The organism is Ramlibacter sp. (assembly GCF_035554825.1).
Taxonomy (GTDB): Bacteria; Pseudomonadota; Gammaproteobacteria; order Burkholderiales; family Burkholderiaceae_C; genus Ramlibacter.
In genome coordinates this window covers 1-40,769 of record NZ_DATMHS010000174.1, presented here as the reverse complement: position 1 = coordinate 40,769, position 40,769 = coordinate 1, and the positions used below count along the sequence as shown (strand labels likewise).

Genomic DNA, 40,769 nt, shown 5'->3' with positions numbered 1-40,769 from the left:
CTGATGTTCGGCTACGCCTGCGACGAGACGCCGGCGCTGATGCCCGCGCCGATCTACTACGCCCACCGGCTGGTGGAGCGCCAGGCGCAGCTGCGCAAGGACGGCCGCCTGCCCTTCCTGCGCCCCGACGCGAAGTCCCAGGTGACGATGCGCTACGTGGACGGCAAGCCGCACAGCATCGACACGGTGGTGCTGTCCTCGCAGCACGCGCCCGAAATGAGCGACGGCCACAAGATGAAGCCGGCGTTCGTCGAGGCAGTGATCGAGGAGATCATCAAGCCGGTGCTGCCCAAGGAGTGGCTGAAGGAAACGCGCTATCTGATCAACCCCACGGGCCGCTTCGTCATCGGCGGCCCGCAGGGCGATTGCGGCCTGACCGGCCGCAAGATCATCGTGGACACCTACGGCGGCGCCTGCCCGCACGGCGGCGGCGCGTTCTCGGGCAAGGACCCGAGCAAGGTGGACCGCTCCGCCGCCTATGCCGCGCGCTACGTGGCCAAGAACATCGTGGCCGCCGGCCTGGCGCGCCAGTGCCAGATCCAGGTCGCGTATGCCATCGGCGTCGCCCGGCCGATGAACGTGACGGTCTACACCGAAGGCACCGGCGTGATCCCGGACGACCAGCTCGCCGCCCTGGTGCACGACCACTTCGACCTGCGGCCCAAGGGCATCATCCAGATGCTGGACCTGCTGCGTCCGATCTACGAGAAGACCGCCGCCTACGGCCACTTCGGCCGCGAGGAGCCGGAATTCACCTGGGAAAGGACCGACAAGGCTGCGGCCCTGCGCGCCGCGGCGGGCTTGAAGTAAGACCGTGCGAGCGGGCTTGCTTCCAGACCCGCGCGCAGCGAGCTTGTCGGGCTGTCAGCGCAGGCTCATTCGCCCGCAGGCGATGTGAAGGCGCACGGCGCCGTGCCGCAGCGCAAGGACAGACATCGAAACGGCGCCCCGGCGCCGTTGCTTCATCGCAATTCCACCTTCGCCTGCTGGCGCTCGTATTCGCCGCGCTTCATCGCGAGGTAGGTGGCCCGGTCCATCTCGTGCAGCTGGCGGGGATAACGCTCGCTCTCGCGGAACCAGGTCTCGATCCGCCGATCGAGCTGCTGGTCGGGCGGTGCCGCCAGGGACGCGAGGTGCGCATCGATCGCCAGGTAGTAGCGCATCGCCGTGCGTTCGATCGCGCCGCGCACGCCGCCGATGTAGATCGGCTGGCCCGCCCCGTCGCGGCCGGAGATGCTGAACCCCACCTTGTCGGCGCCGGCGGTGGCGAGATAGCCCTGCATCGCCAGCCGGCCGGCCATGCCGTAGGCGTACGAATAACTGAAATGCATGAACGTGCGCTTGGCGTCGATCGGCACCGCCGACACGACGATGCGGTAGTCGCGGGTGCCGATCGGGCCGCTCGCCGCGCTCAGCCGGCTCTCGAAATAGTCCGCCGTGGCGGCCACCGGCTGCAGGGAAAACTCCAGGCGGTAGGCGTCCTGCACCGGCTGGTCGTACTTGCGGCCGATGCGCACCTGCAGCACCGCGCCGCCATTGCCCTGCGCCGCCCGGCAGTACTTGGTGTTGAACGGCAGCAGCAGCACGTCGCACCAGTCGTCCGGCTCCTTCAGCGCCTTGCTCACGGTCGCGAACGGGTAGTTGACGACCGCGTAGACGTCGCCCTTGAGCGTGTCGCCCGCCTCCGACGAGTCGACGTACAGGGCGCGACCGAAATTGTTGTGCCGCAGCTGCTCGCTCAGCTGGTCGTACTTCGCGCGCAGCGCGCCTGGCCCCGCATACGCGTGCGCCGCCACCCAGCCGAGCGCGAGCGTCGCCGTCACGGCCAGCCGCAGCACCAGCGCGAACACGGTGCGGATCGGTCCGGATTGGTTCATGCCTGTTTCCCTTCGGCCTCGTATTCGACGCCTGGCGCGTAGCCCAGCCCAGGCTGCTCGTCCACCAGCTCTTCCACGTCGAACTGGATGCCGCCGGTGAAGAGCGAGTGCGGCTGCACCGAGTACACGAAACGGCCGCGTTCGCCCAGGTCGAGCGTCATGCGCATCTGCGGCTGCTCGACCTGGTCCCAGGCGCGGATGAGGCGGGCCCGCACCAGGTTGTCCGAGCACTGCAGCGAGCGCAGCTTGTGGTAGTTGTGCGCCAGATTGATCGCGTCGAGGTACGCCGGCGCGCTCTTGTTGCGGATGTGAAAGTTGGGTGTGACGTCGATGCCCACCGTCAGCACCGCGCCCTCGACTTCGAGCGTGAAATTGCGCCCGGTCAGGCCGTCGCTGCCCTCGCCGTACTTGTAGGCCAGGTGCAGGTGCGATGGCGTCTTGCGCAGTGAGTACTTCATGTTCGGTCGGTGGTGCGCGGCCGGTGCGCGTTGCCTGAAAGATTGCGCGACCGCCACCGGCGGTCCTGTAGGACAACACAGCATTCCCCTGTGAGTCCCGCAAGCGGCAGCGCGCCCGCGCAGGGGCCATTTCCTACAGGCAGTTTCCCGGTTCGCTGACGGCCCGCACGAGCCATGCGCCGAAGATGAAGCGTTGCATCGTCGGCGGCGCGAGCCGCCCGGCGACAGGGGCGCCACGCGCGCTGCAACCTCTTCACATTCGACAGGAGCGCTGAGATGGCCGCAGAAGACAGAGACCTCAATCGCGAAGACCGCGAGCTGAACCGGGACGAACGCCGGGACCTGAACCGTGACCCGATCACCGACGAGCCCGGCGCGCACCCGATCGGCACCGGCGTCGGCGCCGCTGGCGGAGCCGTCGCCGGGGCGGCCGCGGGCGCGATCGGCGGCCCGATCGGGGTGGCCGTGGGTGGCGTCGTCGGTGCGGTCGTCGGCGGTCTCGCCGGCAAGGCGGCCGCCGAGGCCGTGAACCCCACGGCGGAAGAAGCCCACTGGCGCGAAAACTACACCCGCGAGCCGTACTACGAACAGGGCCGCTCGTTCGACGACTACGGTCCGGCCTACCGGCTCGGCGTGACCAGCCGCACCCGGGACCAGGGCGACTGGACGGCCGCCGAACCGCGCCTGGCTTCCGAGTGGGAGTCCAGCCGCGGCACGTCCAGCCTCGACTGGGAACAGGCCAGGCCCGCCAGCCGCGCCGCCTGGGAACGCATCGACAACCGCATGAGCGGCACCGGCGACCAGCTCGAACGCGGCGGCAGCCTGGCAGCCAGCGGCAACCGCATGAACATGGACCCGGGCACCATGTCGATGAGCGACGGCACGGGCCGGCGGATGGAGATGTCCGGCAGCGGCATGGCCATGAGCGGTGACTCGACCGCGCCGACGGCGACCACCGGTCGCAGCGGCGGCACCGGCACCCGTGGCGCAGCCGCCAAGGTCGGAGAGATGCAAAGCGCCGGCGACAACAAGGGCGACCGGGACGACGTGATCGACGTGCTGAAGGACCTGGTGGAGACCTGCTTCGACGGCGAGTACGGCTTTCGCACCTGCGCCGACCAGGCCAAGCGCCAGGACCTGAAGTCGCTGTTCATGCAGCGGGCCGAGGACTGCCGGCGCGGCGCGCAGGAGCTGGCCGAGCAGATCCACGCGCTGGGCGGCAAGGTCGCCGACGGCGGCAGCGCGATGGGCGCTGTGGAGCGGGGCTGGGTCGCGGTGCGCGCCACCCTCTCGACGTTCGACGACAAGGCGGTGCTCGAGGAATGCGAGCGGGGCGAGGACAACGCGCTGGCCCGCTATCGCAAGGCGCTGCAAAAGCCGCTGCCCGCCGACATCAAGCTGATCGTCGAGCGCCAGCTGCAGGGCGTGCAGCGCAACCACGACCAGATCAAGATGCTGCGCAACCAGTTTCGCGCCGCCTCCTGACAGCCGTAACGCACCATGGGCCGGCCGTGCGCCGGCCTTTTTTTCGCCGTTCGCCTTCTCACCGAACAAAGCGGGCTTCTCCTACAGGGGGCCAGCGCGGCATTTCGTACCGTGAGCGCAGAAAGGTTCCCGGCATGGACGAGCGTTCCTCCGACGCCCTCAAGACCTATCGCGACAAGCGCAATTTCGACGTGACGCCCGAACCCGCCGCCGGCGGCGCGGCGAACGAGGCCGAGCGCGCGTTCGTGGTCCAGAAGCACTGGGCCACGCGGCTGCACTATGACTTCCGCCTCGAACTGGGCGGGACGATGAAGAGCTGGGCGGTGCCCAAGGGCCCCAGCTTCGACCCCGACGACAAGCGGATGGCCGTGCACGTGGAGGACCACCCGATCTCGTACAACAGCTTCGAGGGCACGATCCCGCCCAAGCAGTACGGCGCCGGCAAGGTCATCATCTGGGACAAGGGTGTGTGGCTGCCGCTGGGCGACCCGTACCAGGGTTTTCGCGACGGCAAGCTCAAGTTCGAGCTGCGCGGCCACAAGCTGCAGGGGCGCTGGGCGCTGGTGCGCATGAAGGGCCGCGGCGATGAACGGCAGGAGCCCTGGCTGCTGATCAAGGAGCGCGACGAGCATGCCCGGGCCGCCGGCGAGTACAGCGTGGTGGACGCGCTGCCCGACAGCGTGAAGGCATTGCCCGACCGGCCGGCGCCGGAACGCGCGGGGCCGCTCGCGCAGGCCCAGCCGGCCTCGGGTCCGCCCGCCGGCGCGCGCCTCGCGGCCTTGCCAGAGCAGTTGCAGCCGCAACTGGCCACCCTGGTGGACAGCCCCCCGGCCGATCCCGGCAACTGGGTGTTCGAGATCAAGTTCGACGGCTACCGCATGCTGACGCGGGCCGAAGGCGGGCGGGTGCGGCTGCTCACGCGCAACGGCAACGACTGGACCGCCAAGCTGCCGGAGCTGGCCGAATCGCTGCGCCGGATGGAGCTGCCCGATGGCTGGTACGACGGCGAGATCATCATGCCGGGCGACCGCGTGCCGGCCGACTTCCAGGCACTGCAGGGCGCATTCGAGACCTCGCGCACGGCCAGGATCGTCTACTACCTGTTTGACCTGCCGTACTGCGCCGGCCATGACCTGCGCGAGGTGCCGCTGGTGGAGCGGCGCGCGGTGCTGCAACGCATCGTCGAGCGCCATCCGCAGCCGAGCGTGCGCTTCAGTGCGGTGTTCGACGCGCCGCCGGACGAGGTGCTGACGTCGGCCTGCCGCATCGGGCTGGAGGGGGTGATCGCCAAGCGCAGGAACTCCGCCTATGTGCCGCGGCGCTCGTCCGACTGGATCAAGCTCAAGTGCGGGCAGCGCCAGGAGTTCGTGATCGGCGGCTACACCGATCCGAGGGGATCGCGCGAAGGCATCGGCTCGCTGCTGCTCGGGGTGCACGACGACAGCGGCGCGCTGCGCTATGCCGGCAACGTCGGCACCGGCTTCAGCCAGCAGACGCTGCGCGAGATCCGGGCCCGCCTGGGCGAACTGCAGGCGGACACCAGCCCGTTCGCGCGCGACGCGGTGGTGCCGCGCCAGGCGCATTGGGTGCGGCCCGAACTGGTGTGCGAAGTGGCGTTCGGCGAATGGACCCGCGACGGGCGCATCCGGCACTCGGTGTTCTACGGCCTGCGCGACGACAAGCCGGCCGATGCGGTGACGCGGGAAAACGCGCGGTCCGCGGCGCCCGTGGACCGGACCGCCAAGGGCGGCCGCCGGAAGGCTGCGGCGCCGGCGGCGCAGACGCCGGCCGGGGACCCGCCGAAGGCCGCCAAGGCGGCGCCGCCCAACCCGGCCGAAGTCGCGATGCCGCAATTGCCGCCATCGCTGCGGGTGACCCATCCGGAGCGCGTGATCGATCCTTCCAGCGGCCTCACCAAGCTCGACCTCGTGCGCTACTACGCCCTGGTCGCGCCCTTGCTGCTGGCGCACCTGAAGGACCGGCCCGTGGCCCTGGTGCGGGCGCCGTCGGGGATCGGGGGCGAACTGTTCTTCCAGAAGCACCTGGAGCGCTACCGCATGCCGGGGGTGGTGCCGTTCGATCCGGCCGTCGATCCCGACCACCCGCCGCCGCTGGGCGTGGCCAGTGCGCAAGGGCTGCTGTCGGCCGCCCAGATGAACGTGGTGGAGTTCCATGCCTGGAACGGCACCGCGTCGGCGATCGGCACGCCCGATCGCATGACCTTCGACCTCGACCCCGGCGAGGGTGTCGACTGGCCGCAGATCCAGGAGGCGGCGCAACTGGTGCACAGCTTCCTCAACGAACTGGGCCTGAAGGCCTTCCTCAAGACCAGCGGCGGCAAGGGGCTGCACATCGAGGTGCCGCTGCGACCGCAGTTCGACTGGGACACGGTCAAGGATTTTTCGCAGGCCGTGGTCCAGCACCTGGCGCGCACGCTGCCGCAGCGCTTCGTCGCCAAGAGCGGCGGCAACAACCGGGTCGGCCGGATCTTCATCGATTACCTGCGCAACGGCTTCGGCGCGACGACCGCCGCCGCCTGGTCGGCCCGGGCCCGCCCGGGGCTCGGCATCTCGGTGCCGGTGCGCTGGAGCGAGTTGGCGGGGCTGACCTCCGGCGCGCACTGGACGGTCGCCTCGGCGCCGACCCGGGTGGCCGAAGGCAACACGCCCTGGACCGGCTACGACGCCAGCCGCAACGCCCTCGCGCCGGCCATGAAGACGCTGGGCTTCGCGCGGAGGTAGCAGCGCGTGAGAGCACCCAAGGGAACGCAGTGGCCGCGCACGCTCTGGATCGTGCGGCATGGGCAAAGCGCCGGCAATGTCGCGCGGGACGCGGCCGAAGCGGCCGGCCTGCCGGTGATCGACATCGCCGAGCGCGACATCGACACCCCGCTCTCGGAACTGGGGCGGCGCCAGGCGGCCGCGCTGGGCCACTGGTTCGGCGAGCTGCCCGAGGATCGCCGTCCCGACGTCCTGCTGTGTTCGCCCTACGTGCGCGCCCGCGAGACGGCGCGCCTGTTGCGCGATGCCGCGGGCTTTTCCGAGCACGAGCTGCGCCTGCGGGTGGACGAGCGCCTGCGCGAAAAGGAGTTCGGCGTCCTCGACCGGCTGACCCGGTTCGGGATCCGGGAGAAATACCCGGAGCTGAGCGACCAGCGGGCCCACGTCGGCAAGTTCTATTTCCGCCCGCCCGGCGGCGAAAGCTGGTGCGACGTGATCCTGCGGCTGCGCAGCCTGCTCGAGATGGTCACCCGCGAGCACGGCGGCGAGCGGGTGCTGGTGGTGGGCCACCAGGTGATCGTCAACTGCATGCGCTACCTGGTCGAGTGTCTGGACGAGGAGCAGATCCTCACCATCGACCGCCGCGGCGACGTTCCCAACTGCGGCGTCAGCTCCTACGAGTACGACCCGGCGCAGGACGCGCTCAAGACCGATCTCGTGAACTTCGTGGCGCCGCTGCGCGAAGCCGGCGCCCCGGTCACCGTCGAGCCGGACGCGCAGGCCGCGCCCAAGCCCTGACCCCGATGGCGCGCGCGACCGCCTGGACCACCCTCGATCCGCGGCTGCTGCGCCGCTGGCCGCTGCCGACGCTGGCGCCCGACGCCGACAAGGAGGAGCGCGGGCGCGTGCTGATCGTGGCCGGCAGCCGCGAGATCCCCGGTGCCGCCTTGCTGGCGGGGATCGCCGCGCTGCGGGCCGGCGCCGGCAAGCTGGTGATCGCGACGGCGGCGTCGGTGGCGAAGTCCCTGGCGCTGGCGCTGCCGGAGGCGCGGGTGATCGCGCTGCCCGAGACCGGCGCCGGCTCGTTCGCGCCCGAAGGACTCGAGCTGGTGGCCGAGAGCGCGCGCCACACCCGCACCGCCCTGCTGGGACCCGGCCTGATGGACGCGGCCGGCACCTGCCGGTTCCTGGAGGACCTGCTGCCGCTGCTGGCGCACGCGCCGGTGATCCTCGACGCCCTGGCGATGGACCTGGTGCGTCGGCAGCGGCGCTTCGCGCAGCCGGTGCTGCTCACGCCGCATGCCGGCGAGATGGCGCACCTGACGGGCGACGACAAGGACGGGGTGCTGGGCGAGCCCGAGGCGGCGGTCGTCGACGCGGCGCAGCGCTGGCACGCGGTGGTCGCCCTCAAGGGTGCGACCACGCTCATCGCCACGCCGCTCGGACAGGGATGGCGCCACGAGAGCAGCCATCCGGGACTGGCGACCTCCGGTTCGGGCGACGTGCTGGCCGGCGTGATCGCGGGCCTGGCGGCGCAGCAGCCGCCGCTGGAACAGGCCTGCGCATGGGGCGTGGTGCTGCACGCGCAGGCGGGCGCGGCGCTGGGCCGGCGGATGGGTCCGGTGGGTTACCTCGCGCGGGAGCTGCCCGCGGAAATCCCGGCGCAGCTCAGCCGGCTGCAGGCGCGGTCTGCCAGGGCAGCGTGAGCTGCAGCTGCAGGGTGCCGTCGCGCGCCACGGCGCCGGACTCGGCGGCCGCCAGCGCCTCGAGGTCGGTCCAGTCCAGGCGCCGGTAGGGCGGGTCGGCGATGAAGGACGGCTCGCCGTCGGTGGGCCGCAGCGTCAGCATCAGCGTCAGGTCCCGCGCGCCGGACCGGGCCGACAGCGTGATGTCGGCCGGGGCGAGGGTGTGGTCGGTCGCGTAGAGCAAGGCCGCCGTGAGCACGTTGCGCATCGAGGAGCGCCGCACTTCGCCGGCCAGCCCCTGCACTTCGTTGCGCAGGTTGTAGCCGCGGAAGGTCAGGCTGGTGGCCACCAGCCCCAGGCATTCGCGCACGCCGGCTTCGGCGCTGGTGCGCATTTCGTCGTCGGGCGCGAGCCAGGTGACCACGTCGAGGCACGAGTTCAGGGCCGCCTTGGCGAAGCCGTTGATCTTCTGGGCGCTGTCGTGCACGTCGGCGAGATCCGGCTGCGGCGCCTTCAGCCGGCGGTCCATCACCTCGTAGATCATCCCGATCGGCTGCAGATTCACCACCAGGTGGTGTCGCATCGAGGGCGCGAGGCGGCGCAGCAGGGTGTAGCGGGCGGCTTCGGCGAGTCGGGCCACGGTCGCACCGGCGGCCGGCTCCTGCACCTGGTGCGCATTGGGCATCATGCGCCGAGCGTATTTCAGAGCGTCGGCGCTTGTCAATGCGGCGCCGATCGCGGCGGGCCGGCGCGGCGGCGCGCGCCGCCGCCCGCCCGCGCCCGGGTCACTTGTCGGCCCAGGGCATCTCCTTCCACAGCTGGCGGAATCCCGCCTCGGCGCTCTGCAGCTCGGCGGCATACTGCGCCGGCGGCAGGTAGCGCACCGGCGCGAAATACGACGCTGCCTGGGCCTGGAACTGCGGATCGTTCACCGACTTCTCGATGGCCTTGACCAGCGCCTCGCGCACCGCCGGCGGCAGGCCCTTGGGCGCGGCGACGCCGCGCAGCGACGCCATGATGATGTCGTAGCCCTGCTCCTTGAAGGTGGGCAGGTTGGGCGCCAGGGTGGTGCGGGCGACGCTCATCTGCCCGAGGTTGCGCAGCGGCGTGCCGCCCTTCTGGTACTGCAGGGCCTCGCCGATGTTCATCGCCGCCACCATGATCTGCTTGGAGGCGATCGCGTTCTGCACCTCGGCGGCGCCCTTGAACGGGATGTGGTTCATCTTGACGCCGGCCGCCTTCTCGAACATCAGGGCGGCCAGGTGGTCGTCGGAGCCGATGCCGGTCGTGCCGTAACTGACGGCGCCGGGATTGGCCTTGGCGTACGCCGCCAGTTCGGCCAGCGTCTTGATCGGGCTGTCGGCGTGCACGCTGAAGTTGTCGGGATCGTCGATGATGTTCCCGAGCAGGTCGAAGCTTTGCCACGTGAAGCTGGTCTTGCGCTCGATCGGCGACGTCAGCACGTTGGGGGTGTTGATGAACCCGATCGTGTAGCCGTCGGGCGGCGCGCTGGCGACCGCGCCGAAGCCGATGCCGCCGCCCGCGCCGGGCCGGTTCTGCACCACGATCCGGGCGTCGTTGCCCAGGTACTTCTCCATGTAGCGGGCCAGCACGCGGGCAATGATGTCGGTGCCGCCGCCGGGGGCGTACGCCACGATCATGTTGATCGGCTGCGCCGGATAGGTCGCGGCCGCCGCCGGCGCCATGGCCGCCAGGGCAGCGCCGCCGAGCACCATGGCGGGGATGGCGCGCAGCAGGCGGCGCCTCGTGTTGTGGTTGCTGTTCATCATGTCTCCGTCGTTGAATCTGTCGAATGAACGCTCAGGCCGCCGCCACCGGCTCCTGGCCCCGCCCCTGCCGCGCCGCCGCCAGCAGGCGGGCGCGAAACGCTGGCCACACCTGCGGGTTGATCAGCCGCGGCGGCCGCTCGCCGGCCAGCAGCTGCAGGATCTGCTGCGCCGCGATCGTGGCCATGTTGCGGCGCGCCTCGTGGGTCACGCCCGCGGTATGGAACGTGGCGAAGACGTTGTCACGCTGCAGCAGCGGGTGATCCAGCGGCGGCGGTTCCTTGTCCCACACGTCGACGCCGGCACCGGCCAGGTGGCCGGACGCCAGCGCGGCGGCCAGTGCTGCTTCGTCATGGATGCCGCCGCGCGCCGTCGTGATGAAGATCGAGCCGCGCTTCATGCGGGCAAAGGCGCCGGCGTCGATCATCCTGAGCGTGGTCGGGTCGCGCGGGCAGTGCAGCGACACCACGTCCGAGCGGGCCAGCAGTTCGTCCAGGGTCACCGGGCTCGCGCCGCGCCGGGTGATCTCGGCGGACTCCAGCAGCGGGTCGGTCGCGAGCACCTCCATCCCGAACGCGCGCGCCAGCGCCGCCACGCGCGTGCCGACGTGGCCGATGCCGACGATGCCCAGCGTCTTGCCGCGGATCTCGTGGCCCATCACCGACTCGCGGCCGAAGCCCTGCTCGCGGCGCAGGCGCCGGTCGCATTCGAGCATCCGGCGCGAGACGCCCAGCATCAGCCCGAACGTCTGTTCGGCGACCGACGCGGCATTGCCGCCCGCCTGGTTGACCACCGCGACACCTGCCTTGGTGCAGGCCGCCACGTCGATGGTGTCGTAGCCGGCGCCGGTCGAGGAGACGCACAGCAGCTGCGGGCAGCGCTGCAGCAACTGCTCGGTGGCGAACCACTGCCTGGGCAGTTCGTCCTTCGCGGCCGAGCATTGGTACACGTGGGCCCGCTCCAGCACGGCCCACGCCGCCTCGGCCGGGCCGTTGCGCGGGAACACGTCGAGCACGACGTCCTGCCGTCCCTGGAAGGACTGGTCGAAGGCGGGGTCGATCCACAGGTCCGAACGGACCACTCGCATCACGTTGACAGCCATCGCCGACACTCAGCGCGGCTCGGGGTCGCAGCCGATCCGCTTGAGGGCGGCGTCGATCCACGAAATGTCCAGGCGCCCTTCGGCGATGGCGGTCATGGTCTTGGCTTCGGCGGCCATCTTGTCGGTGGCGGCGCGGTGCACCGCCTCGACGTCGTCGAAGGGAACGCACAGGAAGCCGTCGGCGTCGCCGACGATCAGGTCGCCCGGCTGGATCACCATGCCGTCGATCGCGATCGGCACGTTGATCTCGCCGGGGCCGTCCTTGTACGGGCCGCGATGGGTGACGCCGGCGGCATACACGGGGAAGGTGCCGGCGCCGATCGTGTCCAGGTCGCGGATGGCGCCGTTCATCACGAAGCCGGCGATGCCGCGCTTGATGGCGGTGTTCACCATGATCTCGCCGATCAGGGCGTTGGTGAGGTCGCCGCCGCCGTCCACGACGATCACGTCGCCGGGCTGCGCGAGGCTGATCGCCTTGTGGATCATGAGGTTGTCGCCCGGGCGCGTCTTCACCGTCAGCGCCGGCCCGGCGAGGCGGCCGGAACCGTGCATGGGCCGCAGGCGCGGGCCGCCGGCCGTCATGCGCGCCATGCAGTCGCTGATGTTCGCCACCGGAATGGCGCGGAAGCTGTCCACCACGCGCGCATCCACCTGCCGCTGCCGTTTGCGGATTTGAAGACCGATCATTGCTCTGGTTCCTTTCACCGGCCGAACGTGCCGGCGCTCTTGCGCGAATGTACCGCAAAAAAACAAAATCCAGTACATTCCCACGTACATCAGGAATTCGCCAGAGGCTACGCGCAGCGACACTTGCCCCAAGGAAAACAAATTTTGAACAATCAGCCCCGCCTCGCGGCTCCGTCGCCCTCGCCATGAGCAGCGCCAGCGAGACCGCCTACGAGCTGCTGAAGCAGCGGCTGGTCGCCGGCAGCTACCCGCCCGGCGCCCAGCTGAAGGAGGAACCGATCGCCCGGGAGCTGGGGCTGTCGCGCACGCCGGTGCGGGCGGCGCTCAAGCGCCTGATCGAGGACGGGCTGGCCACCGTGGACGCGGGCCGCGGCGTGCGGGTCGCGCAGTGGACCGACGCCGACATCCTCGAGACCTACCACCTGCGCAGCCTGCTCGAGGCGCACGCGGCGCAGCGGGCGGCCCAGCGGGGCGATCCTGCCGTACGGGCCGAGCTGGAGCGGCTCAACCGCGAGATGGCCGCGGCGATCGGCAAGGGCGGCGCCGACATGGTGCTGCGGCTGCAGGCGATCAACAGCCGCTTCCACCGCACCATCCTCGACGGCTCGGGGTCGCCGCGGCTCAAGCTGCTGCTGGCCAGCATCATCGACATGCCGATCGTGGTGCGCTCCTTCTTCGTGAGCACCCGCGCCGACCTCCAGCAGAGCCTGCAGCACCACAAGGACATCACCGCCGCGATCGCGAGCGGCGACGGCGAAGTGGCGGCGCAGGCGATGCAGCTGCATCTGCGGCTGGCGGCGCAGCGCTTCTTCCAGCGCCGCGCCGAGTTCGTGCAGGCGCAGCAGCCCGCCGGGGCCACCCGCCCCCCCGACAGCCAGCACCTTCGGACATGAACACCCAGAACCCTCCACTCCCACCCGGCAACGCCAGGCCGGACGCCGGCCGCTCGAGCCAGCCGGCGGCGGCACGGCCGCTTTCGCCGCGGCTGGCGCGCATCCTGTCGCTGCACGATTTCGAGACGGCGGCCCAGGCCCATCTGCCGCGGCCGGTGTTCGGCTACATCGCCGGCGCCGCCGAAGACAACCGTTCGCAGCAGGCCAACCGCAGCGCGTTCGACGCGTACGAGTTCGTGCCGCGGGTGCTGGTGAACATCGCCGGACGCAGCACCGCGACGACCCTGTTCGGCGAGCGCCATGCCGCGCCGTTCGGGATCGCGCCGGTGGGATTGAGCGCGCTGTCGGCGTACCGCGGCGACATCGTGCTGGCGCAGGGCGCCGAGCGCGCCGGGGTGCCGATGATCATGAGCGGCTCCTCGCTGATCCGGCTGGAGGACGTGGCGCGGGCCAGTCCCGCGGCCTGGTTCCAGGCCTACCTGCCAGGCAAGCCCGACGACATCGTCGCCCTGGTCGAGCGCGCCGCGCGGGCCGGCTTCCGCAAGCTGGTGGTCACCGTCGACACGCCGGCGGCCGCCAATCGCGAGAACAACCTGCGGGCCGGTTTTTCCACGCCCCTGCGGCCGACGGCGCGCCTGGCGTGGGACGGCCTCACGCATCCGCGCTGGCTGTTCGGGACCTTCCTGAAGACCATCGCGCGGCATGGCATTCCGCACTTCGAGAACAACTTCCCGACCCGCGGCGCGCCGATCATCTCGCCCAACGTGGAGCGCGACTTCTCGCACCGCGGGCACCTGACCTGGGAGCATTTCGCGCTGGTGCGGCGCACCTGGAAGGGCATCCTGGTGATCAAGGGCGTGCTGCACCCCGACGACGCTCGCATCGCCCGCGACCACGGCGCCGACGGCGTGATCGTGTCCAACCACGGCGGGCGCCAGCTCGATGGCGCGGTCGCGCCGTTGCGCGTCCTGCCCGGGATCGTCGCCGCCGTGCCGGAGCTGCCGGTGATGATGGACAGCGGCGTGCGCCGCGGCGCGGACGTGCTCAAGGCGCTGGCGCTGGGCGCGAAGATGGTGTTCGCCGGCCGGCCGTTCGCCTATGCCGCCGCCGTCGGCGGCGAAGCCGGCGTGGCGCACGCGATCAACCTGCTGCAGGCGGAGGTGTCGCGCAACATGGCCATGCTGGGCATCTCGAGCCTGGGCGAACTCGACGCGCAGCGGTTCCTGCGGCGCGTCGACGGACGGTGAACGTCGCGCCCGGCGCCGGGCGCCTCGCCGGCCGCCATTTGTCACCCGCCCCGCGGCACGGGCGGGCGGCGAATCAGCTGCCGCCCTTGTGCGTGCGCTTGCCCGGGTTCTTCTTGTTGTGGCTCGCGCGCCCGCGCTCCAGGCTGACGCGCTGGCCGGTGCCCTCGCGGCGAATCTTGTAGCCTTCGATGCAGACCGGCGCGGGGGTGCGCTTGCGGTCGGCCTCGGTGACGAGCTTGTTGCCCATGGCCTGCCCTCCTTCGTGGTGAATCGAGCCGGGATTGGGCCATGGCTCGCGGCGCGCCGCGTTGCGCCCGGTCAAGGTTCGGGCGCGGGCCTCAGCCGCCGCTCGCCAGCACGATCTTGCCCAGGTGCCGGTTGGCGTTCATGTGTTCGCGCGCCGCCTCCAGCTCGGCGAAAGGGAAGACGCGATCGACCACCGGCGTGATCCGTCCGTCGGCCACCGCGGCCACGACGTCGCGCACGAAACCGGGGACGCCGGCGGCGCGCTGGTCCTGGCTGCGCAGCTTGTTCGACACGCCGAACAGCGTCAGCCGCTTCGCGTGCAGGGCCTCGATGTCGATCTCGGCCCTCAGCTGGCCGTCGACGTAGCCGACCATGCCCAGGCGCCCCTGGAAGGCCAGGCAGCGCACTTCCTCGGCGAACACCGAGCCGCCGACGTTGTTCACCGCGAGGTCGACGCCGCGGCCGCCGGTCGCCTCCAGCACCGCCCCGTGGAAATCGGCCGCGCGCGTGCACAGAGCGACGTCCAGCCCCAGCTCGCGCAAGCGCGCCAGCTTGTCCGCGGCCCCCGAGGTCCCGATCACCCGGGCGCCCAGCGCCTTCGCCAGCTGCAGGCTGGCGACGCCGACGCCAGAGGAGACGCCGTTGACCAGCACCCATTCGCCGGGCGCGAGCCGCCCCTGCAGCACGAGCAGGTCGTACGCCACCTGGTAGACCAGCGGCAGCGCGGCGGCCTGCTCCCAGGAAAGACGGTCCGGCACCGGCATCGCCTCGCGCCCGTCCATCAGCGCGTATTCGGCGAAGGCGCCGGGGCAGCGGCCCATCACGCGCTGGCCGACCTGCAGGCCGCTCACCCCGGCCCCGAGCGCGGCCACCTCGCCGGCCGCCTCCAGGCCGATCGGCCGCGCGCCGGGCTTGGCGTGCAGCCCATGGCCGGTGATGAACTCGCCGCGGTTGAGCGCGGCGGCGTGCACCCGGACCAGCACCTGGCCGGGACCGGCTTGCGGCTTCGCCACGTCGCGCAGCTGCAGCGTCGCGCTGTCACCGCTCACGTCCATCCAATACGCTTGCATCTCGTCTCCTTGCTGCCGCGGCGCGCCGCTCAGCGGCCGGTGAACACCGGCTTGCGCTTCTCCATGAACGCGCGCCGGCCTTCGGTGTAGTCCTCGCTCTCGAAGCAGCCCAGGATCATCCGCTTGCAGGACTCCAGGTCGAGGTCGGGCGACGGCTTGAGGATCTCGCGCGTGATCGCCTTGGCCGTGCGGATCGTCAGCGGCGCGTTCTGGTCCATGGCCGTGGTGTACTCGGCCAGCAGCTGCGGCAGTTGATCGGGCTCGCAGACCCGGGTGACGAGTCCGATGTCCTTGGCCTCCCGGGCGTCGATCCGGCGCGCGGTGAAGAACAGGTCCTTGGCGGCGCCCGGACCGACCAGGTCCACCAGGTTCTTCATCGCGGAATAGCGGTAGCCCAGCCCCAGGCGCGCGGCCGGGATCGCGAACACCGAATCGGTCGAGGCGATGCGGATGTCGCAGGCGATGGCGACGTTGACGCCGCCGCCGATGCAGTAGCCGCGGATGCACGACAGCGTCGGTTTGGCGAACTCGTGGATCCCGGTCAGCGCCTCCTCGGCCAGCACCTCGTATTTCGCGACGGCCGCCTTCGCGGCCCGCATGTCCTCGAACTGCGAGATGTCGGCGCCGGAAACGAACGCCTTCTCGCCGGCGCCCGAGAACGCCACCAGACGCACGCGGTCGTCGTCGGCCGCCTGCGCGAGCAGCGGCGGCACCGCGCCCCACATGTCGACCGACAGGGCGTTGTGCTTCACCGGGTTGTTGAAGCGGATGTGCAGCGTGGAGCCCTCGAGCCAGGTCTGGACCCGTTCGGTGGGCGAGGAATAGGAGGCGGACATCGGAAAGCTCCTTGTGATTGGGGCGATGCGGGGACGGCGCGCATCGGGCCGCGGCGCGCGGGACGCGCGGCGCCGGCGGCACCCCGCCGGTGGGCGCGATGGCGTGCAGTGTGCCCGAAGTCGCCGCCCGCGAAGGCCGGGGTTTGCCCGCCGTCCCGGCGGCCCGCCTTCGCGCCAGCCCGGCCATTGGCTTGCTTCCGCGCCGCCCGCTGGCGCCGGCCGCGATTCCGGCGTATATTGGCAAGTATTCAATTACTTACCAACATGAGCACTGCCGCCACCCGCCTGCCGACCGCCGACCGCCAGGCCGAAATCGTCACCGCCGCGCTCGCGCTCGCCCGCGAGGCCAGCCCGGCGTTGATCACGACCGCCGACATCGCGGCCGACGTCGGCGTCACCCAGGGCGCGCTGTTCAAGCACTTCCCCACCAAGGACGCGATCTGGCTGGCGGCGATGGGCTGGGTGCGCGAGCAGCTGCTGTCGACACTGGAGCGCGCCGTCGCCAGGGCCGGCTCGCCGCTGGATGCGCTGGCCGGCATGTTCAAGGCGCACGTGGGCTTCGTGGCGAGCCATCCCGGCGTGCCGCGCTTCATCTTCCACGAGCTGCAGCGCCCCGCCGACTCGCCGATCAAGCAGGAGGTGCGCAAGCTGCTGCAGGGGTATCGCAAGATGCTGCGCAAGCAGCTCGACGCGGCGGTGGCGATCGGCGAGGTGTCGCGCGAGGTCGACCTGGACGCCGCGGCGACCCTGTTCGTCGGTGTGGTGCAGGGCCTGGTGATGCAGTCCATGCTCAGCGGCAACCCGGCCGCCATCAAGAGCCAGGCCGACGCCGTGTTCGCGATCTATCGGCGCGGCCTGCAGGAGGCGCCATGAAGCTGGCCCGACTGGTTTCGCGCCGGGTGGCGCTCGTGGCCACGGCGGTCGCCCTGCTGGCGGGCTTCGCCTTCACCATGACCCGCGCCGGCCCGCTGGCCCCGACCCGGGTGACCGTGCAGGCGGCCCAGGTCGGCACCGTCGCGCCCGCCCTGTTCGGGCTCGGCACCGTCGAGGCGCGCCGCGCCTATCTGGTGGGGCCGACCGCAGCCGGCCGCGTGGCGCGGGTGCTGGTCGACGTCGGCGACCTCGTGAAGGCGGGCCAGCTCCTGGCCGAAATCGACCCGGTCGACCTGGACCAGCGGATCGCCGCCCTGGACGCGTCGATCGCCCGCGGCGCCAGCGCCGCGGCCGGTGCCCAGGCGCAGCGCCAGGACGCACTGGCGCGGCGCGACCTGGCCGCGGCGACTGCCCGCCGTTACCAGGACCTGGGGCGCCAGAACTTCCTCAGCGCCAGCGCCGTGGAAGGCAAGCTGCAGGAAAGCGCCTCGGCCAGCGCCACGCTGGCGGCGGCCGAAGCCAACGTCGCGGCGGCGCTGCAGGACCGCCAGCGGCTGGCGGCGGAGCGCGCCGGGCTGCTCCAGCAACGGCAGAACGCGCGCCTCGTGGCCCCGGCCGATGCGCTGGTCACCGGCCGGGACGCGGAGCCCGGCTCCACCGTGGTGGCCGGACAAGCGGTGCTCAGGCTGGTCGACCCGGACTCGCTGTGGGTCAAGGTGCGTTTCGACCAGGGCCGCGCCGCCGGCCTGGCGCCGGGGCAGGCCGCGTCGATCGCCCTGCGCTCCAACCCCGCGCATGCGCTGCCCGGGCGGATTGCGCGGCTGGAGGCCGTCAGCGACAGCGTGACCGAGGAACGGCTCGCGCAGGTGACCTTCGACGCCGCGCCGGCCGGGCTGGCGATCGGCGACCTCGCCGAGGTGACCGTCACGCTGCCGGCCGGGCCAGCCGTCCTGGTCGTGCCCAATGCGAGCATCCGCCAGCAGGGCGACCGCACCGGCGTGTGGCTGGCCGACGGCGGCCGGCCGCGGTTCGCGCCGGTGCGCGTCGGCCCCAGCGCGCTGGACGGGCGGGTCGCCGTGCTGGCCGGCCTGAACCCCGGCGATCCGGTGGTGGTCCACAGCGAGCAGGAACTCGGCGCGCGCAGCCGCATCAAGGTGGTCGACGCCGTGATCGCGAGCCGGCCATGATCAGCCTGGCCGGCCGCGACATCCTCCATTCCGCGGGCAAGTTCGTGCTCACGGGCGTGGGCCTGGGCCTGCTGATCGGCGTCACGCTGACGATGGCGGGCCTGTACCGCGGCATGGTCGACGACGCGCGGATGCTGCTGGACAACAGCCGGGCGGACCTGTGGGTGGTGCAGCAGGACACCCAGGGGCCGTATGCGGAATCCTCGAGCATCCGCGACGACGCCGTGCGCGCCATCCGCGGACTGCCCGGCGTCGCGCGCGCCGCCAACGTCACCTACTTCAGCATGCAGGTGCGGCGCGGCGCCACCGACGTGCGGGCGATGGTGGTGGGCTTCGAGCCGGGCCAGCCCGGCAGCCCCGGTGCGCTCGCCGCCGGCCGCCACGTGACCCGCAGCCACTACGAGGCCGTGGCCGACGTGAAGACCGGCTTCGCCCTCGGCGACCGCATCCGCATCCGCCGGCACGACTACGCCGTGGTCGGCCTCACCCGGCGCGCGGTCTCCTCCGGCGGCGATCCGATGGTCTTCATTCCGCTCAAGGACGCCCAGGAAGCGCAGTTCCTCAAGGACAACGACGCCATCGTCAACGAGCGGGCGCGCACCGCCGCCAACCCGGCCTTCAACCGGCCGGGCACACCGGGCCTGCTGGACGCCGTGCAAGCCGCGCAGAGCAGCAACCACAACGTCAACGCCGTGCTGGTGCAACTGCAGCCGGGGTGGGACGCCGAGCGCGTGGCGCAACCGATCCGCCGCTGGAAGCACCTGCAGGCCTTCACCCGGGCGCAGATGGAGGAGATCCTGGTCGCCAAGCTGATCGCCACCTCGGCCCGGCAGATCGGCATGTTCCTGGTGATCCTGGCGATCGTCAGCGCCGCCATCGTCGCCTTCATCATCTACACCATGACGCTCGGCAAGATCCGCGAGATCGCGGTGCTCAAGCTGATCGGAACGCGCAATCGGACCATCGCCGGGATGATCCTGCAGCAGGCGCTCGGCCTCGGCCTGATCGGGTTCGTGGTCGGCAAGATCGCGGCGACCAGCTGGGCGCCGCTGTTTCCAAAGTACGTGCTGCTGGAGCCCGCCGACGCCGCCCGCGGCCTGGCCGCCGTGATGGTGATCTGCGCCATCGCCAGCACGCTCGCGATCCGCGCCGCGCTGCGCGTCGATCCGGCCGCGGCCATCGGTGGCTAGCATGCAGGAAGCGGGCATCGTCATCGAGGGACTGCGCAAGCGCTACGGCGCCGGCGACACCGCCGTGGACGCGCTCAAGGACGTCAACATGACCGTCGCGCCGGGCGAGGTGGTCGGGCTGATCGGGCCCTCCGGCTCCGGCAAGAGCACGCTGCTGAAATGCCTGGGCGCCGTGACGGAGCCCAGCGGCGGCCGCATGGTGCTGGGCGGCGCGACGATCTACGACGACGGCTGGAAGCTGCCCGACCTGCGCGCGCTGCGGCGCGACAGCATCGGCTTCGTGTTCCAGGCGCCGCACCTGATTCCGTTCCTCGACGTGACCGACAACGTCGCGCTGCTGCCGATGCTGGCCGGCCGCCCCAATGCCGAGGCGCGCAGCCGCGCCCTGGAACTGCTCGACGCGCTCGACGTGCGGCACCGGGCGAAGGCCCAGCCGGCGCAACTCTCCGGGGGCGAGCAGCAGCGCGTCTCGATCGCGCGGGCCCTGGCGAACCGTCCGCCCGTGATCCTGGCCGACGAACCCACCGCGCCGCTCGACAGCGAACGCGCCCTGGCCGTGGTGCGCATCCTCGACCGGATGGCCAGGCAGTACCACACGGCGATCATCGTCGTCACCCACGACGAGAAGATCATCCCCACCTTCAAGCGCATCTACCACATCCGCGACGGGCGGACCTACGAGGAAGCGGGCGAAGGCCGGCGCATCGATGAAGGAGCGCACCCATGACGAAACCGGATTCCCCGCTGCGCGGGCTGGCCCTGGCGGCGGGCGCCTTCGGCCTGCTCACGATCGGCTCGGGCGGCAACGCGCTGTTCGGCGGCGCTGCGGCGCGGCAGGCGGCCGGCGCCTACGTGCCCTTCGTGCTGTGGTTCAACTTCCTGGCGGGCTTCGGCTACGTCCTGGCCGCGGCCGGCCTGTGGCTCGGCCGGCGCTGGGCGACGCAGCTGGCATGGGCGATCGCGCTGGCGACGCTGCTGGTGTTCGCGGCGTTCGGCGTGCACGTGGCGCGCGGCGGCGCCTACGAAGTTCGCACCGTGGCGGCGATGACGCTGCGCAGCGTGCTGTGGCTGGCGATCGCCTGGTTCGCCACCCGCCGCCTGGGACGGCGCAGCGCGTAGCGGCTCAGGGCCGCCGGGCCACCGGTTCGGTGCGGCGCCGCGCGAACGCGCCGCCCGAGGCCAGCACGGTCGCTCCCGCCCAGAACACCGACGCGACGCCCATCGCGGAGCCGAGGGCGCCGAACACCAGCGGGAACAGGGTCTGGCTGGCGCTCACGATCGAGGTCCGCACGCCGACGGCTTCGCCGGCCCGCGCGGGCGGCGCGGTGAGGTGCAACAGGCTCATGGCCATCGGCGTGCCGCAGCCGACGCTCAGTCCCATGGCGAACGCCGCGGCCAGCATCAGCGGCAGCGTGCCGGCCAGCGGAAAGACCGTGTAGCAGAGGGCCGCCACGAACAGCGCCCAGCTCAGGATGCGCCATTCGCTCATGCGCGCATGGATCAGCGGCAGCAGCAGGCGGATGGCGAAGGTGCCGGCGCCGAACGCGCCCATCAGGGTTCCGGTCAAGGTGGCGCTGAGGCCGGTGCGGGCCCCGTGCAGGGGCGCCAGGAACTGGAACATGTCCCAGGCCATGGTCAGCAGGCCGCTGACGATCAGCACCGCGCGCAGGGGCGGATGCCGCAGCAGGCCCATCACGCTGCCCGGCGCCTGCTGCCTGCCCTCGTCCGGGCCGGCCGCGCCGGCCTGCATGAAGGGCGCCAGCAGCGCCAGCGAGACGGCGGCAAACAACAGCATGCCCAGGAATGCCGCGGCGTGCCCGAGGTGGTCGATCACCACGCCGGCGACCAGCGGCCCCGTCATGCCCGACAGCGAAAAGCCCATGGCCAGCACCGAGAACGAGTGCGTGAGCTGGCGCGCCGGCGTGAGCTGGCCGACCGCGTTCTGCACCGCCACATGGGCCATCGTGTAGCCGGTGCCGATCAGGACGCTGGCCACGTAGAGGGCGGGCATCGAGCCGAGCAGTCCCCCGATCAGGCTGCCCAGCGCCAGCGCCGCCAGGCCGCAGGCCGCCGGACGGGCGAAGCCGAGCCGGTCGGCCCAGCGGCCCATGTGCACCGACAGCACCATCGGCACCACCATCAGCAGGCTCATGAGGATGCCGATCGACAGGGGGGAAGCGTGCAACGCGACCGCCTGCAGCGTGAGCGTGAAGCGGTTGCCGGCGAAGGCGACGTGGCCGAGGACCAGCAGGCAGATCAGCCTGAGGGGAATCGCACGGACTGCTTCGCGAAATGGCACGGCGCGAGTGTAAGCGCGGCGCAATGCCGCAGTGGGCCGTGGGTGCGAAGCGAACCTTTCGTTTGAACGCGCCGGCGGGGCCGGGCCCGGCGCGTCTACACTGCGGCGGTCGCGCCACCAACACCAGGAGACACCATGAAACGCCTCGCCCTCAAGAGCGTGCTGGCCGCAGTCGCCATCGCCGCCCTCCTTCCCGCCTTCGCCCAGGACGTGAAGGAACGCACCTTGAAGCTCGGGCTGCAGAACCCCAAGGGGCACCCGATGGCGATGGGCGCGGAGAAATTCGCCGAGATCGTCGCCGCCAGGTCGGGCGGCAAGATCAAGGTCAACCTGTTCCCCGGCGGCGCCCTCGGCAGCGACGCCGCCACCGTGACCGCGGTGCAGGCCGGCACGGTCGAAATGACGGTTCTCAACTCCGGCATCCTGGCCTCGCAGGTCAAGGAGTTCGCCGTCTACGACTTCCCGTTCCTGTTCGCCAACGGGCGCGAGGCCGACGCGGTGGTCGACGGGCCGTTCGGCAAGGCGATGCACGCCAAGCTGGCCGACAAGGGCATCGTCGGGCTCGCCTACTGGGAGCTGGGTTTCCGCGACCTCACCAACGGGCGCCGGCCGATCCACAAGGTGGAGGACATCGCCGGCCTGAAGCTGCGCGTCATCCCGAACCCGATCAACATCGACTGGGTCAAGGCGCTCGATGCCAACCCGACCCCGCTGGCCTTTCCCGAGCTGTACGCGGCCCTGGAGCAAAAGGCGGTGGACGGCCAGGAGAACCCGGTCAGCGTGATCCTGGCCAACCGCTTCGCCGAGGTGCAGAAGTACCTCACCTTGACCCACCACCAGTACAACCCGCAGTCGGTGATCGTCAGCAAGAAGCTGTGGGACACCCTGAGTCCCGCCGAGCGCCAGATCCTGCAGGAAGCCGCGAGCGAGGCCGGCAAGTACCAGCGCCAGGTGTCGCGCGAGCAGGCCGCCTCCACCATCGACCAGCTGAAGAAGGCCGGCATGCAGGTGAGCGAGCTGCCGGCGGCGGAACAGGCGAAGCTGCGCGAGAAGATGAAGCCGGTGATCGACAAGTACGCGGCGGCCGTGGGCGAGGGCACCGTGCGCGACCTGATGAACGAGCTGGGCAAGGCGCGCCGCTGATGGCGGCGCCGCGCAAGCTCCTGCTGGGCCTGATCGGCTCGGGCATCCAGCGCTCGCTGACGCCGGCGATGCAGGAAGCGGAGGCGCGCCATCACGGCTTGCGCGTGCACTACCAGTTGATCGACCTCGACGCCACCGCCAGCGGCGTGTCCGAGTTGCCCATGCTGATCGCCGCGGCGCGGATCATGGGCTTTGCCGGACTGAACATCACCTACCCCTGCAAACAGGCGGTGCTGCCGCTGCTGGACGAACTGTCGGAGGAGGCGGCGGCGATGGGCGCCGTCAACACCGTCGTCAACCGCGCCGGCCGGCTGGTGGGCCACAACACCGACGGCTGGGGCTGGAGCTGGGGTTTCAGGCGGGCGCTGCCCGGCGCCGACCTGTCGCGCGTGGTGCTGCTGGGCGCGGGCGGCGCGGGGTCGGCGGTGGCCCATGCCGCGCTGCGCCTGGGGGCCGGCCGCCTGCAGATCGTCGACACCGACCCGGCCAAGGCCGCCGGCCTCGCCCAGGCGCTCGAGGCGCGCTACGGCGCCGGCCGCGCGCGCGCCGCCAGCGACGTCGCCGCGGCACTGGCCGACGCCACCGGCCTCATCCACGCCACGCCCACCGGCATGGACAAGCTGCCGGGCCTGCCGCTGCCGGACGGCCTGCTGCAGCCGCGGCTGTGGGTGTCCGAAGTCGTCTACTTCCCGATCGAGACCGCGCTGCTGAAGGCGGCCCGGGCCCGCGGCTGCGCCACCGTCGACGGCGGCACCATGGCCGTCGGCCAGGCCGTCGGGGCGTTCGAGCTCTTCACCGGCTGCGCGCCGGACGCGCCGCGGATGGAAGCGCACCTGCGCTCGATGCTGGCGGCGGCGCGCTGAGGGCGGGGTCCGGACTGCACAGGCACATCGGCGGCCGCCGGCGGCTCGATCCGCGGCCCCACGGCTGCTCGGCAAGACGCTACCATCCCCCGGTGACAACAAGAGCAGTTTTCGCGGCGGCGCTGGCTGTGGCCGCCTCGGCCGCCACAGCGGGGGACCAACTGGCGGCGCTCGGCAACCTGGCCGACCTGTCGCTCGAGCAGCTTGCGACCATCCAAGTCACCTCGGTCTCGGGCCGACCGCAGACGCTGCGCAGCGCGCCGGCGTCGATCTACGTCATTACCGCCGAGGACATCCGTCGCTCGGCCGCCACCAGCCTGCCCGAGGCGTTGCGGCTCGCGCCCAACCTGCAGGTGGCGCGGCTGAACGCCGGCCAGTACGCGATCAGCGCCCGTGGCTTCAACAACCCGATCGCCAACAAGCTGCTGGTGCTGATCGACGGCCGGACGATCTATTCGGCGCTCTTTTCCGGCGTGTTCTGGGACTTCCACGACGTCGCCCTGGAGGATGTCGAGCGGATCGAGGTCATCAGCGGCCCCGGCGGCACGATCTGGGGCGCCAACGCGGTCAACGGCATCATCAACGTCGTCACCCGGCCGGCCGCGGACACGCAGGGCCCGCGCGTGGCCGCCACGCGCTCGACGGCGGGCGGTGAGCAATCGGTGCGGTGGGGCGGCCGGCTCGGGGCGGGCCACGTGCGCGTCCACGGCCTCGCCATCGACCGCGGCGCCACCCGGCTCGCCAGCGGCGCCGAACGGCCCGACGCCAGCAGCAAGCGCCAGGCCGGCTTTCGCGCCGACTTCGATTCGGCCGGCCATGCGCTCACGGTGCAGGGCGACGTCTTCGAGGCCGGCGATGTGCCGGCGACCAACCTCGCGCCGCGCCTGCGCGGCAGCAGCCTGCTCGCCCGGTGGGACCGGCGCCTGGCCGACGGCTCGGCCTCCCGGGTCCAGGCGTCGTACGACATGTACGCGCGCGACGAGACGGCGACGTTCCGCAACAAGGCGCAGACCTTCGACCTGCAATTCACGCACGAGCCGGTGGTCGCGCGCGGCCACGAAGTGCTGTGGGGCGCCGGCTACCGCACCGCGCGCGACGGGAACGACCCGAGCGCCTTGACGGCGTTCGTGCCCGGCCAGCGCACGCTGCGGTGGTGGAACGTGTTCGCGCAGGACCAGATCGCGGTCGGCGAGCGTCTCGAGCTGACGCTGGGCGCCAAGGCCGAGCGCAACAGCTACACCGGGATGGAGTTCCTGCCGACGGCCCGGCTGGCCTACAGCCATTCCGGCGGCGCCACCACCTGGGCGGCCTGGTCGCGGGCGGTGCGCGCGCCATCGCGCCTGGACCGCGACTTCTTTTTCCCGGGTCAGCCGCCGTACCTGATCGCAGGCGGCCCCGCGTTCCAGTCCGAGGTCGCGCGCGTGGTCGAAGCCGGGCATCGCGGCAACCTCGGCGCGGCGCTCAGCTACGACCTGACGCTCTTTCGCCAGTCGTATCGCGGGCTGCGCGGAGGCATCGGCAGCGCCGTGACCACCATCGCGAACCGCATCCAGGGCCATGTCGACGGGCTCGAGGCCTGGGCCAGGTGGCAGCTGCGTCCCAGCTGGCGCGTCTCGGCCGGCACGCTGCAGTTGCGCAAGAGCCTGTGGTATTCGTCGCCGCCGCCGGCGAACGCGACGACCGGCATCGCCAACCTCGGCAACGACCCGAAGTCGCAGTGGAAGCTGCGCTCGCAGCACGACTTCGGGCCGAGGGTGGCGCTCGACATCACGGCGCGGCGCGTCGGCGCCCTGCCCTCGCCGGGCGTGCCTGCGTACACCGCGGTGGATGCGCGGCTCGCCTGGACCCTCAGGCCCGACCTCGAGCTTTCGGTGCTGGGCCAGAACCTCCTCGACCGCAGCCACGTCGAGTTCAATGCGCCGGCCGCCGCCAGCATCATCCGGCGCCGGCTGTTCCTGAGGCTGGTTTGGCAGCCCTGACCATCAGCCGGGGCGCCCGCCGCCTGCGCCACCTGCTCGTGCTGCTGCTGGCCGCGGCATCGCTCGCGCTGCAGGCGCAGACGCTCACCGTGCCGCGCGAGAGCGCCGTCAAGGCGGCCTTCCTGATGAAGTTCGGCACCTTCGTCGACTGGCCGCCGGGCGCGTTCGCGCGGCCGGAAGACCCGCTGGTGATCGGCGTGATCGGCGACGACGCGGTCCTGGCCGATCTCGAGCGGCTGGCGCAGGGGCGCAGCATCAACGGCCACCCCATCGCGGTGCGCCGCCTGCGCGAGCCGCCCGCCGAGCGCGAGCGGCTGCACATTCTCTTTCTGGCGTCGCCAAACGAGAGCCGGTTGCGCGACCTCATCGCCCGCACGCCCGGCCAGGTGCTGGTCGTGACCCAGCTGGAGGGCGCGCTGTCCCTGGGCGCCGTCCTGAATTTCGTGGTCGAAGGCGGGCGGGTGCGATTCGAAGCGGCACCCCGCGCGGCGGACAGCCGCGGCATCAAGCTCAGCTCGCGCCTGCTCGCCGTGGCCAAGTCGGTGGAGGAGCGGTCGCAATGAGGCTGGAAGACGCCACTTCGATCCGCCAGAAGCTGCGCCTGGTCCTGCTGCGCGCCAGCCTGGTCAGCCTGCTGCTGGCCGGCTTCGGGCTGATGGCGGTGGATCTCGTGCGGCACGGGCGCGCCACCCAGCACGACCTGGAGACCCAGGCCGACGTGCTGGCCCTCACCTCGCAGGCGGCCCTGAGCTTCCAGGACCCGCAGACCGCCACCGAGGACCTCAGCTCGCTGCGCGCCAAACCGACCGTCGTCGGGGCCGCGATCTACGACGTGCACGGCGGCGTCTTCGCCTCCTACACCGCGCCGGGCGCGACGAGCGACCTGCCGCCCCGCGTGCCCGGCAGGCGGGCCCACATCGGCTGGCGCTCGATCGAAGTCGTGCGCCCGATCGTGGTCAAGCAGGATCGCCTCGGCTCGATCTACATCCGGGGCGAGCACGAGTTGCTGCCGCGGATGCTGGAATACCTGGGCGCGCTCGCCGTGATCCTGGCGGCGAGCCTGGGCGCCGGCGTCGTCCTCACCAACCGGCTGCAGCGCTCGATCACCGAGCCGATCACGGCCATCAGCGCCGTCGCGCGCCAGGTGCTGCGCGGCGAAACGCAGGTGCGCGCCGACAAGAAGAGCAGCGACGAAGTCGGCGAGCTGGTCGACGCGTTCAACGCGATGCTCGCCGAACTGGGCCAGCGGGCGCACCGGCTGGAGGAATCGAACCGCGCCAAGGACCGCTTCCTGGCGACGCTGGCGCACGAGCTGCGCAACCCGCTGGCGCCGATCCGGACCGGGCTCGAAATCCTGAAGAAGGACCAGGGCCGCACGGCGGCCTCGGAGCGCGCCCGCGCCACGATGGAACGGCAACTGGTGCACATGGTCCACCTCATCGACGACCTGCTCGACATCGCCCGCGTCAACACCGGCAAGTTCAAGCTGGAGCTGCGCCAGGTGGACTTGCGATCCCTGGTCGACGCCGCGGTGGAAGCATGCCGGCCGGGCCTGGACGGAAGCCGCCATGCGCTCGCCCTGCAGTTCCCCGACGCCACCGTGGAGGTGCTGGTCGATCCGGTGCGCATCACGCAGGCCGTCAGCAACCTCCTGAGCAACGCCGCGAAGTACACGCCGGCGGGCGGCCGGATCGCGCTGCGGGTGGAGGTCGACCAGCACATCCGCATCAGCGTGCAGGACAACGGCATCGGCATCGCCCCCAAGGCGCTGGAGCAGGTGTTCGAGCTGTTCGCGCAGATCGAGCACGGCCAGCATCGCGCCCAGGGCCTGGGAATCGGCCTGTTCCTGGTGCGCAGCGTCGTCGCGATGCATGGCGGCACCGTCACGGCCGCCAGCGCGGGCGAGGGCCAGGGCGCCTGCTTCACGATCACGCTGCCGCCGTCGGTGCTGGTCGCGGTCACGCCGCGCGCCCTCGTGCCGGCGCCGCCCGGCGCGGCGGCACCGGCCGGCGACGCCGCCCGCCGCTTTCTGGTGGTCGACGACAACACCGACGCGGCCGGTACGCTGGCGGCGCTGCTGGAGATGCTCGGCCACACGGTGAGCGTGGCCCACAGCGGCGAAGAAGCGCTGGCCCTGGTGCCTCGGTTCGAGCCCGACATCGTGGTGCTGGACATCGGCATGCCCGGCATGGACGGCTACGAGGTGGCGCGGCGGCTGAAGCGGCGCACCGACCTGCGGCGGCAACCGCTGCTGGTGGCGGCCACCGGCTGGGGCACGGACGCCGACCGGGCGCGGGCCATGGCCGCCGGGTTCGACCGGCACCTGACCAAGCCGATCGAGGTCGGCGCGCTGGAGGCGATCGCCCAGGCGGGCGCCTGAGGCCGCTTCAGCCGAGCGCGGCGTCGGCGAGCAGGTTCTCGACCGGCACCGGGAAGACGGCGCGCACCCGCGTTCCCTGGGCCGGGGCCGTCTCGATCTCGAGCCGACCGCCCACCAGGCTGGCCCGCTCGCCCATCGAGATCAGGCCGAAATGCTTCTTGCGCTCCTCGGGGGAGCCGTAGCGCGCCAGGTCGAAGCCGGCGCCGTTGTCGGAAACGGTCAGCTCCAGCTCGCGCCCGATCATCCGCAGCTCCAGGCTGACCTCGGTGGCGCCGGCGTGGCGCGCGGCGTTCGTCAGCGCCTCCTGCCCGATGCGGAAGCACGCGGTCTGGATCTCCGGCGGCAGGCCGGAAGTATCGCCGTCGGATTCGAGCGCGGTGACCCAGCCGGCGGCCTTCGCCTGCTGTTCGAGCGCCCACTCCAGCGCCTCGGCGAGGCCCAGGTCGTCCAGCATGGTGGGCCGCAGGTTCAGCGCCATGCCGCGGATCTGGGCAATCGCGGCGTCGACCACGGCGATGCACTCGGGCACGCGGCTCATCGCGTCCTCCTTGCCGCGCAGCATGTCCATCAGGTGCATCCGGATCACGGTCATCGACTGGCCGGTGTCGTCGTGCAGTTCGCGCGCGATGTGCCGGCGCTCCTGCTCCTGGGCCGTGATCAGCTGCGAGGACAGGTCGCGCAGCCGCAGCTTGGCCTCAAGCAGGTCCGCGTTCGCCGCCCGCAGTTCCGCCGTGCGCTCGCGCACCAGGGCCTCCAGCGACCGGTTCAGGCGCTGCAGTTCCTCGTCGATGCGCAGGCGCTCGCTCATCTCGGCGCGCAGGGCATGCTCGGCCTGGCGGCGCTCGGTGAGGTCGCGCGCGATCATCGAGAAGCCGCGCAGGTCGCCGCCCGCGCTGCGCAGCGGCGTGATCACCACGCTGGCCCAGAACGCGGAGCCGTCGTGGCGCACCAGCCAGTTCTCGCCCGCGTGGCGGCCCTGCGCCGCCGCCTCCTGCAGCGTGCGCGTCGGCCGGCCCGCGCGCGCGTCCTCCTCGGTATAGAAGCAGGCGAAGTCGCGGCCGATGATCACATCGGCGCCGCTGTAGCCGGTGATGCGCTCGGCCCCGGCGTTCCAGGTGCGAACGCAGCCCTGCAGGTCGAGCATGATGATCGCGTAGTCCAGCACGCTGCTGGTCATGAGGTGGAACCGGTGCTCGCTCTCCAGCAGCTGCAGCTGGGCGGCGCGGCGGCGCCGCACCTGCAGATACAGCACCGCCAGCGCGGCGAACAGCACCAGCACGATCACCGCCATGCCGCCCCACAGCCACTGCAGCCGCTGGTGGTGGTCGGCCAGCCGCTGCCGCAACAGCCGCTCTTCCTCGGTCTCGAGCTCCTGCAGCACGGCCCGCAGGCGCGTCATCTGCTGGGTCGGCATGCCGGTGTCGACGATCGACTTGGCGGCGTCGAAGCCGCCGCTGCGGCGCGCGGCGACGAGTTCCGCGGCCGAGGCCAAGCGATGCGCCAGCGCAGCCTCCAGCTCGGCCATGTGCTGGCGCTGCACCGGGTTGTCGGCGACGAACCCGCGCAGGCGTGCGGCTTCCCGATCGATCGCGGCCCGGCCCTCGAGGTAGGGCCGCAGGTCTTCCTCCTGGCCACTGATCGTGAAGCCGCGGTGGCCGTTCTGGATGTCGACCAGCGCGGTACGGGTGCGCGCGATGCTGGTGAGGACCTCGTGGGTGTGGCTCACCCAGGCCGCCGCGCGGTTCTGCTGCAGCGACAGCCAGTACGCCGCACCGGCGAGCATCAGGGCGACGCAGGCGGCGGCGACAAAGCCGGACAACGTGAGGTCGCCACGGCCGGGATCGGGTCTCTCGGCGTACACGGAAAGAGGGAAGGTGCGAGGGGTAAAACAGGCTCTGGAAGATTTTATGGACGGGCAGCCGTCCTGGCACCCACGGATTCGGACGGGGTTGACGTACGTCAACGGCAACGCAACCGCGAGCCGTGCCGCGTCCGGCCATTGGGGTCGGTCCCGATGCCGGCGCCCGCAAAAGGGGCATCGCAGATGACGGAATTGTCATGAGGCGGTCAGCACCGCGCGGCATCCGCCCGCCTACAGTACCGGCCATGGATGCAGCGATTTGCATCCAGCCCGACCGACCCGACCTCCAGCAACACACCATGAGAATTCCCACCGCCAGCGCCGCCCAGGCGCCCTGACTGCTCCCACGACCTGCTCCTGACTGACTTCACGCCCGGCTCCGCCGGGCTTTTTTTTTCCCGGCCGGCCCACGGCAGGCGACCGCTATAGTCGCCTGCCATGCAGAGCCAACCTGCCGCCTCCGTCCCCGCGCTGGCCGACCTGTCGCCGGCCTGCTTCGCCATGGTGATGGCCACCGGCATCGTCTCGCTGGCGGCGCGCATGCACGGCTGGCGGGCTGCCGCCGTGGCGCTGTTCGGCCTGAACATCGTCGCGTGGCTGGCCTTCGGCATGCTCACGGCCCTGCGCGCGACCCGCTACCCGGGCCGCTTCTTCGGCGACCTGATCGATCACCGGCGCGGCCCCGGCTTCTTCACCACCGTGGCCGGAACGGCGGTGCTGGGCAGCCAGTTCGCCACGTTCGGGCTGCCCGCGCCGGCGGCCTTCGGGCTCGGCGCGGTGGCCGCGGTGCTCTGGTTCGTGCTGACCTACGCGATCTTCACGGCCTTCACCATCAAGGAAGACAAGCCGACCCTGGACCAGGGCATCACCGGCGGCTGGCTGCTGGCCGTGGTGGCGACGCAGTCGCTGGCCGTGCTCGGCGCCATCCTCGCCGCCCGCTCGGCGCAGCCCTGGAAGCTGGAGCTGAACTTCTTCGCGCTGTCGATGTGGCTGTGGGGCGGCATGCTGTACATCTGGATGATGTCGCTGATCTTCTACCGCTACACCTTCTTCCGCTTCGCGCCGAGCGACCTGGCGCCGCCGTACTGGATCAACATGGGCGCGATGGCGATTTCCACGCTGGCCGGCTCGCTGCTGATCGTCAACGCACCCGACGCCCCGTTCCTGCAGGCGCTGCTGCCCTTCCTCAAAGGCTTCACCATCCTGTACTGGGCCACCGGCACCTGGTGGATCCCGATGCTGGTGCTGCTGGCCGTGTGGCGCTACGTGTACAAGCGCTTTCCGCTGCGCTACGACCCCCTGTACTGGGGCGCGGTGTTTCCGCTGGGCATGTACTCCGCGGCGACGCACGAGATGATCCTGGCGCTGCAGCTGGACTTCCTGTCGTGGGTGCCGCCGCTGTTCCTGGGCGTCGCCGTGCTCGCCTGGACCACGGCCTTGCTGGGCCTGGGGCGCCACCTGCTGCGGCTGCGGCGCACCGCGTGAGCCAGCGTGGCATCGACCCACCGCCGGCATGGTCATGCGCCGACGGAAAATGTGGGCCATCCTTGAGAAAACTCGCACCAGCACGAGGTCGACGCCGGTATGGTGCGAGCACCGATCTGCGCTCGAGCCACACCGCGGCGCATCTCTCTGTCGTTCGCAAGCATGACCCGACCTCCCACGCTCCACCGGCCCGCCCCGCCCGCTCCCGTCGTCCTCTTTCTCACCGGGCCGGCAGGCTGCGGCAAGACGACCCTGGCCCAGCAGTGGGTGCGCCATCGGCTGCAGCAGGGCGATCCGTGGACGATCCTCGACAAGGACCTCGTGGGTGGCCTGCACGGCCCGCGCTTGCTGCAGGCGCTCGGCGGCGATCCGCACGACCGTGACAGTCCCTTGTTCAAGCGGGAAGTGCGCGATCTCGATTACCGCACCACGCTGAACCTCGCCGCCGCCCAGCTCGAACTCGGCGGATCGGTCGTGCTGCCGGGACCGTGGACGCAGGAACTGGTGGCCGGCGCGCTCGCCGATCCGGCACGGCTCGGCTTGCCGCCGGTGCCGTCGGCCGTGGTGTGGATGTCGCTGTCGGACGAAACCCGGCGCCGGCGCATCGAGCAGCGGGGCCATCCGCTGGACCAGTGGAAGCTGGCCCACTGGGAGGCCTACTCGAAGGGCTCGCGCAACGGCGAACCGCCGCCATGCCGCGGACCGCAACCCGAGCTGATCGAGGCGGAAGCCCCGGTGGCCGCGCAACTGGCGGCGCTGGACCGGCTGGTCGCGCACCAGCGTGCGCTGGCGAAGCCGGCGGCGCAGGACGACGACAGGAGCGCGTGGCGCCCGCCGGCCGCCCGCGCGCCGGACTGCCGCCGCCTGTAAACCAGCCCCGTCAGTCGGCCGTGATCTTGCGCTGGCGCACGATGGCGCCCCACTGCGCCGATTCCTTCTGCATGAAGTCCAGCAGTTCGGGGCGCGTGGTTGGGTGCGGCGTCAGCCCGTGCTTGGTCAGGGCCTCACGGACGCCGGCGTCGTTCAGCACCTTCACGATCTCGCGGTTCCAGCGGTCCAGGATCGGAGCGGGCGTCTTGGACGAAGCGACGAAGGCATACCAGTTCAGCGCCTGGAACCCGGGGAAGCCGGATTCCGCCACGGTCGGAACGTTGGGCATGTAGGCCGGCCGCGTGAGACCGGTGGTCGCCAGCGGCGTCAGCTTGCCGGTCTGGATGTGCGGCAGCGCGGTGGGGGGCGCGGCGAAGTAGCCGGTGAAGCGGCCGCCCAGCAGGTCCTGCATCGCCGGCGCGCCGCCGCGGTACGGCACGTGGACCATCTCGACGCCCGCCCGCTGCGAGAACAGTTCGCCGGCCAGGTGCGAGGCCGAGCCCGAACCGGTGGAGGCGAAGGTGACGCTGCCCGGCTCCTTCTTGGCGGCGGCGACGAAGTCGGCCAGCGTCTTGATCCCCGAGTTGGAGTTGACCACCAGCACGTTCGGGAAGTGGACGCCGCCGGACACCGGCGCCAGGTCCTTGAACGGGTCGTACGGCAGCTTCATCATGTGCGGCGCGATCGTCAGCGGGCCGATCGAGCCGAACAGCAGCATCGAGCCGTCCGACGGCCCCGTGGCCGCGATCTGGTGGGCGATGTTGCCGCCGGCGCCGGCCTTGTTGTCGACCACCACCGTCTGGCCGATGTTCTCGCCCAGCTTCTTGGCGATCAGGCGCGCGGCCGCGTCGGCGGCGCCTCCGGGCGCGAACCCGACCACCAGCGTGACCGGCTTCTTCGGCGGGAAATCCTGGGCCCAGCCGCCCAGGGGCAGCAGCAGGCCGGGCACCGCCAGGGCGGCCAGGCGCAGCAGGTGGCGCTTGTTCATGAGTCTCTTCTCCAATGGCAGAACACGGATGCGGTGGCGGCGGCACCGGGACGGCCGCCGCGCCCACAGGAGGCGAGAGGGTACACCAAGCGGCGCCGCCGGTCCGAAGCGTGGCCGGCGGACGCAGGCAGAAGCCCGCCGTGCCGGCGGCGACCGCGTCGACGAAGCGGTCGTGGATGCCCTCGGTGCCGATCACGCCCGAGCAGATGGTGCACCGCCGTCCGGTGGAGAAGAAGCCGCTCTTGATGGCGGCGCCCACGGCGATGGCGAGGTGAGCGTCGTCCGCCGCGCACCGCGGGTCCCGGGCCGCTGCCGAGTGGCGCTCACCGCACCAGGCAGGGCCGTTTCGGATCGAACTTCCAGCCCGGGACGAGGTATTGCATCCCGATCGCGTCGTCGCGCGCGCCCAGGCCGTGCTGGCGGTACAGCGCATGCGCCCGCTCCAGCTGCGCCATGTCGAGCTCGATCCCGAGCCCCGGCTTCCTGGGCACCTGCACGAAGCCGCCCTCGATCTTCAGCGGCTCCTTGGTCAGGCGCTGCCCGTCCTGCCAGATCCAGTGGGTGTCGATCGCCGTCACCTTGCCCGGCGCCGCGGCACCGACATGCGTGAACATCGCGAGCGAGACGTCGAAGTGGTTGTTGGAGTGCGAGCCCCAGGTCAGGCCCCAGTCGCGGCAGGTCTGCGCCACCCGCACCGAGCCGGCCATGGTCCAGAAGTGCGGGTCCGCCAGCGGAATGTCGACCGCCTGCAGCGAGAGCGCATGCGCCATCTGCCGCCAATCGGTCGCGACCATGTTGGTCGCCGTGGGCAGGCCGGTGGCGCGGCGGAATTCCGCCATCACTTCGCGGCCGGAGAAGCCTTCCTCGGCGCCGCACGGGTCCTCGGCATACGCCAGCACGCCGTGCATGTCGCGCATCAGACGGATCGCGTCCCGCAGCAGCCAGCCGCCGTTGGGGTCGAGCGTCACCCGCGCCTGCGGGAAGCGCTCGTGCAGGGCGCGGATCGCCTCGACTTCCTCCTCGCCGCGCAGCACCCCGCCCTTGAGCTTGAAGTCCTGGAAGCCGTAGCGCTGCTGGGCGGCCTCGGCCAGCCGCACCACCGCCTGCGGCGTCAGCGCCGTCTCGTGCCGCAGCCGGAACCAGTCGTTGTCCGCCTCGGGCTCGCTCGCATACGGCAGGTCGGTCCGGGTGCGGTCGCCGACGTAGAACAGGTAGCCGAGCATCTGCACCGCGTCGCGCTGCTGGCCTTCGCCGAGCAGCGCCGCCACCGGCAGGCCGAGGAACTGCCCGTGCAGGTCCAGCAGCGCCGATTCGACGGCGGTGAGCGCATGGATGGTGGTGCGCAGGTCGAAGGTCTGCAGGCCGCGCCCGCCGGCGTCGCGGTCGGCGAAGCGCGCGCGCATCGCGTTCAGGATCGCCTGCAGGTCGGCCACGGGCCGCCCTTCCACCAAGGGGCGGGCGTCCTCCAGGGTCTGGCGGATCTTCTCGCCGCCGGGCACCTCGCCGACGCCGGTGTGGCCGGCGCTGTCGGTGGCGATCACGATGTTGCGCGTGAAGAAGGGCGCGTGCGCGCCCGACAGATTGAGCAGCATGCCGTCGCGGCCCGCCACGGGGACGACGCGCAGGGTCTGGACGATGGGAGAGGTCATGGTTGCGGAACGGAAGTTCAGGTCACGGGCGCCGGATTGAACAGCACCAGCGCGTTGTGCAGCTGCCAGCGCTCGGCCCAGGTCCGCTGGCGGCCGCTGGCGACGGCCAGCATCAGGCGGAACAGGTCCCAGCCGAGGTCTTCCACGGTCGCCTCGCCGTCGGCGACGCGGCCGGCGTTGACGTCGATCAGGTCGTGCCAGCGGCGCGCGAGCTCGGTGCGGGTGCCGACCTTGATCACCGGCACCTCGGCCAGGCCGTACGGCGTGCCGCGGCCGGTGGTGAACACGTGCAGGTTCATGCCGGCCGCCAGCTGCAGCGTGCCGCAGATGAAGTCGCTGCCCGGGGTGGCGGCGTAGAACAGGCCGCGCCGGCCGGCCGGCAGTCTTTCACCCGGGCGCAGCACGCCGACGATCGGCGCGGTGCCGGACTTGATGATCGAGCCCATCGCCTTCTCGACGATGTTGGACAGCCCGCCCTTCTTGTTGCCGGGCGTGGTGTTGGCGCTGCGGTCGGCGCTGCCGCGGGCCAGGTAGGCGTCGTACCAGGCCATCTCGCGCTTGATCGCCTCGGCCACGCCGGCGTCGGCCGCGCGCGCCGTGAGCTGGTCGACGGCGTCGCGCACTTCGGTCGTCTCGGAGAACAGCACGGTGGCGCCGGCGCGCACCAGCAAGTCGGTGCAGAAGCCCACGGCGGGATTGGCGGTGACACCCGAGAACGCATCGCTGCCGCCGCACTGCACTCCGACCACCAGCTCGCTGGCCGGGACGGTCTCGCGGCGGCGCGCGTTCAGGCGCTCCAGATGCGGCACGGCCTGCCGCACCACCGCGTCCACCATGGACATGAAGCCGACATGGCGTTCGTCCTGCAGCGTCACCACGTCGAGCGCCGGGGTCGGGCCGGCGTGCAGCGGGATCGCGCCGGGCGGCATCAGCCGCTCGGGCTGCAGCTTCTCGCAGCCCAGGCTGACCAGCATCACCTCGCCGCCGAAGTTGGGGTTCAGCGAGATGTTGCGCACGGTGCGGATCGGGATGACGGCGTCGGGCGCATCGATCGCGACGCCGCAGCCGTAGCCATGCTCCAGCACCGCCACGCCGTCCACGTTGGGATAGCGCGGCAGCAGTTCGGCGCGGATGCGCTCGGCCGCGATCCGGGCCACGCCGGCCACGCACTGCACCGTCTGCGTGATGGCCAGCAGGTTGCGGGTGCCGACGGAGCCGTCCGCGTTGCGGTAGCCCTCGAAGGTAAAGCCTGCCAGCGGCTCCGCGGCGGCGCGCGGCGCCGTCGCGAGCGGCAGGTCGTCCATGCCGGCGGCCTCCGGCATGGCCAGCAGCCGCTCGTGCACCCAGCTGCCGGCGGGGATGTCGCGCAGCGCGCGGCCGATCACGACGCCGTAGCGGCGGACCGCGGCGCCTGCGGCCAGGTCCGCCAGCGCCACCTTGTGCCCCTGCGGCACCCGCTCGCGCAAGCTCAGGCCGTCGGGAAAGGTCGCCCCCGCCTCCAGGCCGCCGTCGTTGGCGACGATGGCGACGTTGTCCGCCTCGTGCATGCGGATCCAGCGGGGAGCGCGGTTCATCGCCACCGGTCCGGTCTCAGTCCGCGGTGATCTTGCGGGTTTCGATCAGCTGCTTCCAGCGCGCGTACTCGGCGGCCTGGAACTTGCCGAACTGCTCGGGCGAATTGGCCACGATCTCGAAGCCCTGCGCCAGCAGCTTGTCCTTCACCGCCGGTTCGTTCAGCGCGCCGGCGATGGCCGCGTGCAGCTTGGCCTTGATGTCCGCCGGAATGCCCCTGGGCGCCGCCACGGCCTGCCAGGACTGCACTTCGGCGCCCCTGACGCCCTGCTCCTGCAGCGTGGCCAGATCCGGCAGCAAGGGCGAGCGCTTGTCCGAGGAGATCGCGAGCGCGCGCACCTTGCCGGTCCTGATGTGCTGGATGATGCTGTTGATGTTGACGAACGCGGCGTCCACCTGGGCGCCCAGCAGGTCGTTGATGGCGGGACCGCCGCCCTTGTACGGGATGTGCAGGCCTTCGGTGCCGGTCTGCTGCCAGAACAGTTCGGCCGACAGGTGGTCGGACGAGCCGTTGCCCGAGGAGGCGAAGCTCATCTTGCCCGGGCTCTTCTTCAGGCCGGCCAGCATGTCGGCCACGGTCTTGTAGGGCGACGCGGCGGGCACCACCAGCACGTTGGGCGCCTGCACGGCGACCGTGATCGGATCGAAGTCCTTCAACGCGTCGTACTGCACGCCCCGGATCAGGTGGGGAGCGATCACGAAGGGGCCCAAGGAGGAGACGAACAGGGTGTAGCCGTCGGCAGGCGCGCGCTTGACGTAGGCGGCGCCGATGGTGCCGGTGGCGCCGGCCTTGTTGTCGATGATGAAGCTGCCGCCCAGCTTCTCCTGCAGCTTCTGGGCGAGCACGCGGCCGATGGCGTCGGTGGAGCCGCCCGGCGGAAACGGCACCACCAAGGTCACCGGCTTGTCCGGATAGGCGGCGAACGCACCCGCGCCGGCGGTGAGCGCGAGCGCGCAGGCGAGCAGGATCTTCTTCATGGCTTCTCCTCAGGTTGATGGATTACTGCGGACCCAGCCCGCGGATCAGGGTCGCGAGCTGGTCGACCTCCGCCGGCTTGAGATCGGACAGCGGCGGCCGCACCGCCCCGGCGCTCTTGCCGACGATGGCGGCCCCGGCCTTGACGATGCTCACGGCATAGCCCTCGCCCTTGTTGCGGATGGCGAGGTAGGGCAGGAAGAATTCGTCGAGCAGCCGGCCGGTGGTGGCGGTGTCGCCGCGGGCGTAGGCGTTGTAGAACTCGATCGCCGTGCGCGGCACGAAGTTGAACACCGCCGAGGAATAGACCGGCACCCCCAGCGCCTGGTACGCGCTCGCGTAGACCTCGTGGGTTGGCATGCCGCCGACGTAGACGAAGCGGTCGCCCAGCTTCTGGCGGATCGCCACGATGCGCTCGATGTCGCCGAGGCCGTCCTTGAAGCCGATCAGGTTCGGGCAGCGCTGCGCCAGCGTGAGCAGCGAATCGGCGGTGAGCTTGCAGGCGCCGCGGTTGTAGACGATGACGCCGATCTGCACGCTCTTGCACACGGCTTCGACGTGGGCGACCAGACCGTCCTGGCCGGCTTCGGTGAGGTAGTGCGGCAGCAGCAGCACGCCCTGCGCGCCGCAGCGCTGCGCCTCCTGGGCGTAGCTGATCGCCAGCCGCGTGCCGCCGCCGGCGCCGGCGACGATCGGCACCCGGCCGCGGCAGGTGTCGGCGGCGGTGCGGATCACGCTCGCGTATTCGCCCGGCTCGAGCGAGAAGAACTCGCCGGTGCCGCCGGCCGCGAACAGCACCGTGGCGCCATAGGGCATCAGCCATTCGAGTCGCCGCGCATAGCCGCGCGGGTCGAACTGCAGATCGGCGTCGAAGTCGGTGAGGGGGAAGGAAAGCAGGCCGGAGGAAAGTGCGTGCTTGAGTTCGTTCGGGGTCATGCGGTCGGGTCGTCCTTGAAGTCAGACATCGTACAACCAACCCGGGACGAATCCGCAATTCCGAGCGCGTTGCGGGGTCTCCGCGCCCGGCCGGCGCGACCCCCGGCGCGCCGTTCAGCGCGGTGCGCTGCCGGCCGCCCGCTGGCGCCGCTCCTTGCTGTTGGCCAGGTGGGTCCGCATCGCCGCGCGCGCGCCTTCGGCGTCCTGGCGCTCGATGGCCTGCAGGATGTTCTCGTGCTCGGCGTTCACCCGGCGCAGATAGGCCTCGCGTTCGGCGGTCGCCGGCTGCGCCTGGTCCAGGCGCGCGCGCGGGATCATCGTTCCGCCCAGCGTCGTCATCAGCTCCGCGAACCGGGCGTTCTGGGTCGCCCGCGCCACCTCGAGGTGGAACTGGAAGTCGGGGCCGGCGCCGTCGCGGCCTTCGCGGATGGCCGCGGCCACCGCCTCGAGGGCGGCCCGGATGGCGGCCAGGTTCTCCGGCGTGCGACGCATCGCGGCCAGCGCCGCGCTTTCGGTTTCCATGCCGATGCGCAGTTCGAGCACGCCGATCACATCCTGCAGCGTCGCCACCTGCTGCGGGTCGATGCGGAAGGTGCTGCCCTCGCCCTGCCCCAGCACGAACGTGCCGACGCCATGGCGCGTTTCAACCACCCTGGCCGCCTGCAAGCGGGAGATCGCCTCCCGGACCACGGTGCGGCTGACCCCGAACTCCTCCATGATCGCGCCCTCGGTGGGCAGCTTGCTGCCTGGCGGCCAACGGCCGTCGCGCACGCGGTCGCCCAGGGCCTGCACCAGGCCGGCGGTGAGGGAACGGGGACGGCGCAAGGCGGCGGTCTGCATGCCCCGATTATGTCGTACGACGACCGGCGCCGCTGCGCCGCCGGGCCCCCGTTCAATGCGAGCTGAAGAAGGCCCAGATCGCCTGCGTGGCGGAAATCGGCGCCGCCGGCACGTCCCTGGCGCTTTTCGCCGCTCCCGGCCAGGAGTGGCCCCCGGTATCGGTCACGCACAACTGCACTTCGGCCTGGCCGCGGCAGTACGAGTAGGCCTCGCAGGAGGCACCGGCCTGCTCGAGGACCGGGCGCGGCGCTTCCATGCAGCCGTCCAGCTTGGCCCATTTGGAGACCGTCTCCGGTGCCGACTTGAACGCCCTCGGCTTGACGCCGGGGCGCGCGGCCGGCGCGCCGCCGAACAGGACCCGCGGATCGTTCCTGGCATGGATGTGGAGCACCGACACCGGCTTGTCCGGCGTGCAGCTGGCGGTGTTGTCGGTCCCCCCGACCGAGGCCACGGCACGGAACAGGTGGGGCCGCTCGCAGGCGAGCCGGTAGGCCATCATTCCGCCATCGGACATGCCGGTCGCGTAGATCTGGTCGCGCGCGACGCTGGCCTGCCGGAACACGTTCGCGACCGCCGCCTCGATGAAGCCGACGTCGTTGACGTTCTGTTCGCGCGCGTCGCCGCAGCAGCTGCCGGCGTTCCAGGAGCCGGCGCTCTTGCCCGGCGCCTTGTAGGCCTCCGGAAAGACGGCGATGAAGCCGGCGCGGTCGGATTCGCGAGCCAGGCTCTCCACGCCCCGCTGCCCCTGCGGATCGAGCCCGCCGCCGTGCAGCGCGACCACCAGCGGCGCCGGCTCGCTGGCGTTGTAGCCGGACGGCAGATGCACGCGGTAGGTGCGGGCGCGGCCTTCGTGCTCGATCGCGAAACGGTAGTCCCCGGGCCTGGTGAGCCTGCTCTGAAGGTCGGCCAGCGGCCGCGCTGCGGCCACCGGCTGCGCCGGCTTGGACAGCGGCTTCTTCGCCAGTTGTTTCTTCGCCGGTCGGCTCGCCCGCAGCGGCGACCGCGCCTTCGAGCGCGGCGGCGCGGCTCGTTGCTTTGCCTTCGCCTTGCCGAGCGCCGGCCGCGCCGGCTCGGTGGTCGCTGCCTGCGCGGCCGTTGACCAGACCAGGCCAAACGCGGCCAGCACGAGCGCCGGCAGGAGATGCTTCAACATCGCTGTTCCCCTCGGGCGGCACCGGTCGCCCGTGTCGGCGCACTGTAGAGGCTGGAGCGGCCGAGGGGTCGCCGCTGTAAGCAATCGTTGAACCAGCGCGTCAGTTCCTGACGCCGGGCCGCAATGAAAAAGGCTCCGCCGCGGCGGAGCCTTCGCGCGTCAGCGCCGGCTGGGCGTCAATCGGCCTTGGCGCCCGAGAACTTCACGATCTTGGCCCACTTCTCGGTCTCCATCCTGTGAATGGCCCAGAACTGGTCGGGGGTGCCGGGGATCGGCACGCCGCCCAGGTCGGCCAGCTTGGCCTTCATGCCGGGATCGGCCAGCGCCGCGTTGATCTCGCGGTTGAGGCGGTCGATCGCCGCCTGCGGCGTTCCCTTGGGCGCCGACGCGCCGAACCACGCGCTGGCTTCGTAGCCGGGCACGGTCTCGGCC

General features: G+C 71.5%; 37 protein-coding genes and 1 pseudogene. 19 read left to right on the top strand and 19 right to left on the bottom strand.

What is annotated here, in order from left to right; translation table 11 throughout:
* On the top strand, positions 1-810 hold an 810-nt coding region (gene metK, locus VNT59_RS21535), incomplete at its 5' end, for a methionine adenosyltransferase (RefSeq protein ID WP_325501994.1).
* A gap of 152 nt (positions 811-962) precedes the next feature.
* Here metK and VNT59_RS21530 read toward each other — a convergent pair.
* Together VNT59_RS21530 and VNT59_RS21525 are read right to left on the bottom strand one after the other, a co-directional pair.
* Positions 963-1,877 carry a hypothetical protein gene (locus VNT59_RS21530; protein WP_325501992.1) on the bottom strand — a complete coding sequence of 305 codons (915 nt, stop codon included), beginning with the start codon at positions 1,875-1,877 and terminating at the stop codon, positions 963-965.
* Complete coding sequence (locus VNT59_RS21525; protein ID WP_325501990.1) at positions 1,874-2,335, bottom strand: hypothetical protein; 462 nt, start codon at positions 2,333-2,335, stop codon at positions 1,874-1,876. The genes VNT59_RS21530 and VNT59_RS21525 overlap by 4 nt, the downstream gene beginning before the upstream one ends.
* A gap of 276 nt (positions 2,336-2,611) precedes the next feature.
* Here VNT59_RS21525 and VNT59_RS21520 point away from each other — a divergent pair, with 276 nt between their 5' ends.
* The 4 genes from VNT59_RS21520 to VNT59_RS21505 all read left to right on the top strand — a co-directional run bounded on the left by VNT59_RS21520 (position 2,612) and on the right by VNT59_RS21505 (position 8,246).
* The gene (locus VNT59_RS21520; protein ID WP_325501988.1) at positions 2,612-3,820 is read left to right on the top strand and encodes a PA2169 family four-helix-bundle protein; all 1,209 of its coding nucleotides are present in this window, start codon (positions 2,612-2,614) and stop codon (positions 3,818-3,820) included.
* Positions 3,821-3,954: 134 nt separating this feature from the next.
* The gene (ligD, locus tag VNT59_RS21515) at positions 3,955-6,561 is read left to right on the top strand and encodes a DNA ligase D (RefSeq protein WP_325501986.1); all 2,607 of its coding nucleotides are present in this window, start codon (positions 3,955-3,957) and stop codon (positions 6,559-6,561) included.
* Positions 6,562-6,567: 6 nt separating this feature from the next.
* On the top strand, positions 6,568-7,338 hold the full coding sequence (locus tag VNT59_RS21510) for a histidine phosphatase family protein (RefSeq protein WP_325501984.1): 771 nt from the start codon (positions 6,568-6,570) through the stop codon (positions 7,336-7,338).
* A gap of 5 nt (positions 7,339-7,343) precedes the next feature.
* Positions 7,344-8,246, top strand: a complete 903-nt coding sequence (locus VNT59_RS21505) for an NAD(P)H-hydrate dehydratase (RefSeq protein WP_325501982.1) — start codon at positions 7,344-7,346, stop codon at positions 8,244-8,246.
* Here the strand turns inward: VNT59_RS21505 and VNT59_RS21500 are convergent.
* The 4 genes from VNT59_RS21500 to VNT59_RS21485 all read right to left on the bottom strand — a co-directional run bounded on the left by VNT59_RS21500 (position 8,209) and on the right by VNT59_RS21485 (position 11,801).
* Positions 8,209-8,913 (bottom strand): hypothetical protein, encoded by a 705-nt coding sequence (locus tag VNT59_RS21500; RefSeq protein WP_325501980.1) that lies wholly within the window; start codon positions 8,911-8,913, stop codon positions 8,209-8,211. The genes VNT59_RS21505 and VNT59_RS21500 overlap by 38 nt on opposite strands.
* Positions 8,914-9,010: 97 nt before the next feature.
* Positions 9,011-10,012, bottom strand: coding sequence for a tripartite tricarboxylate transporter substrate binding protein (locus VNT59_RS21495; protein ID WP_414708433.1), 1,002 nt, complete (start codon positions 10,010-10,012; stop codon positions 9,011-9,013).
* A 34-nt stretch (positions 10,013-10,046) separates the two neighbouring features.
* Complete coding sequence (locus VNT59_RS21490) at positions 10,047-11,114, bottom strand: hydroxyacid dehydrogenase (protein ID WP_325501976.1); 1,068 nt, start codon at positions 11,112-11,114, stop codon at positions 10,047-10,049.
* Positions 11,115-11,123: 9 nt separating this feature from the next.
* Entirely contained in the window at positions 11,124-11,801 is a 678-nt protein-coding gene (locus VNT59_RS21485) for an RraA family protein (protein WP_325501974.1), read from the bottom strand.
* 185 nt (positions 11,802-11,986) lie between these two features.
* On the opposite strand from VNT59_RS21485, the gene VNT59_RS21480 reads away from it, so the two are divergent.
* Both VNT59_RS21480 and VNT59_RS21475 read left to right on the top strand, forming a co-directional pair.
* The gene (locus tag VNT59_RS21480; protein WP_325501972.1) at positions 11,987-12,694 is read left to right on the top strand and encodes a GntR family transcriptional regulator; all 708 of its coding nucleotides are present in this window, start codon (positions 11,987-11,989) and stop codon (positions 12,692-12,694) included.
* A complete protein-coding gene (locus VNT59_RS21475) occupies positions 12,691-13,941 on the top strand; it encodes an alpha-hydroxy acid oxidase (RefSeq protein WP_325501970.1) in 1,251 nt (416 codons plus the stop codon). Before VNT59_RS21480 ends, VNT59_RS21475 begins: the two co-directional genes overlap by 4 nt.
* Positions 13,942-14,014: 73 nt before the next feature.
* On the opposite strand, the gene VNT59_RS21470 is transcribed toward VNT59_RS21475, so the two are convergent.
* From VNT59_RS21470 to VNT59_RS21460, 3 genes are all read right to left on the bottom strand, one after another.
* Positions 14,015-14,188 carry a hypothetical protein gene (locus tag VNT59_RS21470; protein WP_325501968.1) on the bottom strand — a complete coding sequence of 58 codons (174 nt, stop codon included), beginning with the start codon at positions 14,186-14,188 and terminating at the stop codon, positions 14,015-14,017.
* Between the two features lie 91 nt (positions 14,189-14,279).
* Positions 14,280-15,257, bottom strand: a complete 978-nt coding sequence (locus tag VNT59_RS21465; RefSeq protein ID WP_325501966.1) for a zinc-binding dehydrogenase — start codon at positions 15,255-15,257, stop codon at positions 14,280-14,282.
* Between the two features lie 29 nt (positions 15,258-15,286).
* Positions 15,287-16,093, bottom strand: a complete 807-nt coding sequence (locus VNT59_RS21460; protein WP_325501964.1) for an enoyl-CoA hydratase — start codon at positions 16,091-16,093, stop codon at positions 15,287-15,289.
* A 264-nt stretch (positions 16,094-16,357) separates the two neighbouring features.
* On the opposite strand from VNT59_RS21460, the gene VNT59_RS21455 reads away from it, so the two are divergent.
* The 5 genes from VNT59_RS21455 to VNT59_RS21435 are packed head-to-tail and all read left to right on the top strand — an operon-like array spanning position 16,358 to position 20,462.
* Entirely contained in the window at positions 16,358-16,966 is a 609-nt protein-coding gene (locus tag VNT59_RS21455) for a TetR/AcrR family transcriptional regulator (protein WP_325501962.1), read from the top strand.
* Positions 16,963-18,153 carry an efflux RND transporter periplasmic adaptor subunit gene (locus VNT59_RS21450; RefSeq protein WP_325501960.1) on the top strand — a complete coding sequence of 397 codons (1,191 nt, stop codon included), beginning with the start codon at positions 16,963-16,965 and terminating at the stop codon, positions 18,151-18,153. The genes VNT59_RS21455 and VNT59_RS21450 overlap by 4 nt, the downstream gene beginning before the upstream one ends.
* A complete protein-coding gene (locus VNT59_RS21445) occupies positions 18,150-19,343 on the top strand; it encodes an ABC transporter permease (RefSeq protein ID WP_325501958.1) in 1,194 nt (397 codons plus the stop codon). The genes VNT59_RS21450 and VNT59_RS21445 overlap by 4 nt, the downstream gene beginning before the upstream one ends.
* A gap of 1 nt (position 19,344) precedes the next feature.
* Positions 19,345-20,070 carry an ABC transporter ATP-binding protein gene (locus VNT59_RS21440; protein ID WP_325501956.1) on the top strand — a complete coding sequence of 242 codons (726 nt, stop codon included), beginning with the start codon at positions 19,345-19,347 and terminating at the stop codon, positions 20,068-20,070.
* Positions 20,067-20,462, top strand: a complete 396-nt coding sequence (locus VNT59_RS21435) for a hypothetical protein (RefSeq protein ID WP_325501954.1) — start codon at positions 20,067-20,069, stop codon at positions 20,460-20,462. The genes VNT59_RS21440 and VNT59_RS21435 overlap by 4 nt, the downstream gene beginning before the upstream one ends.
* Before the next feature lie 4 nt (positions 20,463-20,466).
* Here the strand turns inward: VNT59_RS21435 and VNT59_RS21430 are convergent, their stop codons facing one another.
* On the bottom strand, positions 20,467-21,642 hold the full coding sequence (locus VNT59_RS21430; protein ID WP_325501952.1) for an MFS transporter: 1,176 nt from the start codon (positions 21,640-21,642) through the stop codon (positions 20,467-20,469).
* A gap of 135 nt (positions 21,643-21,777) precedes the next feature.
* Here VNT59_RS21430 and VNT59_RS21425 point away from each other — a divergent pair, with 135 nt between their 5' ends.
* The 5 genes from VNT59_RS21425 to VNT59_RS21405 all read left to right on the top strand — a co-directional run bounded on the left by VNT59_RS21425 (position 21,778) and on the right by VNT59_RS21405 (position 28,007).
* Positions 21,778-22,785 (top strand): TRAP transporter substrate-binding protein, encoded by a 1,008-nt coding sequence (locus VNT59_RS21425; RefSeq protein WP_325501950.1) that lies wholly within the window; start codon positions 21,778-21,780, stop codon positions 22,783-22,785.
* Complete coding sequence (locus tag VNT59_RS21420) at positions 22,785-23,648, top strand: shikimate dehydrogenase (RefSeq protein WP_325501948.1); 864 nt, start codon at positions 22,785-22,787, stop codon at positions 23,646-23,648. Before VNT59_RS21425 ends, VNT59_RS21420 begins: the two co-directional genes overlap by 1 nt.
* Positions 23,649-23,740: 92 nt before the next feature.
* A complete protein-coding gene (locus VNT59_RS21415) occupies positions 23,741-25,627 on the top strand; it encodes a TonB-dependent receptor plug domain-containing protein (protein ID WP_325501946.1) in 1,887 nt (628 codons plus the stop codon).
* Complete coding sequence (locus tag VNT59_RS21410; RefSeq protein ID WP_325501944.1) at positions 25,615-26,190, top strand: YfiR family protein; 576 nt, start codon at positions 25,615-25,617, stop codon at positions 26,188-26,190. Before VNT59_RS21415 ends, VNT59_RS21410 begins: the two co-directional genes overlap by 13 nt.
* The gene (locus tag VNT59_RS21405) at positions 26,187-28,007 is read left to right on the top strand and encodes a hybrid sensor histidine kinase/response regulator (protein ID WP_325501942.1); all 1,821 of its coding nucleotides are present in this window, start codon (positions 26,187-26,189) and stop codon (positions 28,005-28,007) included. The genes VNT59_RS21410 and VNT59_RS21405 overlap by 4 nt, the downstream gene beginning before the upstream one ends.
* Positions 28,008-28,014: 7 nt before the next feature.
* Here the strand turns inward: VNT59_RS21405 and VNT59_RS21400 are convergent, their stop codons facing one another.
* Positions 28,015-29,868: a CHASE3 domain-containing protein gene (locus VNT59_RS21400; protein WP_325501940.1), complete on the bottom strand. Its 1,854-nt coding sequence runs from the start codon at positions 29,866-29,868 to the stop codon at positions 28,015-28,017.
* 438 nt (positions 29,869-30,306) lie between these two features.
* Between VNT59_RS21400 and VNT59_RS21395 the strand changes: the two genes are divergently transcribed.
* Both VNT59_RS21395 and VNT59_RS21390 read left to right on the top strand, forming a co-directional pair.
* The gene (locus tag VNT59_RS21395) at positions 30,307-31,353 is read left to right on the top strand and encodes a tellurite resistance/C4-dicarboxylate transporter family protein (protein ID WP_325501938.1); all 1,047 of its coding nucleotides are present in this window, start codon (positions 30,307-30,309) and stop codon (positions 31,351-31,353) included.
* Between the two features lie 162 nt (positions 31,354-31,515).
* The gene (locus VNT59_RS21390; protein ID WP_325501936.1) at positions 31,516-32,223 is read left to right on the top strand and encodes an AAA family ATPase; all 708 of its coding nucleotides are present in this window, start codon (positions 31,516-31,518) and stop codon (positions 32,221-32,223) included.
* Positions 32,224-32,233: 10 nt separating this feature from the next.
* Here VNT59_RS21390 and VNT59_RS21385 read toward each other — a convergent pair whose 3' ends face one another.
* The 8 genes and pseudogenes from VNT59_RS21385 to VNT59_RS21350 form a co-directional block, all read right to left on the bottom strand.
* Entirely contained in the window at positions 32,234-33,211 is a 978-nt protein-coding gene (locus VNT59_RS21385) for a tripartite tricarboxylate transporter substrate binding protein (protein ID WP_325501934.1), read from the bottom strand.
* A gap of 323 nt (positions 33,212-33,534) precedes the next feature.
* Positions 33,535-34,860 (bottom strand): glucarate dehydratase, encoded by a 1,326-nt coding sequence (gudD, locus tag VNT59_RS21380; RefSeq protein WP_325501932.1) that lies wholly within the window; start codon positions 34,858-34,860, stop codon positions 33,535-33,537.
* Between the two features lie 17 nt (positions 34,861-34,877).
* Complete coding sequence (gene garD / locus VNT59_RS21375; RefSeq protein WP_325501930.1) at positions 34,878-36,434, bottom strand: galactarate dehydratase; 1,557 nt, start codon at positions 36,432-36,434, stop codon at positions 34,878-34,880.
* 16 nt (positions 36,435-36,450) lie between these two features.
* Complete coding sequence (locus tag VNT59_RS21370) at positions 36,451-37,410, bottom strand: tripartite tricarboxylate transporter substrate binding protein (RefSeq protein ID WP_325501928.1); 960 nt, start codon at positions 37,408-37,410, stop codon at positions 36,451-36,453.
* Positions 37,411-37,432: 22 nt separating this feature from the next.
* A complete protein-coding gene (gene kdgD / locus VNT59_RS21365; RefSeq protein ID WP_325501926.1) occupies positions 37,433-38,344 on the bottom strand; it encodes a 5-dehydro-4-deoxyglucarate dehydratase in 912 nt (303 codons plus the stop codon).
* A 114-nt stretch (positions 38,345-38,458) separates the two neighbouring features.
* Positions 38,459-39,184: a FadR/GntR family transcriptional regulator gene (locus VNT59_RS21360; protein WP_325501925.1), complete on the bottom strand. Its 726-nt coding sequence runs from the start codon at positions 39,182-39,184 to the stop codon at positions 38,459-38,461.
* Between the two features lie 52 nt (positions 39,185-39,236).
* Complete coding sequence (locus VNT59_RS21355; RefSeq protein ID WP_325501923.1) at positions 39,237-40,337, bottom strand: alpha/beta hydrolase family esterase; 1,101 nt, start codon at positions 40,335-40,337, stop codon at positions 39,237-39,239.
* Between the two features lie 176 nt (positions 40,338-40,513).
* Positions 40,514-40,769: pseudogene (locus VNT59_RS21350) on the bottom strand (tripartite tricarboxylate transporter substrate-binding protein); the annotation flags it as partial.

Excerpts from the sequence above, each read along its gene's own strand:
- VNT59_RS21530 (WP_325501992.1), bottom strand. The coding sequence starts at position 1,877 with ATGAACCAATCCGGACCGATCCGCACCGTGTTCGCGCTGGTGCTGCGG.
- VNT59_RS21525 (WP_325501990.1), bottom strand. The coding sequence starts at position 2,335 with ATGAAGTACTCACTGCGCAAGACGCCATCGCACCTGCACCTGGCCTAC.
- VNT59_RS21520 (WP_325501988.1), top strand. The coding sequence starts at position 2,612 with ATGGCCGCAGAAGACAGAGACCTCAATCGCGAAGACCGCGAGCTGAAC.
- ligD (WP_325501986.1), top strand. The coding sequence starts at position 3,955 with ATGGACGAGCGTTCCTCCGACGCCCTCAAGACCTATCGCGACAAGCGC.
- VNT59_RS21505 (WP_325501982.1), top strand. The coding sequence starts at position 7,344 with ATGGCGCGCGCGACCGCCTGGACCACCCTCGATCCGCGGCTGCTGCGC.
- VNT59_RS21500 (WP_325501980.1), bottom strand. The coding sequence starts at position 8,913 with ATGATGCCCAATGCGCACCAGGTGCAGGAGCCGGCCGCCGGTGCGACC.
- VNT59_RS21495 (WP_414708433.1), bottom strand. The coding sequence starts at position 10,012 with ATGAACAGCAACCACAACACGAGGCGCCGCCTGCTGCGCGCCATCCCC.
- VNT59_RS21490 (WP_325501976.1), bottom strand. The coding sequence starts at position 11,114 with ATGGCTGTCAACGTGATGCGAGTGGTCCGTTCGGACCTGTGGATCGAC.
- VNT59_RS21485 (WP_325501974.1), bottom strand. The coding sequence starts at position 11,801 with ATGATCGGTCTTCAAATCCGCAAACGGCAGCGGCAGGTGGATGCGCGC.
- VNT59_RS21480 (WP_325501972.1), top strand. The coding sequence starts at position 11,987 with ATGAGCAGCGCCAGCGAGACCGCCTACGAGCTGCTGAAGCAGCGGCTG.
- VNT59_RS21475 (WP_325501970.1), top strand. The coding sequence starts at position 12,691 with ATGAACACCCAGAACCCTCCACTCCCACCCGGCAACGCCAGGCCGGAC.
- VNT59_RS21470 (WP_325501968.1), bottom strand. The coding sequence starts at position 14,188 with ATGGGCAACAAGCTCGTCACCGAGGCCGACCGCAAGCGCACCCCCGCG.
- VNT59_RS21465 (WP_325501966.1), bottom strand. The coding sequence starts at position 15,257 with ATGCAAGCGTATTGGATGGACGTGAGCGGTGACAGCGCGACGCTGCAG.
- VNT59_RS21460 (WP_325501964.1), bottom strand. The coding sequence starts at position 16,093 with ATGTCCGCCTCCTATTCCTCGCCCACCGAACGGGTCCAGACCTGGCTC.
- VNT59_RS21455 (WP_325501962.1), top strand. The coding sequence starts at position 16,358 with ATGAGCACTGCCGCCACCCGCCTGCCGACCGCCGACCGCCAGGCCGAA.
- VNT59_RS21450 (WP_325501960.1), top strand. The coding sequence starts at position 16,963 with ATGAAGCTGGCCCGACTGGTTTCGCGCCGGGTGGCGCTCGTGGCCACG.
- VNT59_RS21445 (WP_325501958.1), top strand. The coding sequence starts at position 18,150 with ATGATCAGCCTGGCCGGCCGCGACATCCTCCATTCCGCGGGCAAGTTC.
- VNT59_RS21440 (WP_325501956.1), top strand. The coding sequence starts at position 19,345 with ATGCAGGAAGCGGGCATCGTCATCGAGGGACTGCGCAAGCGCTACGGC.
- VNT59_RS21435 (WP_325501954.1), top strand. The coding sequence starts at position 20,067 with ATGACGAAACCGGATTCCCCGCTGCGCGGGCTGGCCCTGGCGGCGGGC.
- VNT59_RS21425 (WP_325501950.1), top strand. The coding sequence starts at position 21,778 with ATGAAACGCCTCGCCCTCAAGAGCGTGCTGGCCGCAGTCGCCATCGCC.
- VNT59_RS21420 (WP_325501948.1), top strand. The coding sequence starts at position 22,785 with ATGGCGGCGCCGCGCAAGCTCCTGCTGGGCCTGATCGGCTCGGGCATC.
- VNT59_RS21405 (WP_325501942.1), top strand. The coding sequence starts at position 26,187 with ATGAGGCTGGAAGACGCCACTTCGATCCGCCAGAAGCTGCGCCTGGTC.
- VNT59_RS21395 (WP_325501938.1), top strand. The coding sequence starts at position 30,307 with ATGCAGAGCCAACCTGCCGCCTCCGTCCCCGCGCTGGCCGACCTGTCG.
- VNT59_RS21390 (WP_325501936.1), top strand. The coding sequence starts at position 31,516 with ATGACCCGACCTCCCACGCTCCACCGGCCCGCCCCGCCCGCTCCCGTC.
- VNT59_RS21385 (WP_325501934.1), bottom strand. The coding sequence starts at position 33,211 with ATGAACAAGCGCCACCTGCTGCGCCTGGCCGCCCTGGCGGTGCCCGGC.
- gudD (WP_325501932.1), bottom strand. The coding sequence starts at position 34,860 with ATGACCTCTCCCATCGTCCAGACCCTGCGCGTCGTCCCCGTGGCGGGC.
- garD (WP_325501930.1), bottom strand. The coding sequence starts at position 36,434 with ATGAACCGCGCTCCCCGCTGGATCCGCATGCACGAGGCGGACAACGTC.
- VNT59_RS21370 (WP_325501928.1), bottom strand. The coding sequence starts at position 37,410 with ATGAAGAAGATCCTGCTCGCCTGCGCGCTCGCGCTCACCGCCGGCGCG.
- kdgD (WP_325501926.1), bottom strand. The coding sequence starts at position 38,344 with ATGACCCCGAACGAACTCAAGCACGCACTTTCCTCCGGCCTGCTTTCC.
- VNT59_RS21360 (WP_325501925.1), bottom strand. The coding sequence starts at position 39,184 with ATGCAGACCGCCGCCTTGCGCCGTCCCCGTTCCCTCACCGCCGGCCTG.
- VNT59_RS21355 (WP_325501923.1), bottom strand. The coding sequence starts at position 40,337 with ATGTTGAAGCATCTCCTGCCGGCGCTCGTGCTGGCCGCGTTTGGCCTG.